Source organism: Salibacterium sp. K-3 (assembly GCF_054052005.1).
Window position 1 is genome coordinate 1 of record NZ_JBSVZE010000004.1, and the last position, 56,064, is coordinate 56,064.

General features: G+C 49.2%; 70 protein-coding genes and 2 other annotated features (1 of these 72 only partly in view). Of the genes, 2 read left to right on the forward strand and 68 right to left on the reverse strand.

Annotated features, from left to right (window positions below):
- Window positions 1-399: 399 nt before the first annotated feature.
- Window positions 400-1,167, forward strand: a complete 768-nt coding sequence (pdaB, locus tag ACW9JV_RS18610; RefSeq protein ID WP_457337269.1) for a polysaccharide deacetylase family sporulation protein PdaB — start codon at window positions 400-402, stop codon at window positions 1,165-1,167.
- A 39-nt stretch (window positions 1,168-1,206) separates the two neighbouring features.
- Here the strand turns inward: pdaB and ACW9JV_RS18615 are convergent, their stop codons facing one another.
- Window positions 1,207-1,818 carry a KinB-signaling pathway activation protein gene (locus ACW9JV_RS18615; protein WP_457337271.1) on the reverse strand — a complete coding sequence of 204 codons (612 nt, stop codon included), beginning with the start codon at window positions 1,816-1,818 and terminating at the stop codon, window positions 1,207-1,209.
- Between the two features lie 174 nt (window positions 1,819-1,992).
- Between ACW9JV_RS18615 and gerD the strand changes: the two genes are divergently transcribed.
- On the forward strand, window positions 1,993-2,589 hold the full coding sequence (gene gerD / locus ACW9JV_RS18620; RefSeq protein ID WP_457337273.1) for a spore germination lipoprotein GerD: 597 nt from the start codon (window positions 1,993-1,995) through the stop codon (window positions 2,587-2,589).
- 47 nt (window positions 2,590-2,636) lie between these two features.
- Here gerD and ACW9JV_RS18625 read toward each other — a convergent pair whose 3' ends face one another.
- The 67 genes from ACW9JV_RS18625 to ACW9JV_RS18955 form a co-directional block, all read right to left on the reverse strand.
- Window positions 2,637-3,695 carry a P-loop NTPase gene (locus ACW9JV_RS18625; protein ID WP_457337275.1) on the reverse strand — a complete coding sequence of 353 codons (1,059 nt, stop codon included), beginning with the start codon at window positions 3,693-3,695 and terminating at the stop codon, window positions 2,637-2,639.
- An 81-nt stretch (window positions 3,696-3,776) separates the two neighbouring features.
- Entirely contained in the window at window positions 3,777-4,490 is a 714-nt protein-coding gene (cwlD, locus tag ACW9JV_RS18630; protein WP_457337277.1) for an N-acetylmuramoyl-L-alanine amidase CwlD, read from the reverse strand.
- 78 nt (window positions 4,491-4,568) lie between these two features.
- Window positions 4,569-5,009 carry a DUF2521 family protein gene (locus ACW9JV_RS18635; RefSeq protein WP_457337279.1) on the reverse strand — a complete coding sequence of 147 codons (441 nt, stop codon included), beginning with the start codon at window positions 5,007-5,009 and terminating at the stop codon, window positions 4,569-4,571.
- A gap of 429 nt (window positions 5,010-5,438) precedes the next feature.
- A complete protein-coding gene (rpsI, locus tag ACW9JV_RS18640) occupies window positions 5,439-5,831 on the reverse strand; it encodes a 30S ribosomal protein S9 (protein WP_457337281.1) in 393 nt (130 codons plus the stop codon).
- 21 nt (window positions 5,832-5,852) lie between these two features.
- The gene (gene rplM / locus ACW9JV_RS18645; protein ID WP_457337283.1) at window positions 5,853-6,290 is read right to left on the reverse strand and encodes a 50S ribosomal protein L13; all 438 of its coding nucleotides are present in this window, start codon (window positions 6,288-6,290) and stop codon (window positions 5,853-5,855) included.
- A gap of 167 nt (window positions 6,291-6,457) precedes the next feature.
- Window positions 6,458-7,198 carry a tRNA pseudouridine(38-40) synthase TruA gene (gene truA / locus ACW9JV_RS18650; protein WP_457337285.1) on the reverse strand — a complete coding sequence of 247 codons (741 nt, stop codon included), beginning with the start codon at window positions 7,196-7,198 and terminating at the stop codon, window positions 6,458-6,460.
- Between the two features lie 12 nt (window positions 7,199-7,210).
- Window positions 7,211-8,008 (reverse strand): energy-coupling factor transporter transmembrane component T family protein, encoded by a 798-nt coding sequence (locus ACW9JV_RS18655; protein WP_457337287.1) that lies wholly within the window; start codon window positions 8,006-8,008, stop codon window positions 7,211-7,213.
- Window positions 8,001-8,873, reverse strand: coding sequence for an energy-coupling factor transporter ATPase (locus tag ACW9JV_RS18660; RefSeq protein ID WP_457337289.1), 873 nt, complete (start codon window positions 8,871-8,873; stop codon window positions 8,001-8,003). Before ACW9JV_RS18660 ends, ACW9JV_RS18655 begins: the two co-directional genes overlap by 8 nt.
- Window positions 8,870-9,679 (reverse strand): energy-coupling factor transporter ATPase, encoded by an 810-nt coding sequence (locus tag ACW9JV_RS18665; protein ID WP_457337291.1) that lies wholly within the window; start codon window positions 9,677-9,679, stop codon window positions 8,870-8,872. Before ACW9JV_RS18665 ends, ACW9JV_RS18660 begins: the two co-directional genes overlap by 4 nt.
- Window positions 9,680-9,861: 182 nt before the next feature.
- Entirely contained in the window at window positions 9,862-10,227 is a 366-nt protein-coding gene (gene rplQ, locus ACW9JV_RS18670) for a 50S ribosomal protein L17 (protein ID WP_457337293.1), read from the reverse strand.
- Window positions 10,228-10,270: 43 nt separating this feature from the next.
- Complete coding sequence (locus ACW9JV_RS18675) at window positions 10,271-11,215, reverse strand: DNA-directed RNA polymerase subunit alpha (protein ID WP_457337294.1); 945 nt, start codon at window positions 11,213-11,215, stop codon at window positions 10,271-10,273.
- Between the two features lie 181 nt (window positions 11,216-11,396).
- Window positions 11,397-11,789 (reverse strand): 30S ribosomal protein S11, encoded by a 393-nt coding sequence (gene rpsK / locus ACW9JV_RS18680; protein WP_457337296.1) that lies wholly within the window; start codon window positions 11,787-11,789, stop codon window positions 11,397-11,399.
- Between the two features lie 24 nt (window positions 11,790-11,813).
- On the reverse strand, window positions 11,814-12,182 hold the full coding sequence (rpsM, locus tag ACW9JV_RS18685; RefSeq protein ID WP_457337299.1) for a 30S ribosomal protein S13: 369 nt from the start codon (window positions 12,180-12,182) through the stop codon (window positions 11,814-11,816).
- 23 nt (window positions 12,183-12,205) lie between these two features.
- Window positions 12,206-12,319: a 50S ribosomal protein L36 gene (gene rpmJ / locus ACW9JV_RS18690; protein WP_026702374.1), complete on the reverse strand. Its 114-nt coding sequence runs from the start codon at window positions 12,317-12,319 to the stop codon at window positions 12,206-12,208.
- Between the two features lie 88 nt (window positions 12,320-12,407).
- A complete protein-coding gene (infA, locus tag ACW9JV_RS18695; RefSeq protein ID WP_026702375.1) occupies window positions 12,408-12,626 on the reverse strand; it encodes a translation initiation factor IF-1 in 219 nt (72 codons plus the stop codon).
- A gap of 3 nt (window positions 12,627-12,629) precedes the next feature.
- On the reverse strand, window positions 12,630-12,938 hold the full coding sequence (locus ACW9JV_RS18700) for a KOW domain-containing RNA-binding protein (protein ID WP_457337302.1): 309 nt from the start codon (window positions 12,936-12,938) through the stop codon (window positions 12,630-12,632).
- Between the two features lie 19 nt (window positions 12,939-12,957).
- A complete protein-coding gene (gene map / locus ACW9JV_RS18705; RefSeq protein WP_457337304.1) occupies window positions 12,958-13,704 on the reverse strand; it encodes a type I methionyl aminopeptidase in 747 nt (248 codons plus the stop codon).
- Window positions 13,701-14,354, reverse strand: a complete 654-nt coding sequence (locus ACW9JV_RS18710; RefSeq protein ID WP_457337306.1) for an adenylate kinase — start codon at window positions 14,352-14,354, stop codon at window positions 13,701-13,703. The genes map and ACW9JV_RS18710 overlap by 4 nt, the downstream gene beginning before the upstream one ends.
- Window positions 14,355-14,429: 75 nt before the next feature.
- Complete coding sequence (gene secY, locus ACW9JV_RS18715) at window positions 14,430-15,719, reverse strand: preprotein translocase subunit SecY (RefSeq protein ID WP_457337308.1); 1,290 nt, start codon at window positions 15,717-15,719, stop codon at window positions 14,430-14,432.
- Window positions 15,719-16,159: a 50S ribosomal protein L15 gene (gene rplO / locus ACW9JV_RS18720; protein ID WP_457337310.1), complete on the reverse strand. Its 441-nt coding sequence runs from the start codon at window positions 16,157-16,159 to the stop codon at window positions 15,719-15,721. The genes secY and rplO overlap by 1 nt, the downstream gene beginning before the upstream one ends.
- A gap of 31 nt (window positions 16,160-16,190) precedes the next feature.
- On the reverse strand, window positions 16,191-16,379 hold the full coding sequence (gene rpmD, locus ACW9JV_RS18725) for a 50S ribosomal protein L30 (RefSeq protein WP_457337312.1): 189 nt from the start codon (window positions 16,377-16,379) through the stop codon (window positions 16,191-16,193).
- Between the two features lie 13 nt (window positions 16,380-16,392).
- Entirely contained in the window at window positions 16,393-16,890 is a 498-nt protein-coding gene (gene rpsE / locus ACW9JV_RS18730; protein WP_457337314.1) for a 30S ribosomal protein S5, read from the reverse strand.
- Window positions 16,891-16,909: 19 nt separating this feature from the next.
- Window positions 16,910-17,272, reverse strand: a complete 363-nt coding sequence (rplR, locus tag ACW9JV_RS18735) for a 50S ribosomal protein L18 (RefSeq protein WP_457337316.1) — start codon at window positions 17,270-17,272, stop codon at window positions 16,910-16,912.
- A gap of 36 nt (window positions 17,273-17,308) precedes the next feature.
- Complete coding sequence (gene rplF / locus ACW9JV_RS18740) at window positions 17,309-17,845, reverse strand: 50S ribosomal protein L6 (RefSeq protein ID WP_457337318.1); 537 nt, start codon at window positions 17,843-17,845, stop codon at window positions 17,309-17,311.
- A gap of 31 nt (window positions 17,846-17,876) precedes the next feature.
- Entirely contained in the window at window positions 17,877-18,275 is a 399-nt protein-coding gene (rpsH, locus tag ACW9JV_RS18745; protein ID WP_457337320.1) for a 30S ribosomal protein S8, read from the reverse strand.
- Between the two features lie 29 nt (window positions 18,276-18,304).
- The gene (locus ACW9JV_RS18750; RefSeq protein ID WP_457337322.1) at window positions 18,305-18,490 is read right to left on the reverse strand and encodes a type Z 30S ribosomal protein S14; all 186 of its coding nucleotides are present in this window, start codon (window positions 18,488-18,490) and stop codon (window positions 18,305-18,307) included.
- A gap of 30 nt (window positions 18,491-18,520) precedes the next feature.
- Complete coding sequence (gene rplE, locus ACW9JV_RS18755; RefSeq protein WP_457337324.1) at window positions 18,521-19,060, reverse strand: 50S ribosomal protein L5; 540 nt, start codon at window positions 19,058-19,060, stop codon at window positions 18,521-18,523.
- A 26-nt stretch (window positions 19,061-19,086) separates the two neighbouring features.
- Window positions 19,087-19,413, reverse strand: coding sequence for a 50S ribosomal protein L24 (gene rplX, locus ACW9JV_RS18760; RefSeq protein WP_457337326.1), 327 nt, complete (start codon window positions 19,411-19,413; stop codon window positions 19,087-19,089).
- Window positions 19,414-19,449: 36 nt separating this feature from the next.
- Window positions 19,450-19,818 carry a 50S ribosomal protein L14 gene (gene rplN, locus ACW9JV_RS18765; RefSeq protein ID WP_457337328.1) on the reverse strand — a complete coding sequence of 123 codons (369 nt, stop codon included), beginning with the start codon at window positions 19,816-19,818 and terminating at the stop codon, window positions 19,450-19,452.
- A 35-nt stretch (window positions 19,819-19,853) separates the two neighbouring features.
- Window positions 19,854-20,117 (reverse strand): 30S ribosomal protein S17, encoded by a 264-nt coding sequence (gene rpsQ / locus ACW9JV_RS18770; protein ID WP_457337330.1) that lies wholly within the window; start codon window positions 20,115-20,117, stop codon window positions 19,854-19,856.
- A 25-nt stretch (window positions 20,118-20,142) separates the two neighbouring features.
- Window positions 20,143-20,346 carry a 50S ribosomal protein L29 gene (rpmC, locus tag ACW9JV_RS18775; protein WP_457337332.1) on the reverse strand — a complete coding sequence of 68 codons (204 nt, stop codon included), beginning with the start codon at window positions 20,344-20,346 and terminating at the stop codon, window positions 20,143-20,145.
- Window positions 20,336-20,770 (reverse strand): 50S ribosomal protein L16, encoded by a 435-nt coding sequence (gene rplP, locus ACW9JV_RS18780; RefSeq protein WP_457337334.1) that lies wholly within the window; start codon window positions 20,768-20,770, stop codon window positions 20,336-20,338. The genes rpmC and rplP overlap by 11 nt, the downstream gene beginning before the upstream one ends.
- Before the next feature lie 3 nt (window positions 20,771-20,773).
- A complete protein-coding gene (rpsC, locus tag ACW9JV_RS18785) occupies window positions 20,774-21,433 on the reverse strand; it encodes a 30S ribosomal protein S3 (RefSeq protein ID WP_457337336.1) in 660 nt (219 codons plus the stop codon).
- A gap of 3 nt (window positions 21,434-21,436) precedes the next feature.
- Window positions 21,437-21,778: a 50S ribosomal protein L22 gene (gene rplV, locus ACW9JV_RS18790; protein ID WP_457337338.1), complete on the reverse strand. Its 342-nt coding sequence runs from the start codon at window positions 21,776-21,778 to the stop codon at window positions 21,437-21,439.
- A gap of 20 nt (window positions 21,779-21,798) precedes the next feature.
- Window positions 21,799-22,077: a 30S ribosomal protein S19 gene (gene rpsS, locus ACW9JV_RS18795; RefSeq protein WP_457337340.1), complete on the reverse strand. Its 279-nt coding sequence runs from the start codon at window positions 22,075-22,077 to the stop codon at window positions 21,799-21,801.
- A gap of 54 nt (window positions 22,078-22,131) precedes the next feature.
- On the reverse strand, window positions 22,132-22,971 hold the full coding sequence (gene rplB, locus ACW9JV_RS18800) for a 50S ribosomal protein L2 (RefSeq protein WP_457337341.1): 840 nt from the start codon (window positions 22,969-22,971) through the stop codon (window positions 22,132-22,134).
- Window positions 22,972-22,997: 26 nt separating this feature from the next.
- Complete coding sequence (gene rplW, locus ACW9JV_RS18805; protein ID WP_457337342.1) at window positions 22,998-23,285, reverse strand: 50S ribosomal protein L23; 288 nt, start codon at window positions 23,283-23,285, stop codon at window positions 22,998-23,000.
- The gene (rplD, locus tag ACW9JV_RS18810) at window positions 23,285-23,908 is read right to left on the reverse strand and encodes a 50S ribosomal protein L4 (RefSeq protein WP_457337344.1); all 624 of its coding nucleotides are present in this window, start codon (window positions 23,906-23,908) and stop codon (window positions 23,285-23,287) included. The genes rplW and rplD overlap by 1 nt, the downstream gene beginning before the upstream one ends.
- Window positions 23,909-23,933: 25 nt before the next feature.
- Window positions 23,934-24,563 (reverse strand): 50S ribosomal protein L3, encoded by a 630-nt coding sequence (rplC, locus tag ACW9JV_RS18815; RefSeq protein WP_457337346.1) that lies wholly within the window; start codon window positions 24,561-24,563, stop codon window positions 23,934-23,936.
- Between the two features lie 33 nt (window positions 24,564-24,596).
- Window positions 24,597-24,905, reverse strand: coding sequence for a 30S ribosomal protein S10 (gene rpsJ / locus ACW9JV_RS18820; RefSeq protein WP_380714626.1), 309 nt, complete (start codon window positions 24,903-24,905; stop codon window positions 24,597-24,599).
- A gap of 362 nt (window positions 24,906-25,267) precedes the next feature.
- Window positions 25,268-26,458, reverse strand: a complete 1,191-nt coding sequence (gene tuf, locus ACW9JV_RS18825; protein ID WP_457337348.1) for an elongation factor Tu — start codon at window positions 26,456-26,458, stop codon at window positions 25,268-25,270.
- 122 nt (window positions 26,459-26,580) lie between these two features.
- Entirely contained in the window at window positions 26,581-28,659 is a 2,079-nt protein-coding gene (gene fusA, locus ACW9JV_RS18830) for an elongation factor G (protein ID WP_457337350.1), read from the reverse strand.
- Between the two features lie 63 nt (window positions 28,660-28,722).
- Window positions 28,723-29,193: a 30S ribosomal protein S7 gene (rpsG, locus tag ACW9JV_RS18835; protein ID WP_457337352.1), complete on the reverse strand. Its 471-nt coding sequence runs from the start codon at window positions 29,191-29,193 to the stop codon at window positions 28,723-28,725.
- A gap of 35 nt (window positions 29,194-29,228) precedes the next feature.
- On the reverse strand, window positions 29,229-29,642 hold the full coding sequence (gene rpsL / locus ACW9JV_RS18840; protein WP_457337354.1) for a 30S ribosomal protein S12: 414 nt from the start codon (window positions 29,640-29,642) through the stop codon (window positions 29,229-29,231).
- A gap of 110 nt (window positions 29,643-29,752) precedes the next feature.
- A complete protein-coding gene (locus ACW9JV_RS18845; RefSeq protein WP_457337356.1) occupies window positions 29,753-30,004 on the reverse strand; it encodes a 50S ribosomal protein L7ae-like protein in 252 nt (83 codons plus the stop codon).
- A gap of 77 nt (window positions 30,005-30,081) precedes the next feature.
- Window positions 30,082-33,699 carry a DNA-directed RNA polymerase subunit beta' gene (gene rpoC, locus ACW9JV_RS18850; RefSeq protein ID WP_457337358.1) on the reverse strand — a complete coding sequence of 1,206 codons (3,618 nt, stop codon included), beginning with the start codon at window positions 33,697-33,699 and terminating at the stop codon, window positions 30,082-30,084.
- A 102-nt stretch (window positions 33,700-33,801) separates the two neighbouring features.
- Window positions 33,802-37,338: a DNA-directed RNA polymerase subunit beta gene (gene rpoB, locus ACW9JV_RS18855; protein WP_457337360.1), complete on the reverse strand. Its 3,537-nt coding sequence runs from the start codon at window positions 37,336-37,338 to the stop codon at window positions 33,802-33,804.
- A gap of 354 nt (window positions 37,339-37,692) precedes the next feature.
- Window positions 37,693-38,292: a class I SAM-dependent methyltransferase gene (locus ACW9JV_RS18860; protein ID WP_457337362.1), complete on the reverse strand. Its 600-nt coding sequence runs from the start codon at window positions 38,290-38,292 to the stop codon at window positions 37,693-37,695.
- Between the two features lie 131 nt (window positions 38,293-38,423).
- Entirely contained in the window at window positions 38,424-38,789 is a 366-nt protein-coding gene (gene rplL, locus ACW9JV_RS18865) for a 50S ribosomal protein L7/L12 (RefSeq protein ID WP_457337364.1), read from the reverse strand.
- A gap of 61 nt (window positions 38,790-38,850) precedes the next feature.
- A complete protein-coding gene (gene rplJ / locus ACW9JV_RS18870; protein WP_457337366.1) occupies window positions 38,851-39,351 on the reverse strand; it encodes a 50S ribosomal protein L10 in 501 nt (166 codons plus the stop codon).
- Between the two features lie 40 nt (window positions 39,352-39,391).
- Window positions 39,392-39,545, reverse strand: a sequence feature (ribosomal protein L10 leader region).
- A 60-nt stretch (window positions 39,546-39,605) separates the two neighbouring features.
- On the reverse strand, window positions 39,606-40,304 hold the full coding sequence (gene rplA / locus ACW9JV_RS18875) for a 50S ribosomal protein L1 (protein WP_457337368.1): 699 nt from the start codon (window positions 40,302-40,304) through the stop codon (window positions 39,606-39,608).
- Between the two features lie 115 nt (window positions 40,305-40,419).
- Entirely contained in the window at window positions 40,420-40,842 is a 423-nt protein-coding gene (rplK, locus tag ACW9JV_RS18880; RefSeq protein WP_090927723.1) for a 50S ribosomal protein L11, read from the reverse strand.
- Between the two features lie 203 nt (window positions 40,843-41,045).
- Window positions 41,046-41,579 (reverse strand): transcription termination/antitermination protein NusG, encoded by a 534-nt coding sequence (nusG, locus tag ACW9JV_RS18885; RefSeq protein ID WP_457337371.1) that lies wholly within the window; start codon window positions 41,577-41,579, stop codon window positions 41,046-41,048.
- Between the two features lie 56 nt (window positions 41,580-41,635).
- Entirely contained in the window at window positions 41,636-41,830 is a 195-nt protein-coding gene (gene secE / locus ACW9JV_RS18890) for a preprotein translocase subunit SecE (RefSeq protein WP_457337373.1), read from the reverse strand.
- A 369-nt stretch (window positions 41,831-42,199) separates the two neighbouring features.
- Entirely contained in the window at window positions 42,200-42,850 is a 651-nt protein-coding gene (gene sigH / locus ACW9JV_RS18895) for an RNA polymerase sporulation sigma factor SigH (RefSeq protein WP_457337375.1), read from the reverse strand.
- Between the two features lie 78 nt (window positions 42,851-42,928).
- Window positions 42,929-43,441: an NYN domain-containing protein gene (locus ACW9JV_RS18900; protein WP_457337377.1), complete on the reverse strand. Its 513-nt coding sequence runs from the start codon at window positions 43,439-43,441 to the stop codon at window positions 42,929-42,931.
- 1 nt (window position 43,442) lies between these two features.
- Entirely contained in the window at window positions 43,443-44,192 is a 750-nt protein-coding gene (gene rlmB / locus ACW9JV_RS18905) for a 23S rRNA (guanosine(2251)-2'-O)-methyltransferase RlmB (RefSeq protein WP_457337379.1), read from the reverse strand.
- The gene (locus tag ACW9JV_RS18910; protein WP_457337381.1) at window positions 44,189-44,605 is read right to left on the reverse strand and encodes a Mini-ribonuclease 3; all 417 of its coding nucleotides are present in this window, start codon (window positions 44,603-44,605) and stop codon (window positions 44,189-44,191) included. Before ACW9JV_RS18910 ends, rlmB begins: the two co-directional genes overlap by 4 nt.
- Window positions 44,602-46,005: a cysteine--tRNA ligase gene (gene cysS / locus ACW9JV_RS18915; RefSeq protein ID WP_457337383.1), complete on the reverse strand. Its 1,404-nt coding sequence runs from the start codon at window positions 46,003-46,005 to the stop codon at window positions 44,602-44,604. Before cysS ends, ACW9JV_RS18910 begins: the two co-directional genes overlap by 4 nt.
- Before the next feature lie 4 nt (window positions 46,006-46,009).
- A complete protein-coding gene (cysE, locus tag ACW9JV_RS18920) occupies window positions 46,010-46,672 on the reverse strand; it encodes a serine O-acetyltransferase (RefSeq protein WP_457337385.1) in 663 nt (220 codons plus the stop codon).
- A gap of 58 nt (window positions 46,673-46,730) precedes the next feature.
- Window positions 46,731-46,964: a binding site (T-box leader), on the reverse strand.
- 4 nt (window positions 46,965-46,968) lie between these two features.
- Complete coding sequence (gene gltX / locus ACW9JV_RS18925) at window positions 46,969-48,429, reverse strand: glutamate--tRNA ligase (RefSeq protein ID WP_457337387.1); 1,461 nt, start codon at window positions 48,427-48,429, stop codon at window positions 46,969-46,971.
- Between the two features lie 58 nt (window positions 48,430-48,487).
- Entirely contained in the window at window positions 48,488-48,973 is a 486-nt protein-coding gene (ispF, locus tag ACW9JV_RS18930; protein ID WP_457337389.1) for a 2-C-methyl-D-erythritol 2,4-cyclodiphosphate synthase, read from the reverse strand.
- Window positions 48,970-49,668, reverse strand: coding sequence for a 2-C-methyl-D-erythritol 4-phosphate cytidylyltransferase (ispD, locus tag ACW9JV_RS18935; protein WP_457337391.1), 699 nt, complete (start codon window positions 49,666-49,668; stop codon window positions 48,970-48,972). The genes ispF and ispD overlap by 4 nt, the downstream gene beginning before the upstream one ends.
- Before the next feature lie 170 nt (window positions 49,669-49,838).
- Window positions 49,839-50,939 carry a PIN domain-containing protein gene (locus ACW9JV_RS18940; RefSeq protein ID WP_457337393.1) on the reverse strand — a complete coding sequence of 367 codons (1,101 nt, stop codon included), beginning with the start codon at window positions 50,937-50,939 and terminating at the stop codon, window positions 49,839-49,841.
- Between the two features lie 209 nt (window positions 50,940-51,148).
- Window positions 51,149-52,543 (reverse strand): DNA repair protein RadA, encoded by a 1,395-nt coding sequence (gene radA / locus ACW9JV_RS18945; protein WP_457337395.1) that lies wholly within the window; start codon window positions 52,541-52,543, stop codon window positions 51,149-51,151.
- A gap of 107 nt (window positions 52,544-52,650) precedes the next feature.
- Window positions 52,651-55,107: an ATP-dependent protease ATP-binding subunit ClpC gene (gene clpC / locus ACW9JV_RS18950; protein ID WP_457337397.1), complete on the reverse strand. Its 2,457-nt coding sequence runs from the start codon at window positions 55,105-55,107 to the stop codon at window positions 52,651-52,653.
- A gap of 27 nt (window positions 55,108-55,134) precedes the next feature.
- Window positions 55,135-56,064, reverse strand: partial view of a protein arginine kinase gene (locus tag ACW9JV_RS18955; RefSeq protein WP_457337399.1) — the 3' portion only. It continues 150 nt past the right edge of the window; 930 of the gene's 1,080 nt are visible here — the last part of the coding sequence; its start codon lies beyond the right edge, outside the window; the stop codon is at window positions 55,135-55,137.

Below are 56,064 nucleotides of genomic sequence, written 5' to 3' on the forward strand. Positions count from 1 at the left end.
ATCTGTATGGTTCGTTGAACCATTTGAATTGACAGACGCTTGACTTTCATTCAATTTTCAAAGAGCAATCAAACCGCCGCCTCAATCAGCGACTTATTAATAATACCATTTAGCCAAGAGAAAGTCAATAATCGAATGCGAAATTTCGTTGAAATGACCGCCTCTCTCAATGGCGCATTTAATAATTTACCACTCCGTCCGGACTGCGTCAATCCCTTTCCACAAAAAACTGTTTTCTTTATTTTTCCTGCCGGACACGTGTATCCTGCTTCCCCGGCACATCCTATGTTTCAGCTGACACTAATGTGCTCCGTATCTCTTTTTACAATAGCGATCATATCTTGTCCTGCCGGGAATATATTTATCCCAAGAACGATCCGTGGAAAGGAGAACGACATCTTGTCCAGAAAGGTTTGGATTTTCAGCAGCAGGGAAATGCATATCTATATCCCGGCAGTTCTCATTCTGTTAACTATCATAGGAGGATTCTGGGTGAACCGCTCCATCCTTCCCGTGCTTTCTACCGATGAAGGGCCGGCTGCGTTCTACCGGGCCGACATTGACGAGAAAAAAACGGCCCTGACGTTTAATATCAGCTGGGGGGACGAGCGGGCCCTGCCGATCCTGGATACATTAAAAGAAGAAGAAGTGACAGCTGCGTTCTTTGTTTCGGGAGCATGGGCGGAACGTCATCCCGACATTATGGAACGTATCATCGAGGACGGCCATACCATCGGAAACCACGGCTACCGGTATGAACACTATCCACGAATGGAAGATGAGGAAGTTGTACGCGATTTAAATTTAAGCCACAAAAAAATCAAAGATGTGACGGACATGGATGTCCAATATTTCCGACCGCCTCATGGTGATTTCAATCCATCCGTCCTCGAAGCCATTGATCAGTTCGGCTATACCACCGTTCATTGGAGCATAGGCGGAAACGACTGGGAAAATCCCGGAGTGGACCAGATTGTGTCCGGTATCACGGAAGGGATTCAACCGGGAGATGTCATCCTGCTTCATGCTTCTGATTCTGTCCGGCAGACCGGAGAAGCGCTCCCGGTTATCATTGAAACTCTCAAAGAAAAGGGGTATACATTCACAGAGCTTGATGAACTCATGTCCCAGGCGGACACGGAAGTGGAAGAACTGGCCGCTCCCTGACCGTTCTTCCTACCCAGCATTGATCAAACGTTTGTTTACTCAGGAGTTCCGGCTCTGTCCGTCTCCCGTTAAGCGGTGCAGCAGGAGTAGCTGCCAGGTGTTCGCCGCAAGAAGCGGCGCCAAATAAATCCATAACCATTTTGTATCATTTACAATATCCACCGTTAATGCCGGCATCCATTCAATGGTGGTTACTACAAACATAAAAAAGAGGGCGGGCACAAACGTCTTTTTATTGGTCTCCCGCTTTTTCTGAAACGCAACGGCTGCGCTGTAAGCAAGAAGCAGCAGAGGCATCAATGTATATCCGGCCAGGGTTTCCCCTTCCCCGGCAAACGAAATATATCGTAAATAAATCAAATCGAACAGGACAAACAGAATCAGCACAACCTGGATCCGGTTCCAGAGTTTCACGGATTTAAATATCCCCAGTGCAAATCGCTGCAGCGTAAGATAGGCAAAATACCCCATTTGCGCCACGAGACTGATGGCCGCACTCACGCCGAACATCCACAGCACGCCGAAAAGGAAATTGAGAAAGCCGCCGCCGAAGTATGTATCCATATCAAGCAGCACGCCAACCACCGTTCCGCAGGATGCTCCAATCAAAAGGGTGGAAAAAAACAGATTAACGAGCTTTCTTGTATTCAACGCTATCGCGCTCCTCTATATGAATGAATCATTTCCGTACTGATTTTACCAACGAATACAGCAAAAAGCTACACAGCCTCTTGTCTATGCATAATTTTTTCACATCTGAGGCATCGTAATCACAACGGACCTGTCCCCTTGTAACGGAATAACAGCCGAAAGGAGCGTGAATCGATGCCGACGCTGCTGAAAAAAACCACCTTGTTCTTATTTTTCTTTTTATTATTGGCCGGCTGCGCTGCTGCGGCGGAAGATCAAGGAAAAGGAAATTACGAAGAAACCAAAAAAATGCTCGTTGACTTATTAAAATCCGACGAGGGTAAACAGGCGATAAGCGATATCATGAGTGAAGAAAAGATGCGCGAAAAGATTGTCATGGACCAGGAAATTCTCAAAAAAACGGTGGAGGACACCTTAACTGCTGATAAAGGCAAAAAATTCTGGCAGGAGATGCTGAAAGACCCGAAGTTCACGAAAACATTTGCAGAAAGCATGCAGAAAAATAATGAAAAGATGCTGAAAAAATTAATGAAGGATCCGGAATATCAACAGATGATGATGGATGTCATGAAAGATCCGGAGATGGAAAAGGCAACGCTCGAACTGATGAAAGGTAAAGAATACCGGCAACAGGTCATGACGATCATGAGTGAAGCTATGGAAAGTCCGCGGTTCAAGCCGAAGATCACTAAGATTCTGGAAAAAGTATCCGAAAAGCAGATGAGCAAAGAAGGAGGCCAGGGCGGTTCCTCCGGCGGAGGCGGCGGATAAACGGAAAAAACAAAGGAGCTGTACCTTTTATACAGCTCCTTTTCTCATTACTTCCCGATTTTTTCCATAATGCGGTTTGAGATTTCGGTGTATATTTCTCCGATCGGATGCTCCGGTTCATATACGGAAGGAGCAAAGTCCTCTTTCTCCATATCCGGCTGACCGAGCGGGATACGGCCGAGCATTTCCGTTTTCAGCTCTTCGGTCAGGCGGTCGCCTCCGCCCTGTCCGAAAATATACTCCCGTTCCCCGGTCTTTTTGCTTTCGAAATAGGCCATGTTTTCAATCACACCGAGAATCTGATGGTTGGTCTTGATTGCCATCGCGCCGGCCCGTGCCGCTACAAAAGCGGCAGTTGCGTGCGGCGTTGTCACAACCAGCTCTTTACATTCCGGCAGCATGGTGTGCACATCCAGTGCCACGTCTCCGGTTCCCGGCGGAAGGTCAAGAATCAGGTAATCGAGATCTCCCCATTCCACCTCGTTGAAAAAGTTATTCAGCATCTTACCGAGCATCGGACCTCTCCAGACCACCGGAGCATTATCTTCCACGAAAAAGCCCATCGAAATGACTTTGACGCCGAAGCGTTCCACTGGATAAATCGTTTCGCCCTGTACCGTCGGACGCTGTTCAATGCCCATCATATCCGGCACACTGAAGCCGTAAATGTCCGCATCAATAATGCCGACCCTCTTCCCGGCTTTTGCCAGGGATGTTGCAATATTGACGGAAACGGTGGACTTCCCGACTCCGCCTTTTCCGCTTGTTACGGCAATAAACTCAACCGGATTGTTTTCGGAGAGGAGGGAAGGGTTCTCTTCGTCTTCTTCTTCCTGAGGGCCGCCCATTTCTCTGACTTCTTCATCTGTCAATGTATCGAAGCGAAGCCCGACCGACTCGGCGCCTGCTTCCTTCACAGCCTGTACAATATTCTGCTGTACCTGCATCTGTTCGGCCGTTCCGGTTTTGGCAAGCGCAATTTTCAGACTGACGTTGTCTTCCTTTATTTTAATTTCCCGGATTCCTCCGGTTTCCACGATGCTTTTATGAAGATCAGGATCTTCGATATTGGCAAGAGCCTCGCGGATCTGTTCTTCGGTTAACAAATCGGACACCATCCTTTACAACGCTGTATGCTTCCTCCTACAGCATACCTTTTTTCCGGTGTCCTTTTCAAACGTTTGCAACTACATGGCTTCCGGTTCTTCGTCTCCGCAATACCGAAGAATGCCGCGGTAAATCGCGGAAGCTGTTTTGTTCTGATATTCTTTTTCTCCCAGACGCCGCCCTTCCTCCCGGTTTGACAGAAAACCGGCTTCCACGAGTACACCTGGTATGTCCGCCTGGTTCAACAGAAAAATTTCCCGGATTCCTTTCGGTTCACGGATTGTCTGTCCCAGATTATTTCTCATTTCCTCCTGAATCAAACGGGCCATCTTTTCGTTTTCCGGAACACTCGGCTGATAAAATGTCTGTGCTCCGCTCCACCTGGTGGAAGGGACCGCATTTAAATGGAGGCTGATAAATAAATCGCCCCCGCTTTCATTTACGATATCCAGGCGTTTATGCAGATCCTCAGTTTTGCGCCTGCTGTACCCTTCCACGTCCCTGCCGGCCAAATCATAATCGCCCTCCCGGGTCATAAACACAAGTGCTCCGGCTTCCTGCAGATAATCACGCAGCATAAAACTGATGGAAAGTGCCACATCTTTTTCCAGTGTTCCGTCCCGCGTAGATGCCCCGCCGTCCACACCGCCGTGTCCCGGATCCAGGATAATCACTTTCCCCGATAACGGCGTATTCCAGGATGTCACCGCCTGTGGCAGCATCCAGGTGTGTATAAGCCATCCGGATGCTGCTAATACTATGAACAGAATGGCAGTACCAAGCCATTTTTTCATATAACGCCCGCTCCTTTATTGATACCAGCTTGTTTCATCTATATGACGGAGCGGGTGATTTATTACGGCCCGGCGCTGCTAATGAAAATGAAGCAGCTTCCGGCGCACACCGGCTTCCAGGCCGCGCTTCCACCAATACGTAATAAAGGATTCGACCGCTTCTTTCATAACCGGCTGTTCATCATCCGGATCCTCTTCCACCCAGCACACCATAAATTCATACAGTTCGCTGGCAATGAGCCCGATGGCTGCTGCAGCCTGCACCTGAAATTTAAAAGGAAGCGCCCTGTCTTCTACATACCGGCTGTACTTTCCGCCGGACAGGAATGCTTCGAGTGCCAGATCCATACAGGCTTCCTCCAGAAAGGAATACGAAAACTGAAAGTGGTCAAATACCGGAATAAATACTTTTTCCGCGGTCTCTTTTATTTCCTGCACCTGCAGATCCTGCAGCAGGCGCTTTTCTTCCCGCCATTCTTTTTTGATACGGTGTGGTTCGAGTGATATGACAACCCCCATCTCTGACCTCCCCCTTCATCCTGTAGTATATGAGTTCCGGGAGTTGTCATACTGACGGTATATGCCAGTTCTGTATGGGACGTGTCCGGCAGCGTGATGGTGACGTTTCCGTACTGCCGCCGGGCTTAAAACGTAAGCATGAACGACTCATAACGACGAAATGACAGAGACGGATCGCCCAAACGTAACGATGGCTCAGCCATGCTTACGTTTTGCTCTTGGACGAGGTGGAAAACGTAAGCATGAACGTTCTTAGGTGACGTTTTCCCTGTGCTTTCCGTCCAAAAGGGACATATGCGCCTGCTTCTGCTCTGCCACAAGCGCCGCGCTCCGCACCCACCACCAGCGCGTCTCCATTCACAAATACAAAAAACCCTCTCTGCTCCGGCTGGGAGCAAAGAGGGCTGAACCTTTTGTATAAAGGGATTTTTAACGCTTCGAGAACTGTGGAGAACGGCGTGCGGATTTGAGGCCGTACTTTTTCCGTTCTTTCATTCTGGAATCACGGGTCAGGTAGCCGGCATCTTTCAGCGGCTTACGGAAGTCCGGGTCGATTTCCAGCAGGGCGCGGGAAAGACCGTGACGGATAGCTCCGGCCTGACCGGTAAAGCCGCCGCCGTCCACGTTGACTTTCAGGTCATACTGTCCTTCTGTACCGGTTTCCGCGAGCGGCTGCTTTACTACAACCTTCAGCGTTTCCAGGTCAAAATAGTCGTCAATGTTTCTGTCGTTAATGGTGATGTTACCGTCGCCTGGTTCAACAAAGACACGGGCTACGGAATTTTTACGGCGTCCGGTGCCGTAATATTGCACTTGTGCCAAATGAATACCCTCCCTTTTGTATTATCCGCGAAGTTCGTACTTCTCCGGTTGCTGTGCTTCGTGCTTATGCTCCGATCCGGCGTAGACATGCAGCTTTTTCGCCTGCTGACGGCCGAGAGATCCTTTCGGAAGCATTCCTTTAACCGCCAGTTCCAGCATACGCTCCGGCTTGTTCCGGCGCATGTCTTCGGCGCGGGTCTTCTTCAGTCCGCCCGGATACTGGCTGTGGCTGTAATAATACTTGTCTTCCAGCTTGTTGCCGGTGAGTTTAATGTCCGCTGCGTTAATTAAAATAACGTTATCGCCTGTGTCGATGTGCGGCGTGTACTGCGGCTTATGCTTTCCGCGGAGAATGGATGCCACTTCACTGGCAAGACGGCCGAGTGTTTCGCCTTCCGCGTCAATCACGTACCACTTGCGCTCTACTTCACCAGGCTTCGCCATATAAGTTGTACGCATTGTGTTCCCTCCTGATCCTGTATCATGTACGATTCTTTTATTTGGTTGCATTCATCTTCGTCGTTTTCATTTCCGATCCCGGGGCTAGTGGGACTTGAAATGCCAAATAACATCATATAATATCGGCGTGCTTATGTCAATGCCTGCAACGCTCGGATTCGTTGTTTTTATTCGTAGCGGACGTTCCATAAATATAAAGCATGGCCGGGAGCGGTATTTCCGGATGCATGCCGTTTTTGTGCCCTGATGATGCCGGGAATGTCATCGGCCTGCCTGAGTCCTTTTCCGACTTCGAGCAGCGTTCCTGTCATGATCCGCACCATGTTATATAAAAAACCGCTCCCCCGGAACGTGAAGTGCAGCTCATCCCCGTGTTCCTCTACGTTCACTTCATGCACGGTGCGCACCATGTCTGTCACATCTGTACGTGACGAACAGAACGAGGAGAAATCATGGGTTCCGGTAAATAACGGTGCTGCCCGTTTGATCTCTTCTACATTCACGGGATACGGATAAAAATACACGTAATGGCGCCGGAAGATGTCTTTTTCCCCGGTAAGATGCACCCGGTACCGGTACGTTTTTTCCACTGCATCAAAACGGGCGTGAAACGAATCGTCCACATAAACCGCCTGTTTCACCTGAACGTCCGGGGCCAGCAGCTGATTGATGGCTTTCGGCCATTTCGCTTCAGGGACAGCCAGCGGTGTATCAAAGTGAACCACCTGGCCGAGTGCATGGACAGAGGAATCCGTTCTTCCTGAAGAAACAACCGGCACATGCTCCCCTTTATGAATTTTCTGGAGTACACGTTCCATCTCCTGCTGTACCGTACGCTTGCCGGGCTGCACCTGCCATCCTGAAAAATGGGTCCCATCATAGCTTACTACTGCTTTCACTCTCTGCATGACCATCACTCCTTACATTCCGAACACCATGAGGAAAACACTCAGTGATACGACCAGCAGGCAGGCCGTCGTATCGCGCCATCCCCAAACCAGCTGCCTGAACTTTGTCCGGCCGGCACCGCCGTTGTATCCTCTTGCTTCCATTGCCAGTGCCAGATCCTCAGCCCGCTTAAAGGCCCGCATAAACAACGGCACCAGAAGCGCTGTGAAAGCCTGTGCGCGCTTTTTCAACGACCCTTGATGAAAGGATGCCCCGCGGGACATCTGTGCCTTCACGATCTTCTCTGTTTCCTGCAGAAGGGTGGGTATAAATCGTATCGCAATCGACATCATCAAAGCAATATCACGAGCTGGGAGCCCGAAGCGCTCAAACGGGGAGAACAGCTGCTCCAGCGCATCGGTTAAGTCAATCGGGCTGGTGGTGAGTGTCAACAGCGATGTGATAAACACAAGCAGCAGGAGACGAAGAGCAATGAAAAGCCCTTGTTCGATACCGCCTGCATACAGGGTGAATCCCCATGCACTCATCAACGCTTCTCCTTCCCGGGTGAAAAAAGCGTGCAGAAGAAACGTAAAAAACACCAACAGTAACACCGGAAACATGCCTTTGCGCATATAGTGCAGTCCGACACCGGAGATAATAAAAGCCGCTGTGGCTGCTCCCCAGAGCACGCCATATGCCAGCCAGCTGTCCACGATAAAAATCGTACAGACGAAAATAAACGTTGTTACCAATTTGGCGCGTGCATCCATTTGATGTAAAAAAGAACGACCCGGAAGGTACTGACCGATAATGACATGTTCAAACACTTGTTTCCCTCCCCGGCTGATGCCCGCTCATTTCCTGTACCGCCTCTTTCGGCGAGAGGGAAAGAGAAGAAAAAACAATACCTGTCTCAGCCTCAATATGTTTTAACACCTTTGCCCGTTCCGGAAGGTCAAGATCCAGCTGCTCCAATTCGGCTTCTCTTGTGTAAATCTCCTCCGGGGTTCCCTGCATATAGATCATTCCGTTGTCCATCACAATGACGTTGTCTGCCAGCCTGGACACTTCCTCCATCTGATGGGTAATCATGATAATGGTTGTATGATGCCGCTGCTGCCAGTACTTAAATAAATCCATCATATCCTGCTGTCCCTGTGGATCCAATCCAGCGGTGGGCTCATCCAAAATGAGCAGAGACGGTTCCATCGCAAGCACTCCTGCAATAGCTGTCCTTCTCATCTGGCCTCCGCTTAAATCAAACGGTGAACGGGAAAGAAACGACTCATTCAGTCCGACCTGCTCGAGAAGTTCCGGAAGCATGTCCTGCATGTTGTCTCTCGAATACCCGAGATTCCCTGGACCGAACAGAATATCCTTTTCCACGGTCTCTTCAAAAAGCTGGTGCTCAGGGTACTGAAAAACGATGCCGACATGCCGCCGCAGTGCTGCAATGTCTTTCCTTTTTATTTTTGGATGAACCCGGTGGCCGTCGATGACCACCTCTCCGGAAGACGGTTTTAACAGCCCGTTCAAATGCTGGACGAGGGTCGACTTGCCGGATCCCGTCCTGCCTATAACAGCAGTAAAAGATCCTTCCGTCACGTCAAAGCTGACATCCCGCAGCGCATGGGTTTCAAATGAGGTCTTCGGCATATACACATAATTCAACTGCCGGGCCGATACATTCATTCCACCGCCTCCCGAATGATCTGGAGCCATTTCGGATCCAGATCCGGTGTCTGTTCGGCCTGCTTCAGCAGCTCCAGCGGATAAGGAAGCGGCATGTTCAACTCGTCCAGCCATTCCGGACGATCCCGAAGTTCCGAAGCAGGGCGGTCATGAACGAGACGGCCCTGTTCCATATACCATACCCTGTCGGCCTCCATCGCCTCATACAGGCTGTGCGTAATGGACAGAACGGTTAGGTTTTCTGTTTCATGCAGATGCCGCACGGTGTCCAGCACCGCTTCTTTTCCGGCTGGATCAAGCATGGAAGATGCTTCATCAAGTATCATAATATCCGGCTGCAGGGCGAGCACCCCGGCAATGGCCGCCCGCTGTTTCTGCCCGCCGGACAGCCGGTGCGGTTCTGTGTCCAGAAGAGAATCGACTCCTGTCTGTTCCGATGCCTGCTGCATCCGCCGCTTCATTTCGGAGAGCTCTACGCCGGCATTTTCCATCCCGAAGGCGATATCATCGCGTACGGTCGGCGCCACAAATTGATGATCGGGATTTTGAAACACCATCCCGACCTGCTGCCTTATACCGGCCAGAGCCGCGTCGTCCTCTGTAGATGTTCCATAAACCTCCACTCTTCCGCTGGAAGGAAAAAGGAGGCCGTTGCACAAACGAGCCAGGGTGGACTTGCCGGAACCGTTCGAGCCGATCACCGCTGTCCATTCCCCCTCACGGATGGACGCATTAAGACCTGCAACCGCGGGAGCATCTGCCTCTTTATATCGATAGGTTACCTGTTCAAATCGGATAGCTGTCATGTATAACCCCTCACTGCTGTCATTGACGTTTCCTAAAATGTTAACATACATGAGTGGTTTGGTTAACAATAATGAACGTTGACATAAAAAAAGGGCACAGACGTCTCCCTGAACCAGGTAGTCCTGCCCTTGCAAACCTATTTATACACGTTTCAACGAAAAGAAAGCATAAACGCGGACGTTTATACAAATTCAATAATCGCTACTTCAGCCGAATCTCCGCGGCGCGGACCTGCTTTCAGAATCCGCGTGTAGCCGCCCTGGCGCTCTTCATAGCGGGGGCCGAGCTCATCAAACAGTTTCTGAACCGCATCTTGATTATTTTCTTCATCTGCCAGTTCCTTACGAATAACCTGTGCAGCCTGACGGCGTGCGTGCAGATCTCCGCGTTTACCCAGGGTAACCATCTTCTCCACGATAGGGCGCAGTTCTTTCGCCTTCGCTTCCGTCGTTTCGATACGCTCATTGATAATGAGGTCTGTTGCCAGGTCACGGAAGAGTGCTTTACGGGCAGAACTGTCGCGGCCTAATTTTTGATATGCAGACATGTATATTTCCCTCCTTTGTCCGGGACACTATGGATACATCGGATTAATCTTCTTTACGAAGACCGAGTCCAAGCTCTCCCAGCTTTTCCTGTACTTCTTCGAGCGACTTGCGTCCGAGATTCCGAACCTTCATCATATCCTCTTCAGACTTCTGCGTCAGCTCCTGCACGGTATTAATACCGGCGCGTTTCAGGCAGTTATAGGAGCGGACCGACAGATCCAGTTCTTCAATCGTCATTTCCAGAACCTTCTCTTTTTGATCTTCTTCCTTCTCTACCATAATTTCCGCATTTTGAGCCTGATCGGTCAGTCCGATAAAGATATTCAAGTGTTCGTTCATAATTTTAGCGCCGAGCGAAATGGCTTCTTCCGGACGAATACTTCCATCGGTCCATACATCCAGGGTCAATTTGTCATAATTGGTGATCTGGCCGACACGAGTATTTTCTACTTGATAATTGACGCGGTCCACCGGAGTATAGATGGAATCCACCGGCAGCACACCAATCGGCAGGTCGTCACTGTTATTTCCCTCTGCCGGCACATAACCGCGGCCGCGCTGCGCCGTAATACGCATATGAAAGTTCGCACCCTTGGTCAGCGTCGCAATGTGCAGGTCTGTGTTCAGGACGTCAACATCACTGTCGTGGGTGATGTCTTTTGCGGTAACGACACCTTCGCCCTGCGCGTCAATCTCCAGTACTTTCTCTTCATCGGAGTATATCTTCAGGGCCAGTTTTTTTAAGTTCAGGACAATCGTTGTTACGTCTTCTACCACCCCTTCAATGGTGGAGAATTCATGAAGAACGCCGTCGATCTGAACCGTTGTGACAGCAGCCCCTGGAAGGGAGGATAAAAGGATTCGACGCAAGGAATTTCCCAATGTAGTACCATAGCCGCGTTCGAGCGGATCTACGACAAATTTGCCGTATTTGGCATCCTCGCTTAATTCAACCGTTTCGATATTAGGCTTTTCGATTTCGATCATTCTGGTATATACCCTCCTTCAAAACGTCCACACCCAAGAGCTGTATTTCAGCGTCCCGGGATGTTGCAACAGGCAGTTCCCGACTATATGACACACCTTATCAGCCAATAATACGAAAGGGTCCGTTTTCAGAGCCTTACCCATTATTGACATGTAAGGGAAAACTAATACCTCTCTCGGGTTACACTCTACGACGTTTCGGCGGACGGCACCCATTATGAGGAACCGGAGTCACATCACGGATAACGCTGACCTCAAGACCTGTTGCCTGAAGGGAACGAATCGCCGCTTCACGGCCGGCTCCTGGTCCTTTTACCGCAACTTCAACCGATTTGAGACCGTGCTCCATGCCGGTTTTCGCAGCTGTTTCTGCTGCCATTTGAGCCGCAAAGGGGGTGGATTTACGGGAACCTTTGAATCCAAGAGCTCCTGCGCTCGCCCAGGACAGTGCGTTACCCTGGGTATCCGTAATCGTAACGATCGTGTTGTTAAAAGTGGAACGGATATGGGCGACCCCGGACTCTATATTTTTACGCTGGCGGCGTTTACGGGTGTTTGTTTTGGCTTTAGCCATAATACATGTACCTCCTTTGCTCGTTTATTTCTTTTTGTTTGCTACCGTACGACGCGGGCCTTTACGGGTACGGGAATTGTTTTTCGTTTTCTGTCCTCTTGCCGGGAGTCCTCTACGGTGACGGATACCGCGGTAACTACCAATTTCAATCAGACGCTTGATGTTCAGTGAATGCTCCCGGCGGAGATCCCCTTCGACCATGTAGTTATTGTCTACAATCGTGCGGATCCGGGCCAGTTCTTCTTCCGTGAGGTCGCGTACACGGGTACTTTCATCGATACCGGCTTCCTGTACAATCTGCTGTCCGAGGGACTTTCCGATACCGTAAACGTAAGTCAGTGAAATGGGAATTCTTTTATCACGTGGAATATCAACACCTGCAATACGTGCCATTTACGCTTGCACCTCCTTTTTATTTAGCCTTGTTTTTGTTTGTGTTTCGGATTCGAGCAGATCACCATGACCGTTCCTTTACGGCGGATGACCTTGCACTTTTCACATATTGGTTTGACAGATGGTCTCACCTTCATGTCTCTTTACCTCCTTAACTGTGCGGAGTACATGCGAGAGTATACACAACAACGGTTCTGTTTACCAGGCTGCACAGTCTGTCAGCATTTATTTGTAACGGTACGTGATCCGTCCGCGGGACAAATCGTACGGTGAAATCTCAACAGTTACCTTATCTCCGGGAAGGATACGGATGAAGTGCATCCGAATTTTACCGGAAACGTGGGCAAGAATCTTGTGCCCATTCTCCAGTTCCACCCGGAACATTGCGTTTGGAAGCGGTTCGATGACCGTTCCTTCCATTTCGATAACGTCATCTTTGGCCATGCCTTACTCTCCTTCCTTCAGTAATTGCGGCTGCTCCTGCGTAAAACTGCTTAAAGCATACCGTAATTTTGCATTGGTAACACGTCCGGTTTCCTCAATACTTCGTTTGACTTCATTGGAAACATGCGGAAAGACCTCCACATGGCTGATATTTTTCTTTTTAGCCCGGTCAAATTTGCGTTTTTCTCCATCTGCCAGCAGAAGGAAACGCTCATCCACCACTCCAATGACAACCGCATGGTTGCCGGCCTCCCGTCCCTGCTTAATACGGACAATACGGCCGACCCAGGGCGGCGATTCAGCATCATTCATCCTCGCATCACCTTTTACCTCAGGTTTTTGTTAAAATCTCAAAACCTGTACTGGTTATTGCAATGGTATGCTCAAAATGAGCACAGCTTCTGCCATCGGTCGTGACAACCGTCCAATTATCCGAAAGAGTATGAACATAACGCTCTCCGGCATTCACCATTGGTTCCACGGCCAATACCATTCCCGGTTTTAGACGCGGGCCTTTTCCCGGCGGACCGAAATGCGGGATCTGCGGATCTTCATGCAGTTCCTGGCCGACGCCGTGTCCGACATATTCGCGGACAATCGAAAACCCATTCGGCTCCACATAGCTCTGTACCGCGTGGGAAATATTGGACAAACGTTCCTTCGGAGCCGCCTGTTCCAGACCCTCAAACAGGGATGCTTCGGTCACATCAAGCAGCCGCTGCTCTTCTGCCGAAATGGCACCAACCGGATACGTCCAGGCAGAATCCCCGTGATACCCATTGTAATAGGCTCCGATGTCGATGGAAATAATATCGCCGTCTTTCAGCTTACGGCTGCCCGGAATTCCATGTACCAATTCTTCGTTTACTGAAGCGCATATACTGCCGGAGAAACCGCCATAGCCTTTAAATGACGGAGTTGCTCCATGGTCGCGGATGTGTTTATCTGCAATATTATCCAATTCCTGAGTCGTAATGCCCGGTTGGATATGTTTTTGCAGTTCCTGGTGGGTGAGGGCAACAATTTTCCCCGCTTCCCGCATTATATCGAGTTCACGATCGGTTTTACAAATGATCATGCATGAAGTCCTTTCAAAAGTTCTTCAATGTCCTGAAACACTTTGTCTATATCCTGATCCCCATCGATATTGCGGAGATACCCTTTTTCATTATAGAAATCAATCAAAGGCTGCTGCTGTTCAATGTTCACATCAAGGCGTTTGCGGACGGTTTCCGGCTTATCGTCATCTCTCTGGATGAGCTCGCTGCCGTCTTCATCACAGATGCCTTCCTGCTGCGGCGGGTTGAATTCGATGTGATAGGTTTTTCCGGATGTCGGCGACACGCGGCGCCCTGTCAACCTTCTTTCCAGCCTGTCTTTGTCCACTTCAATGTTCAGGACGTAATCCAGGGATTTGTTCAGATCCGAAAGAATGCCTTCCAGAGCTTCCGCCTGCGGCACTGTCCGCGGAAAACCGTCCAGCAGAAATCCCTTATCGCAGTCGGGCTTTGCGAGTCTTTCGCGGACAATGCCAACTGTTACTTCATCCGGCACCAGTTCACCGGCGTCCATGTAAGACTTTGCTTTCTGACCGAGCTCCGATTCCTCTTTGATAGCAGCGCGAAACATATCTCCGGTGGAAATATGAGGGATGCCGTACTTTTCTACAATGTTTTCGGCTTGTGTGCCTTTACCGGCACCAGGCAGCCCCATTAATATCAAATTCATGATATCTCCTCCATAGCTCCGATTTCAGCCGGGGATCAGGCGCTGTGCTGCAGCTCCTTTTCCCTCATCTTATCTTTATTTGATAAACCCTTTGTAACTTCTTTGAATCAACTGGCTTTCGATCTGTTTCATGGTATCCAGAGCCACACCTACAACGATAAGCAGTCCGGTACCGCCAATCTGAATGGTACGCGGCAGATCCAGCTGCGTAATGAAAAATACAGGAATGATCGCAACGACTGCCAGAAACAAAGCTCCGACAAACGTCAACCGGTACAGAATTCTACGAATGTAGGTTTCTGTTGTTTTGCCCGGCCGGATACCTGGAATGTATCCTCCCTGCTTTTTCAGATTATCTGCCATCTGTTCCGGATTAACCTGAACAAACGTGTAAAAGTACGTGAAACCGATGATCAAAGCCGCGTAAACAACCATTCCCACCGGCTGTGTATAATCGAAGTTCTGGATAATCCAGCGTGCCACTGCATTATCTTCTCCGACAAACCCGGCCACGGTTGGAGGGAATATAAATAAAGATAGAGCAAAAATCACCGGAATAACGCCGGCTGAGTTAACTTTTAACGGAAGATGGGTTGACTGCCCGCCGGCCTGACTCCGTCCCACCAGCCGTTTCGCATACTGAATCGGGACTTTGCGGAGTGCCTGCTGGACGTAGATAACGCCGACGATAATGGCAAGAATCCCGACAGCCAGAAACAGCACCGTTACAATCCCGGTGAAGAGCTGTTCGGCATCCTGAATCTGTGTTGCGTAGACCTGGTTGATCCCACCGGGAATACCGGCGGCAATACCCGCAAAAATCAGGATGGATATCCCGTTACCGACGCCTTTGGCTGTAATCTGTTCACCCAGCCACATTAAAAAAGTGGTTCCAGCCGTCATCACGATAGCAATAAAAATATATTTTGGAATGCTCGGATTGGGTATCAACCCCTGAAAGATGTTGTTAAATCCTACCGACATTCCAAGACCCTGCAGAAAAGCAAGCACTACGGTGAAATACCGGGTGAACTGCGCCAGCTTTTTACGTCCGGCTTCTCCCTGTTTTCCCCATTCGGTGAATTTCGGCACCACGTCCATCCGCAAAAGCTGGACAACGATCGATGCTGTAATGTAGGGCATAACACCCATGGCGAAAATGGAGAATTGAGACAGCGCACCGCCTCCGAACGTATTCAGAAAACCAAACGCATTGGCTTGGTCTGCAAAGTTTAATACCTCATTGTTAGATCCCGGTACCGGAATAAAACTTCCGATCCGGAAAATGACTAACATGGTGAGCGTGAAAAAGATTTTATTTCTAAGATCACGCACGCGAAAAATATTAGAGATCGCGCGGAACATTAGATCACCTCTGTTTTTCCGCCGGCCGCTTCAATCGCTTTTGCTGCGGAAGCAGAGAACTTGTTCGCTTTAACAGTCAGTTCTTTATCAAGACTGCCGCTGCCAAGAATTTTGATGCCGCTCCGGGCGTTTTTCACAACGCCTTCTTCAAGAAGAAGTTCCGGAGTGACTTCCGTCCCTGCTTCAAAACGGTTCAGTAATTCTACATTCACGATCGCGAACTCTTTGCGGGTCGGATTTGTGAAACCTCGTTTCGGCAGACGCTTGTAAATCGGGTTTTGACCACCCTCAAAGCCTGGACGGACACCGCCGCCGCTGCGGGAATTCTGGCCGTGTTCACCGCGTCCGGATGTGTTGCCTTTGCCGGAAGCGCGGCCGCGTCCCACGCGGATACGGGATTTATTCGGACCATGTGACGGCTTCAACTCATGCAGTTTCATGATGACACCTCCCTATCACTGAAATGTTACGTTACGCGTTCAATTCTTTTACCGTTAATAAATGTGACACTTTATTAATCATTCCGCGGACAGCAGAATTATCTTCTTTCACGACGGAATGATTGACTTTACGCAAACCAAGCGCCTCGACGGTGTCGCGCTGATCCTGCGGTCTTCCGATTAAACTGCGGCTGAGGGTAATTTCCACTTTGTTGGCCATATTCTTTCCCTCCTTATCCTAACAATTCTTCAACGCTTTTACCACGTAGTCTGGCAACTTCTTCTGCTGATTTCAGTTCAGTCAGACCGGTAATTGTAGCGCGTATCATGTTAATTGGGTTATTGGAGCCGAGGGATTTAGAAAGAATATCCTGAACACCTGCAAGTTCAAGCACAGCCCGGACCGGTCCGCCTGCAATAATTCCGGTACCTTCGGATGCAGGCTTCAACAACACATTCCCTGCGCCGAAATGACCGACAATCTGGTGCGGAATCGTTGTTCCGCTTACCGGAACCTGCACAAGATTCTTTTTGCCGTTTTCAACTGCCTTACGGATAGCCTCCGGTACTTCAAGTGCTTTACCCATGCCGAATCCAACGTGTCCATTGCGGTCACCTACAACCACGATAGCTGCAAAACGGAAACGACGTCCGCCTTTTACAACTTTAGCTACACGATTAATCGCTACAACTCTTTCTTCCACATCAAGCTTACTGGCATCAATCTGCATGTATTTCCCTCCCATCATTTTAGAAATGTAGTCCGTTTTCGCGTGCTGCCTCAGCCAGAGCCTGCACACGTCCGTGATAAACAAAACCGCCGCGGTCAAACACTACTGTCTCATATCCTTTTTCCGATGCGCGTTTTGCTACAACTTCACCGATTTTGCGTGCTGCTTCTTTATTACCGCCGTTTTCAATATCCATGCCATTTTCCATCGTCGAAGCCGATGTCAGGGTCTCCCCTTTTACATCATCAATCACTTGCGCGTAGATATGCTTGGAAGAACGGAAAACGTTTAAACGCGGACGCTCGGAAGTTCCTTTAATTTTCTGCCGGATACTTGTATGGCGTTTTTTCCGATTAGCATACTTTTTGGATTTCGTTGTCATGCTGCGTTCCTCCTTTCGTAACGACTGCCGAAAACGTTACTTACCAGTCTTACCTACTTTTTGACGAACATATTCATTTTCGTAGCGGATGCCTTTTCCTTTATAAGGCTCCGGAAGTCTTACGGAACGGATGTTGGAAGCCGTAGCTCCGACACGTTCTTTATCGATTCCACGGACCACTACTTTTGTGTTGGACGGAACTTCAAGTTCAATTCCTTCTTCCGGTGCCACTTCAACCGGATGGGAATAACCTACGTTCAACACGAGTTTCTCGCCGGATTTGCTCGCACGGTAACCGACACCGACAAGCTCCAGGCTCTTTTCAAATCCGTTTTTGACACCTTCCACCATGTTGTTCACAATGCTGCGTGTTGTGCCATGAAGGGAACGGTGCTCTTTGTTGTTACTCGGACGTTCAAATGTGATTTCCTCTTCGCCGATGTTCACTTTAATAGAAGAATGAAGCTCACGGGAAAGCTCGCCTTTCGGTCCTTTCACCGTAATCGTGTTTTCATTCATGGATACTGTAACATCGCTTGGAAGCTCAATAGGTTTTACACCAATACGGGACATTCATTACACCTCCGTTCTGACTCCATTTTCTTTACCATACGTAAGCAAGTACTTCGCCGCCGACCTGCTTCTTTCTGGCTTCTTTATCAGTCATTACACCGTTGGATGTTGAAATGACGGCAATACCCAATCCGCCGAGTACGCGCGGAAGTTCTTCTGCTTTGGCATACACACGCAGTCCCGGTTTACTGATTCGTTTCAGACCGGTGATGACGCGTTCATTGTCCGCACCATATTTCAAAAAGATACGGATGATTCCCTGTTTGTTATCTTCCACAGATTCTACGTCACGCACAAAACCTTCCTGCTTCAGGATGTTGGCAACCTCATTTTTCAAATTCGATGCCGGCAGTTCCAATTTTTCGTGACGGACCGTGTTCGCATTCCGGATGCGGGTCAGCATATCTGCTATTGGATCAGTCATGACCATATCGTTTTACCTCCTTCCCTGTCTCGGGCTTACCAGCTGGCTTTTTTGACGCCTGGGATTTGTCCTTTATAGGCTAACTCACGGAAACAAATCCGGCAGAGTTTAAATTTACGCATAACGGAGTGAGGACGTCCGCAACGCTCGCAACGGGTGTACTCGCGCACTTTGAACTTTTTAGGACGTTGCTGTTTGGCGACCATTGATTTTTTTGCCAAGGTCCAATTCCCTCCTTTACATGTTTCGATTTATTTTTTGAACGGCATGCCCATCTGATCGAGCAGCTCGTAAGCTTCTTCGTCTGTTTCCGCCGACGTTACAATCACAATATCCATTCCGCGGATTTTGTCTACTTTATCGTATTCAATTTCCGGGAAGATCAGCTGTTCTTTAACACCGAGAGTGTAATTGCCGCGGCCGTCAAAGGCTTTGTTCGAAACACCGCGGAAGTCACGCACACGCGGAAGGGAAACGTTAATCAGCTTTTCAAGAAAATCGTACATCCGTTCACCGCGGAGGGTAACTTTCGCACCGATCGGCATACCTTCGCGGACTTTAAAACCGGCGATCGATTTTCTTGCTTTTGTAATAAGCGGCTTCTGACCAGTGAGCAGCGAGAGCTCTTCGACCGCTTTATCAAGGGCTTTCGGGTTCTGGATTGCGTCACCGACACCCATGTTAATTACGATTTTTTCAACTTTAGGTACTCCCATAACGGAAGAATACTCGTATTTGTTGTGCAGATGGGGCACAATATCGTTTTTAAATTTTTCTTTGAGCGCGTTCATTGAAGGGACCTCCTTTCCTCAACGACTTACTTATCAAGGGGTTCGCCGGATTTTTTGGCGATACGGATCTTTTTGCCGTCTTCTATTTTAAATCCGACTCTTGTCGGTTCGTTCGTGCTTGGATCCAGCGGCATGACATTGGAAACATGAATCGATGCTTCCTGATTGGAAATGCCGCCCTGAGGGTTTTCCTGAGAAGGCTTTTCATGCTTCTTCACTACATTCACGCCTTCCACCAGTACGCGGGACCGGCTTGGATACGCCTGTAGAATGACGCCTTCTTTCCCTTTATCTTTTCCTGTGATTACTTTGACTTTATCGCCTGTTTTCACATGGAGTTTCGGTTGACTCATGATCGCACCTCCTTCATTGGGCCATTCTGGTACTTATTAAAGAACTTCCGGAGCGAGAGAAACAATCTTCATATACTGTGAGCTGCGAAGCTCCCGTGCTACAGGACCGAAAATACGGGTTCCGCGCGGGCTTTTGTCATCCCTTACAACCACGGCTGCATTCTCGTCAAAGCGGATATAGGAACCGTCCGGACGGCGCGCACCACTTTTCGAACGTACAATAACAGCACGAACGACCTCGTTTTTCTTGACAACGCCTCCTGGTGTTGCCTGCTTCACAGAACACACAATCATATCGCCGATGTTGGCCGTTTTACGACCAGAGCCGCCGAGTACTTTGATGGTCTTTACTTCGCGGGCACCGGAGTTATCTGCTACTTTCAGCATGGTTTCTTCTTGAATCATAGACGTTTAACCTCCCTTCCTCTACAAAAGATCGTTTAGATAATAACCGCTTCTTCTACAACTTCTACAAGACGGAAGCGTTTATCTTTAGAAAGCGGGCGGGTTTCCATGATTTTAACAATATCGCCCTGTTTCGCTGTATTATTTTCATCATGTGCCTTGAATTTCTTTGAATCTTTGACACGCTTGCCGTAAAGGGAATCTTTTTTATACGTTTCAACATACACCGAGATCGTTTTATCCATTTTGTCGGATACAACACGGCCGGTGTAGACTTTCCGCTGGTTACGTTCAGCCATTTTATGCTAAACCTCCCCTCTTGTTTTATACTTTGTTCAGACCGAGTTCACGTTCGCGCAGCACCGTTTTGGCGCGGGCGATATCCTTGCGGACATTGCGAATGCGGGCAGGATTGTCAAGTTGACCGGTTGCCAGCTGAAATCGGAGGTTAAAGAGCTCCTCTTTAAGGCTTTTGGTCTGTTCTTCTATTTCAGTTGAGGTCAAGTCTCTGAGTTCATTAGCTTTCATTTGCCTCACCACCCACTTCTTCACGTTTTACAAACTTGGTTTTCACCGGAAGTTTGTGAGACGCAAGTCTAAGTGCTTCCCGGGCAACTTCTTCGGAAACACCTGCGATTTCAAACATAATTTTTCCTGGTTTCACAACGGCCACCCAGCCTTCAGGAGAACCTTTACCGGAACCCATCCGTACTTCAAGCGGCTTCTGAGTGTAAGGCTTATCCGGAAAGATCTTGATCCAGACTTTACCTCCACGCTTCATATAACGGGTCATCGCGATACGGGCTGCTTCAATCTGGCGGTTGGAAATCCATGTCGGTTCCAGGGCCTGAAGGCCGTACTCACCAAAAGAAACTTCTGTTCCGCCTTTTGCGCGGCCTTTTGTTTTCCCACGGTGTTCACGACGGAACTTCACGCGTTTTGGCATTAACATAAATTACTCTCCTCCTTCCTCGTTGTTCGAACCTTTCGATGGAAGGACTTCTCCACGATATATCCAGATCTTCACACCAAGCTTACCGTATGTGGTATCAGCTTCGGCTGTGCCGTAATCGATGTCGGCACGCAGTGTGTGGAGTGGAACAGTACCTTCATTATAACTTTCATTGCGGGCGATATCTGCACCGCCCAGACGACCGGATACTTCGGTTCTGATACCTTGTGCACCGGCACGCAGTGTCCGTTGGATCGACTGTTTCATGGCGCGGCGGAAAGATACACGGTTTTCAAGCTGGCGGGCAATGTTGTCAGCAACCAGTCTTGCATCAAGATCCGGGCTTTTTACTTCGGCGATATTGATATGAACTCTTTTTCCTGTGATATCGTTCAGTGATTTACGGAGTACTTCCACTTCGGAACCGCCTTTACCAATGACCATTCCCGGTTTTGCCGTATGGATGGTGATATTTACGCGGTTGGCTGCCCGTTCAATTTCCACGGTGGAAACAGCAGCATCCTGCAGACGGTTCTCAATATATTCACGGATTTTAATATCTTCGTGCAGTAATGACGCATAATTATTTTCAGCGAACCATTTGGAATCCCAGTCCCGGATAACTCCGATTCTAAGTCCTACTGGATTTACTTTTTGACCCACTCATTATCCCTCCTTCTTTTCTGATACCACAACAGTAATGTGGCTGGTGCGTTTATTGATTCGGGTTGCGCGTCCCATAGCGCGGGGACGGAAACGTTTCAGTGTCATACCTTCGTCTACGAATATTTCACTGACATACAAATCTTCCGGTTCCATCTCATAATTGTGTTCCGCGTTTGCCACAGCAGAATTCAGAACCTTTTCGACAATTGGTGAAGCAGCTTTTGGTGTGTTTTTTAAAATACCGACAGCTTCGCCGATGTCTTTGCCCCGGATGAGGTCAACGACTAACCGTGCTTTGCGGGGGGCAATGCGGATTTGTTTCGCGACTGCTTTAGCTTGCATTTTCAGAACCTCCCCTCTTCTTACCGTCTCGTTTTCTTATCATCGTTTTTGTGGCCTTTAAACGTTCTTGTCGGGGCAAATTCCCCAAGTTTATGGCCTACCATATCTTCGGAAACAAATACAGGTACGTGTTTTCTGCCGTCATAGACAGCAAAAGTGTGTCCTACGAATTGCGGAAATACCGTGGAACGGCGGGACCACGTTTTAATTACCTGCTTATCGTTTTTTTCATTCAAGTTTTCAACCTTTTTCATCAGATGATCATCGACAAAAGGTCCCTTTTTTAAACTGCGACCCATAAGGAAACCTCCTTTCGCGGTTGGTCAGCGGTTAGCCTGAACCGCTGAGGATTTTTATTTCTTCTTCTTCCTGCGTCTGCGGACAATATATTTGTTGGAGTCCTTGTTCCTCTTACGTGTCTTATATCCAACAGCAGGCGTACCCCAAGGCGATACCTGTGTCGTCCGTCCGATTGGTGCGCGGCCTTCCCCGCCGCCGTGCGGGTGATCCGCAGGGTTCATCGCAGAACCACGTACAACCGGGCGTTTGTTGAGCCAGCGGCTTCTTCCTGCTTTTCCGATAACAACGAGTTCATGCTCCAGGTTTCCTACCTGCCCAACTGTGGCACGGCAGGTTGCCAGGATAAGGCGTGTTTCGCCCGAACGAAGACGGACAAGCACATACTTTCCTTCTTTACCAAGAATCTGTGCTTCAGCACCGGCCGAACGTACGAGCTGCGCTCCGCGGCCTGGTTTCAACTCAATATTGTGGATGATAGTACCCACCGGGATATCGGAAAGCTGGAGCGCATTCCCTGTCTTGATGTCCGCTTCCGGTCCGGAGACAATTTCTTGTCCAACGCGGAGACCTTTCGGAGCAAGGATATAACGCTTTTCGCCGTCCTTATAATGAATCAGAGCGATGTTGGCCGAACGGTTTGGATCGTATTCGATCGTAGCTACACGGCCCGGTACACCGTCTTTATCTCGTTTGAAGTCAATAAGCCGGTACTGGCGCTTGTGACCGCCGCCCTGGTGACGGACCGTGATACGTCCATGGTTGTTCCGGCCGCCTTTACGGTGCTTTGGTTCAAGCAGTGTCCGTTCCGGCTGATCTGTCGTTACTTCTGATTTTTTATTGATAGACATAAAACGCTGCCCATTCGTGATGGGTTTCGTTCTTTTAATAGCCATGCTTCTTTCCCTCCTTCACTGTCGGTTTAAGCACCTTCGAAAAATTCGATTTCTTCGCTGTCCGGTGTCAGTGTTACGACTGCTTTTTTACGGCTTGGTTTGTAGCCGGTATAACGGCCGAAACGACGGAATTTACCTTTATAGTTCATCGTGTTGACTTTGGCTACTTTCACGTCAAAGATTTCTTCTACTGCTTTAAGAATCTGCGTTTTGTTGGCCTTTACGTCAACCTCAAACGTATATTTCTTTTCTTCCATTAAATCAGCAGACCGTTCGGTAATAACGGGGCGCTTGATCACATCGCGTGCTTCCATTATGCGAGCACCTCCTCTACCTTCTCTACTGCTCCCTGCGTGATAATCAGTTTGTCGTGCTTAAGCAGTTCAAGCACGTTCACGCTGTCAACAGCAGCAAAGGTGACTCCTTCAATATTACGCGCAGACAATGCTACCTGCTCATTGTAATCAGCGGTTACGACAAGTGCTGTCTCTTCTACAGAAAGACTTGAAAGAATCTTGATCATGTCTTTCGTTTTTGGAGCTTCCAGTTGAAGATCATCCACGACAACAACTTCGCCGTCCTTTACTTTGCTGGAATATGCGGATCTTATCGCAAGTCTGCGGACCTTCTTCGGCAGCTTGTATCCATATTGTCTCGGAGTCGGACCAAATACAATTCCGCCTTTTACCCACAGCGGGGAACGGATCGAACCATGACGTGCACGCCCTGTGCCTTTCTGCCGCCACGGCTTGCTTCCGCCTCCTTTTCTTTCAGAACGATTTTTTGCTTTATGAGTGCCCTGACGCTGGGAAGCCTGCTGCATCACGACAGCATCATGAAGCACATCTACATTCGGTTCAATACCAAAAACGGCATCGGAGAGTTCGATGTCCCCTACCTTCGAGCCGTTCTGGTTCATCAGATCTACTTTCGGCATGATGGAGCCTCCTTTCTATCAAACATTACTTCGCTGCTTTCACAGCGGACTGTACAGTTACAAAGCTTTTTCTCGGGCCTGGAACATTCCCTTTAATTAAAAGAAGATTGCGGTCGGTATCCACTTTGACGATTTCAAGGTTCTGTACCGTTACCGTGTTACCTCCCATACGTCCAGGGAGTTTTGTTCCTTTCAGCACATGATAATGTCCCATAGCTCCCATGGAACCTGGACGACGATGGAAACGGGAACCGTGTGTCATTGGTCCGCGTGCCTGGTTATGGCGTTTAATGGCACCCTGGAAGCCTTTCCCTTTCGATGTTCCTGTTACATCCACAATGTCGCCTGCCTCAAACGTATCTACTTTGACTTCCTGACCAACTTCGTAATCTCCTTCAGCATTGCGGAGCTCACGAGTGTAGCGCTTGGGAGCAGCACCGGCCTTTTCGGCATGGCCTTTTTCCGGCTTGTTTGCTCTGGAGTCTTTTTTGTCATAAGCACCCAGTTGAACAGCCTCGTAACCATCCGATTCCGTTGTTTTCGTCTGAAGAACAACGTTTGGTTCTGCTTCGATTACGGTAACCGGAAGCAGTTCGCCCTGCTCATTAAACAACTGGGTCATTCCAATTTTTTTACCCAAGATTCCTTTGGTCATTCGTCACACCTCCTAAATATTGATTGTTATTTTCTATAATTTTATTTCGATATCGACACCTGACGCCAGATCCAGACGCATCAGCGCGTCGACCGTCTGCGGTGTCGGATTGACAATATCAATCAAACGCTTGTGCGTACGCATTTCGAACTGTTCGCGTGCATCTTTAAACTTATGTGTTGCACGAAGGATCGTGTACACCGATTTTTCCGTCGGAAGCGGGATTGGTCCGGAGACACCCGCGCCGGAACGTTTAGCTGTGTCGACAATCTTTTCTGCAGATTGGTCCAGCACCCGGTGGTCATAAGCTTTCAATCGAATGCGAATCTTTTCATTTGCCATGTTAAGCCCTCCTTTTTCGCCCGATTTTTACAGACATACTCCGTGAAAATTTCCCACACTCCCACCCATGGCAAAGGGGCCGGGTGTGTCGGCAACCTTCCACATCATCGCCTGGATCACAGATGCGCCCTGCCGCCGGGAGGTTAACCCTCCTTGTTCAGCAGAAACCACATTCTGTGGTCACACTTTATCTATTATAATGATTGTTGATACTGAATGCAAGGAGTTTTTAAAAGAATTTCGATGTTCCTGTATATTTTCATTTAGGTACTGGATCTCAAAAAACATCGAAATGATATGTTTTCCTGAATATCAATAAAAAGGAGCCGTACCAAATCGTACGGCTCCTTTTCTTATCCGGTTTACTTTTCAATCGTGGAAACGACACCGGCACCAACGGTACGGCCGCCTTCGCGGATGGAGAACTTCGTACCTTCTTCGATGGCAATCGGCTGAATCAAGTCAACTGTCATTTCTACGTTGTCACCAGGCATAACCATTTCTACGCCTTCCGGCAGTTCAATAATACCGGTTACGTCCGTTGTACGGAAGTAGAACTGCGGGCGGTAGTTCTGGAAGAACGGTGTATGACGTCCGCCTTCTTCTTTGGAAAGTACATAAACTTCCGCCTGGAATTTAGTGTGCGGAGTAATGGAGTTCGGCTTCGCAAGCACCTGGCCGCGCTTGATGTCTTCACGGTTTACACCGCGGAGAAGCGCGCCGATGTTGTCACCTGCTTCTGCATAGTCAAGAAGCTTGCGGAACATTTCCACTCCGGTAACTGTAGTCTTGCGCTTATCTTCATCGATACCGATGATTTCTACTTCGTCGCCGACGTTGAGCATTCCGCGTTCTACACGGCCGGTCGCAACGGTACCGCGGCCGGTGATGGAGAATACGTCCTCTACCGGCATCATGAACGGCTTATCTTTGTCACGGTCCGGTGTCGGAATGTAGTCGTCGACAGCCTGCATGAGGTCAAGGATAGCCTGCTCATGCTCTTCCTGTCCTTCAATCGCCTGAAGAGCCGATCCTTTGATTACAGGTGTTTCATCACCGTCAAAGTCGTACTCAGAAAGAAGATCACGGACTTCCATTTCAACGAGTTCCAGAAGTTCTTCATCGTCTACCATGTCTGTCTTGTTCAGAAATACAACGATGGATGGAACCCCTACCTGACGGGAAAGCAGGATATGTTCACGAGTTTGCGGCATAGGGCCGTCAGCAGCGGACACAACAAGAATGGCTCCGTCCATCTGTGCTGCACCGGTAATCATGTTCTTCACGTAGTCTGCGTGTCCAGGGCAGTCCACGTGTGCATAGTGGCGTGTGTCTGTTTCATACTCCACGTGTGCAGTAGAGATTGTGATTCCACGTTCACGCTCTTCCGGAGCGCCGTCGATGGAGTCATATGCCATCGCTTCACCTGTGCCGGACTGCTTGTGGAGTACGGTGGTGATAGCTGCTGTAAGTGTTGTTTTACCATGGTCTACGTGTCCGATAGTACCAATGTTCGCGTGCGTTTTGGAACGATCAAACTTTTCTTTAGCCATTGTGAGTTTCCTCCCTTTAATACAGGTTAATTATATAGAAGCCGGAAAGGTGTATCACCTCTCGGGAATCACCTTCCTCAGCTTACAATAAAACAAATGTAGAGACAATCATTTACACGAAATTATTCACCGCTGTTCTTCTTGATGATTTCTTCAGCAATGGACTTCGGCACTTCTTCATAGTGGTCGAAGAACATCGTGTAGTTACCCCGGCCCTGCGTGATGGAACGCAGGTTTGTGGCATAGCCGAACATTTCAGATAATGGAACAAATGCCTTGATTGCCTGGGATTTACCGCGTGCTTCCATGCCTTCGACACGTCCGCGCCGGGCAGTGATATCTCCCATAACATCTCCCATGTAATCTTCCGGCATAATCACTTCCACTTTCATCAGTGGTTCAAGAAGAACCGGCTTACAATGGTTTTTCGCTTCTTTCAGGGCCATAGAGCCGGCCACTTTAAAGGCCATTTCGTTGGAGTCTACATCATGGTAGGACCCGTCAAAAAGCGTGGCTTTAACATCGACCATCGGATATCCGGCAAGAAGACCATTATCCAGCGCTTCTTCAATGCCCTGCTGAACAGAGGATACATATTCTTTCGGAACCACACCGCCGACAATCTTGTTCACAAATTCAAACCCGGCGCCTTCTTCGTTCGGTTCGAATGTGACCCAGACGTGGCCGTACTGTCCGCGTCCACCGGACTGGCGTACGAATTTGCCTTCCGCGTTGGCGGATTCACGAATCGTTTCACGGTAGGAAACCTGCGGTGCACCAACGGTGGCATCCACTTTAAATTCACGCTTCAGACGGTCTATGATGATGTCGAGGTGCAGTTCTCCCATTCCTTTAATAATGGTTTGGCCTGTCTCTTCATCTGTCTCTGTCTGGAACGTCGGATCCTCTTCAGCAAGTTTCGCAAGGGCAATACCCATTTTGTCGTGGTCGGCCTTTGATTTAGGTTCCACAGACAAGTTGATAACCGGTGCCGGAAAGTCCATGGATTCCAGAATAACCCTGTCTTTCTCATCACATAGAGTATCCCCGGTACCTGTATCTTTTAATCCGATACCGCCGGCGATATCACCGGAATACACGGTTGAAATTTCTTCACGGGAATTGGCGTGCATCTGAAGGATACGACCGACACGTTCCCGTTTATCTTTCGTTGAGTTCCGGACATAGGAACCTGCATTCAGCTTCCCGGAATACACACGGAAGAATGTAAGCTTCCCGACATAAGGGTCTGTTGCGACTTTAAATGCAAGCGCGGAAAACGGCCCTTCGTCGTCTGCTTCTCTTTCGACTTCTTCTTCGCTGTCCGGAAGGATACCTTTGATCGGCGGTACATCGAGCGGGGACGGAAGATAATCAATGACAGCATCGATCATCAGCTGAACACCTTTGTTTTTAAAAGCGGAACCGCATAGAACAGGATAGAACTCAACATTCAGTGTTCCTTTGCGGACAGCTGATTTAATTTCCTCTGTGCTGATTTCTTCGCCTTCGAGATATTTCATCATCATGTCTTCATCAAATTCAGCAACAGCTTCTACAAGAGATTCGCGGTATTTTTCCGCCTGCTCCCGGTATTCCTGCGGAATCTCACGAGCTTCCGCGCGTGTACCAAGATCATCCATGTAGTAGTATGCTTCCATGTTGATCAAGTCGATGATGCCTTCAAAATTGTCTTCCGCACCAATCGGCAGCTGAATCGGGTGGGCATTCGCGTCAAGACGGTCATTCAGTGTAGAGCAGGAATATAGAAAGTCCGCCCCCACCTTATCCATCTTATTTACGAAGACAATCCGCGGAACATGGTAGGTAGTAGCCTGACGCCATACCGTTTCCGTCTGCGGCTCCACTCCGGACTGTGCGTCCAGAACTGCAACAGAACCGTCCAGCACACGAAGGGAACGTTCCACCTCTACAGTAAAATCGACGTGGCCCGGCGTATCAATAATGTTAATTCTATGACCCTTCCACTGTGCTGTCGTTGCAGCAGAAGTGATCGTGATTCCGCGTTCCTGTTCCTGGGACATCCAGTCCATTTGGGAAGCACCTTCGTGTGTCTCCCCGATTTTATGGATACGTCCCGTATAATACAGAACACGTTCTGTAGCAGTGGTTTTACCGGCATCAATGTGAGCCATGATCCCGATATTACGAGTTTTTTCTAAGGAGAATTCTCGTGCCATGAACTTTCAATTTCTCCTTTCTTCCATAACTAATTAATTAGTAGGGTGTTTGGTACGATACGATTACCAGCGGTAATGAGCGAATGCCTTATTCGCTTCTGCCATACGGTGCGTATCCTCACGCTTTTTCACAGCGGAGCCCGTATTATTGGAAGCGTCCAGAATTTCATTGGCCAGACGCTCTTCCATCGATTTCTCCCCGCGGAGACGGGCATAGCTGACAATCCAGCGGAGTCCGAGTGTCGTGCGGCGGTCCGGTTTTACTTCGATCGGTACCTGGTAGTTCGCTCCGCCGACACGGCGTGCTTTAACTTCCAGAACCGGCATAACATTCTTCAATGCCTGGTCGAATACTTCCATCGGATCATTACCCGATCTTTCCTCAACAAGATTAAAAGCTTTGTAAAGAATGTTCTGGGCCTTCCCTTTCTTGCCGTCCAGCATAATACGGTTGATCAGTCTGGTTACCAGCTTGGAATTGTAAAGCGGATCCGGCAGGACATCTCTGCGTGGTACTGGTCCTTTACGCGGCATGAGTCAACTCCTCCTTTCGTTCTTTTTTAATTTCCTTATTTTTTGGCACGCTTCGTACCATACTTTGAACGGCTCTGCTTACGGTTTTGTACCCCGGCGGTATCAAGTGCGCCGCGGACAATGTGGTAACGCACACCCGGCAGGTCCTTAACACGGCCGCCGCGGATCAGCACAACACTGTGTTCCTGAAGGTTGTGGCCGATTCCAGGGATATAGGCCGTGACTTCAATCTGGTTGGTAAGACGCACACGAGCATATTTACGCAGTGCCGAGTTCGGCTTCTTCGGCGTCATCGTTCCGACACGGGTGCAGACTCCACGCTTCTGCGGGGAATTCTGATCGGTCGGGATTTTTCTGTAACTGTTATACCCTTTATTCAGTGCGGGGGAGTCAGATCCTTTGGTCTTCACCTGACGTCCTTTCCGTACCAATTGGTTAATTGTCGGCATCGTTCTGCCTCCCTTCTATACTGATGTTTTTAAGACCACCGTTCCAGGTGGTTCATTGTAAAGCAAAAGTAAAGTTTTTGCCGGCAGGATAGTGCCTGCCAGCAAAAACATCATTGCTTTTTCAGTGCAACCGCAGCCGCTCCGACATCAATGCCGCAGACTTTGCCCAGCCTGCGCATGGAATCCACCGTGTGCACAGGAACTCCTTTTGATTCGGCTGTCAGGAGGACCTTACTGATAACCCTGTTTTCAGCATCCCCTGCTACGATTACTTCTTTGACGAAGTTTGCTTCCAGCGCTTTGAGCGTTTGCTTCGTTCCAATTAAAACCTCATCCGCCTGTGAAACTTTTTCATAAGACATTCTGCATCCTCCAAAGCACAGGGTGTTAGGCGCACTTTGACAGCATATCACCGCTCCAGGAAGATGTCAACACTATTTTAATTCTGCGGAACCGTCTCTTCATCCGTTTCCACAATTTCGGCTTCCTGTTCCGATGGTTTATCCATTTCCAGTGAGCGGTAACGCTGCATACCGGTGCCCGCCGGAACAAGCTTGCCGATGATGACATTTTCTTTTAGGCCGAGCAGTTCGTCGCGTTTTCCTTTGATGGCAGCATCTGTGAGCACCCGGGTTGTTTCCTGGAAGGAAGCAGCCGAAAGGAATGAATCCGTCTCGAGCGATGCTTTCGTGATTCCGAGAATAATCGGGTGGCCGACTGCCGGACGTCCGCTGTTTTCGAGTACTTTCTCGTTGGCATTGTCAAAGTGGTGGATTTCCACCATGGATCCCGGAAGCACTTCTGTATCACCGGGATCAGCGACTCTGATCTTCTGAAGCATCTGACTGACCATAACTTCAATGTGCTTGTCGCTGATTTCAACCCCCTGCATGGCGTAAACTTTCTGTACCTCTTTCAGGAGATAGCGCTGCACTTCCTGCACGCCGGTGTAACGGAGCAGTTCTTTAGGATCAATAGAACCTTCCGTCAACGCTTCACCAGGTTTTACCGTATCTCCGGTGTCCACTCTCATACGGGCTCCGTAGGCAGTAGTGTAGCTTCTTGTTTCCAGGCTGCCCTGTACGGTTATTTCTTTTTTGCCCTGTTGCTCTTTAATATCCACTACTTCCCCTTCAAGCTCGGAAATAACCGCCTGCCCTTTCGGATTCCGGGCTTCCACGAGCTCCTGGATACGCGGCAGACCCTGCGTGATGTCATCTCCTGCTACGCCGCCGGTATGGAATGTACGCATTGTAAGCTGGGTACCCGGTTCGCCGATGGACTGTGCGGCAATAATGCCGACAGCTTCTCCGACTTCGACGTCGGAACCGGTGGCAAGGTTTTTGCCGTAGCATTTCTTGCAGACGCCGTGGCGGGTGTCGCAGGTGAAGACAGAACGGATCGTTGCTTTTTGCACACCCGCTTCTTCAATTTCTCTTGCTTTCTCTTCATTCATTAACTGACCTTTTTTAACCAGCACCTCATTGGTTTCAGGATGGCGGATGGTCTTGAACGCCATGCGCCCTGTCAGACGGTCCTGAAGCTTTTCAATGACTTCTGTACCTTCGGTCAAGGCCGTTACTTCGAGGCCGCGGTCCGTACCGCAGTCATCTTCACGAACAATGACATCCTGTGCCACATCCACCAGGCGGCGGGTAAGGTAACCGGAGTCCGCTGTCTTAAGCGCCGTATCTGCCAGTCCTTTCCGGGCCCCGTGGGTGGAAATAAAGTATTCAAGCACCGTCAAGCCTTCACGGAAACTTGATTTGATTGGAAGTTCAATGATTCTTCCGGACGGGTTCGCCATCAGACCGCGCATGCCGGCCAGCTGTGTGAAATTGGACGCGTTACCGCGGGCTCCGGAATCACTCATCATAAAGATCGGGTTCAGTGTGTACAGGGAATTCAGCAGTTTTTCCTGGATGGTATCCTTGGCGTCACTCCATACCGAAATGACTTTGTTATAACGTTCTTCGTCGGTAATCAGACCGCGCCGGAACTGCTTCATGACCTGCTCAACCTTACCCTCGGCATCGTCAAGAATGTCCTGTTTGTCTTCCAGTACCACGATGTCTGAAATACCTACAGTAATACCGGCTTTCGTTGAGTAGTAAAAACCGAGGTCTTTCATGCGGTCCAGCATCTTGGATGTTTCGATGATCTGGAACTTTTTGAACACTTCCGCAATGACATCTCCAAGGAAGCCTTTTTTAAACGGCGATACAAGCTCCCGCTGTTTATATTCTTCAGCGACATTCGTTGTTTTATCAACAATATACTGTTCCGGCACTGCCACTTCCAGGTTGGTTCCTGTCGGCTCGTTAACATACGGGAAGGAAGTCGGCAGAATTTCATTAAAGATAATTTTACCAACCGTCGTCAGAAGCAGTTTGTCGTTCTGCTCTTCGGTAAAGTTGGGCTTGCCAAGACTCGATACCGGCAGCGCTATTCTCGTGTGAAGATGGATATAGCCGCTGTGGTAAGCCTGCAGCGCTTCATTCGGATCTTTGAATACAGATCCTTCCCCGGTAGCCGCTTCGCGTTCCAGAGTGAGGTAATAGTTACCCAGTACCATGTCCTGGGACGGCGTAACAACCGGCTTTCCGTCCTTCGGATTCAAGATGTTCTGGGCGGCCAGCATCAGGATCCGTGCCTCTGCCTGTGCTTCAGCGGAAAGCGGAACGTGAACCGCCATCTGGTCCCCGTCAAAGTCCGCGTTATATGCTGTACACACAAGCGGGTGAAGTTTGACCGCGCGGCCTTCCACCAGGGTCGGCTCAAAGGCCTGAATGCCGAGACGGTGGAGGGTTGGTGCCCGGTTCAAGAGTACCGGATGCTCTTTAATTACTTCTTCCAGCACATCCCACACTTCATCGTGGACTCTCTCCACTTTCCGTTTTGCACTCTTGATGTTATGAGCAAGACCCCGGCTTACAAGTTCTTTCATAACAAATGGTTTAAACAGCTCGAGCGCCATTTCTTTCGGCAGTCCGCACTGATACATTTTCAGGCTCGGACCTACGACAATAACGGAACGGCCGGAATAATCAACACGTTTGCCGAGCAGGTTCTGGCGGAAACGCCCCTGTTTTCCTTTCAGCATGTGGGAAAGGGACTTCAACGGACGGTTCCCCGGACCTGTTACCGGACGTCCGCGGCGGCCGTTGTCTATCAGCGCATCAACGGCTTCCTGCAACATCCGTTTTTCGTTCTGCACAATAATATTCGGAGCTCCAAGGTCAAGCAGCCGCTTCAACCGGTTATTACGGTTGATCACGCGGCGGTACAGATCGTTCAGGTCGGAAGTAGCGAATCTGCCTCCGTCCAGCTGCACCATCGGACGGATTTCCGGCGGGATAATCGGCAGTACATCGAGGATCATCCAAGCCGGGTCGTTCCCGGAATGACGGAAGGATTCCAGTACTTCAAGCCTTTTGATAGCCCGCGTGCGGCGCTGGCCCTGAGCAGTCTCCAACTCATCTTTCAACATTTTAACTTCTTTATCAAGGTCGATGTCCTGCAGGATTTTACGGATGGCTTCGGCACCCATTTTAGCAGTGAAGCTCCGACCGTATTTATCGTAATAGGAACGGTATTCCCGTTCAGACAGCAGCTGCTTATATTCCAGCGGTGTGTCGCCGGAATCGGTCACAACATAAGAAGCAAAATAGATAACTTCTTCCAGTGAACGCGGAGACATATCGAGTACAAGACCCATACGGCTCGGGATGCCTTTGAAATACCAGATATGGGAAACCGGCGCCGCCAGTTCAATATGACCCATCCGTTCCCTTCTTACTTTGGAGCGGGTAACTTCTACGCCGCAGCGGTCACATACAACACCCTTATAACGGACACGCTTATATTTTCCGCAGTGGCATTCCCAGTCTTTGGTCGGCCCGAAAATTCTTTCGCAGAACAGGCCGTCTTTTTCCGGTTTCAGCGTACGGTAGTTAATCGTTTCCGGCTTTTTCACTTCTCCGCGGGACCAGGAACGCATCTTATCCGAGGATGCGAGACCGACTTTCATATATTCAAAATTATTCACATCTATCAAGGGGTCAACCTCCCTTTCAAAACTTTGGGATAGCGGTAGGCAGCAGGGGCGGGAGAAGCGGTCCGTTCAGAGCGCTTCTCCAGTGTTTCTCCGGAATCTGCCTCAGGCGTTTTCGCTGGATTCCAGTTTTAGATTCAGCGTGCCGCTGGACTCTTCCTCATCATCCAGTTCTTTCATTTCAATTTCTTCTTCCGTACTGGACAGCATTTTCACGTCCATCCCGAGACTCTGCAGTTCTTTAATCAAGACTTTGAACGATTCGGGTACGCCGGGTTCCGGTACGTTTTCCCCTTTGACGATGGCCTCGTACGTTTTTACACGGCCGACAACATCATCCGATTTGACCGTGAGAATTTCCTGCAGCGTGTAGGCAGCTCCGTACGCTTCCAGGGCCCAGACTTCCATTTCACCAAAACGCTGTCCGCCGAACTGTGCTTTCCCGCCGAGCGGCTGCTGGGTGACGAGGGAATAAGGACCGGTGGAACGGGCGTGAAGTTTATCATCAACCATGTGTGCCAGCTTGATCATGTACATCACGCCGACAGAAACACGGTTGTCAAAAGGTTCCCCGGTGCGTCCGTCATAAAGCACTGTCTTACCGTCCCGGGCAATGCCGGCTTCCTGGATTGTCTCCCACACATCTTCTTCCCTTGCTCCGTCAAAAACAGGAGTTGCCATGTGCAGGTTCAATTCGCGGGCTGCCATTCCAAGGTGAAGTTCCAGCACCTGGCCGATGTTCATACGGGACGGTACCCCGAGCGGGTTCAACATAATTTCAATTGGTGTTCCGTCTGGAAGGAACGGCATATCCTCTTCCGGCAGGATTCTTGAAATAACACCCTTGTTTCCGTGGCGCCCCGCCATTTTGTCGCCTTCATGAATTTTACGCTTCTGCACAAGGTAGACCCGGACGAGCTGATTTACACCCGGAGGCAGTTCATCCCCGTCGTCGCGGTTGAATATCTTCACATCAAGAACGATACCATCCGCGCCGTGAGGCACTCTCAAGGATGTGTCACGGACTTCACGTGCTTTTTCTCCAAAGATGGCGTGCAGCAGGCGTTCTTCGGCGCTTAATTCCGTCATTCCTTTCGGAGTGACCTTTCCGACCAGAATGTCGCCGTCTTTCACTTCTGCGCCAACTCGGATAATGCCGCGGTCATCGAGATCCCTCAAAGCATCTTCACTGACATTTGGAATGTCTCTTGTGATTTCTTCCGGACCGAGCTTTGTATCGCGCGCTTCGGATTCGTACTCTTCAATGTGGACGGACGTATAAACGTCGTCTTTCACAAGACGCTCACTCAGAATAACCGCATCCTCATAGTTATAGCCTTCCCATGTCATAAAACCGACGAGAATATTACGCCCAAGCGCCATTTCCCCGTTTTCCATAGAAGGTCCGTCACCAAGAACTTCACCTTTTTCCACCCGGTCGCCTTCTTTGGCAATCGGGCGCTGGTTGTAGCTGGTTCCCTGGTTGGAACGGATGTGTTTGGACATTTTATATTTATCGAGGTCGGTTTCCACTTCTTTGCCGTCCACCTCTTCAATGCGGCGCACCCAGATCTCGCGGGCTGTCACGCGTTCCACAATTCCTTTGGTCCGTGCAACAACCGCAGCTCCGGAGTCTCTAGCTGAAACGTATTCCATGCCGGTTCCGACAAGCGGTGCTTCCGGCTCAAGCAGCGGTACAGCCTGACGCTGCATGTTCGCGCCCATCAGTGCACGGTTGGAGTCGTCATTTTCAAGGAACGGAATGCAGGCTGTTGCTGCAGAAACGACCTGTTTCGGGGAAACGTCCATATAATCGATTTTTTCTTTCGGAACGTGTGTGTTCTCCCCGCGGAAACGGGCAATAATATTGTCGTCGGCAAATTTCCCGTCTTCGGTAAGGGTCGCGTTTGCCTGTGCAACAACGTAGTTATCTTCTTCATCTGCCGTCAGATAGTCACATTCTTCCGTTACAACACCCGTCTCGTGATCCACTCTCCTGTATGCCGTCTCAATAAATCCAAATTCATTGACTTTGGCGTAGCTGGACAGAGAGTTGATAAGACCAATGTTCGGCCCCTCCGGTGTTTCGATCGGACACATACGGCCGTAGTGGGAGTAATGGACGTCACGGACTTCAAATCCTGCCCTCTCCCTGGTTAAACCACCCGGGCCGAGTGCAGAAAGACGCCGTTTATGGGTCAACTCCGCAAGCGGGTTCGTCTGGTCCATAAACTGCGAAAGCTGGGAGCTTCCGAAGAATTCCTTGATCGAAGCAATAACCGGACGAATATTGATCAGCGCCTGTGGTGTGATGGAACTCGGATCCTGAATGGACATCCGTTCCCGCACCACTCTTTCCATACGGGAAAGGCCGATTCTGAACTGATTCTGCAGCAGTTCCCCGACGGAACGGAGACGGCGGTTTCCGAGGTGGTCAATATCGTCGGTCAACCCGACTCCATGAAGCAGGTTGAAAAAGTAGTTGATGGTGGCAACCATATCTTCCGGCGTAATATTCTTTACATCACGGTCGATATTGCCGTTGCTGATGACCTGGATCGCTTTATCTTCCTCCTGTTCTTCCGGAGGGTAAATTTTGATGGACTGCACATCCAGATCTGCTTCTTCAATAACGCCGCCGGCCACCGAATACCGTTTAAATCCGAGATTGTTCTCCAGATACGGCATCAGGCGGTCAAGCGTACGCCGGTCCAGCAAATCACCGTCAGAAGCCAGAATTTCACCGGTTTCCGGATCAGCCAGCGTCTCTGCAAGACGTTGATTAAAAAGCCGGTTTTTGATGTGAAGCTTCTTGTTCGCTTTATAACGGCCGACATTCGCGAAGTCATAGCGCTTAGGATCGAAGAATCTTGTGTTCAGCAGGCTTTTTGCGCTGTCAACAGTCGGGGGCTCACCGGGGCGCAGACGCTCGTAAATCTCGAGCAGTGCCTTTTCACTGCCTTCCGTATTGTCTTTTTCGAGGGTGTTGCGAAGATACTCATCTTCCCCAAGCAGGTCAATGATCTCTTGATCAGATCCGAATCCAAGTGCGCGGAGCAGCACAGTTACAGGAATTTTTCTGGTGCGGTCGATTCTGACGTGCACAACATCCTTGGCGTCGGTTTCCAGCTCCAGCCACGCTCCACGGTTCGGAATAACGGTGGCAGTATGTCCTTTTTTCCCGTTCTTGTCCACTTTCTCATTAAAATACACACTCGGGGAACGAACCAGCTGGGATACGATGACACGTTCGGCACCATTGATGATAAACGTACCTATATCCGTCATCAGCGGGAAATCACCCATAAATACTTCCTGTTCCTTCACTTCGCCGGTCTCTTTGTTCATTAAACGAACTTTGACGCGCAAAGGCGCAGAAAAGGTTACGTCACGTTCCTTCGATTCGTCCATGGAATACTTTGGTTCACCAAGGTTGTAGTCGATAAACTCCAGAACCAGATTCCCTGTAAAATCTTCGATTGGGGAAATATCCTGAAACATCTCCCGGATACCCTCATCAAGAAACCATTGATACGACGCGGTCTGGATTTCAATAAGATTCGGAAGATCCAGCACCTCGTTAATACGGGCATACGTTCTTCTCTGGCGGTGGCGTCCAAACTGAATAAGTTGACCTGTCAACTAAGTCACCCCTTAAATATCACATAATGTCAACCTGTTTTTACAGGCTAAAAATAACCCCGTGGCGGCGCTATACTTATAGAAACACAAAAGTCCTGAAATACCGAGGGGCACAGGATTTTCATGTTATCATTTCTTTCAGTGGCTGACCTTTTCCCACAAAGAAAAAAATGGTTTCTTCTTCACGAAAGAACCACTATTTCCCATCTGTCAGACTGATTATACTATTTTTCCCTACCCTTGTTTTATTTATACATGGTACAATAAGTAAACATAAATACAAAGATGTCTGCGCACAAATAAACAAGGACACTTATATGCATTAAATAATGTTAACACAACACCGATACATGGTCAATTCTTTTTTGCACAGAAAATATAATACCCTTTTTGTTTTGTTACAACATCGACGCGCGGAAACATCGACATCAATTTTTCTTTTGCTGACGGAGCTCCCTGCTTTTTCTGAACGACCGTCCAGAATGAACCGCCGGAAGCCAGATGGTCATATGCTTTTTCAAACAGTTTGTGCACAGTCTGCTTTCCTGCTCGTATCGGCGGATTCGTTACAATCGACGAAAAGTTTGTTTTTTCAACCGATGAAAAAAGATCGCTCTTCAACACAATGATGTTGTGCAGTCTTTCTGCTTCCGCGTTTCGTTCCGCAAGCCCCAGCGCCCTCTCATTCACATCCGCCATCCATACAGTGCGCGTTGTTTCACGCGCAAGACAGATACCAACCGCGCCGTATCCACACCCCATATCGAGAATATCTCCATCCTGTTCCGGCCAGGTAAATGCGTCAACGAGCAGCCGAGTGCCAAAATCCACCTCATTTCTGGCAAACACACCGTGGTCACTGATAAACGACATGTTGCGTCCCCGCATCACCGCATTTATCGTTTTTTCTTCACTATGCAACCCGGGATTATTCTTAAAATAGTGGTTTGTCATTCCCTGCTCACGTCCTTTTTATGTCCTGCTATCTTCATAAACAGCCGTTCCGCCCCTCAAAACAAAACAGTGTAATAAAAAGAGCTTCCTCTATGAAAAAGAGAAAGCTCTCTGCAGACATATTCTGCCGCTTACTTCAGTTCTACTGTTGCACCTGCTTCTTCAAGCTGACCTTTAAGGTCTTCTGCTTCTTCTTTGTCTACATTTTCTTTCAGTGTTTCCGGAGTGCCGTCAGCAAGTGCCTTTGCTTCTTTCAGGCCGAGACCAGTGATCTCACGGATAATCTTGATCACATTGATCTTCGAGGAACCTGCATCTTCGAGTACGACGGTGAATTCAGTCTGTTCTTCCTCTGCTTCACCAGCGTCGCCTCCGCCGCCGACAGCAACCGGAGCAGCTGCGGTTACACCGAATTCTTCTTCAATAGCTTTTACAAGATCGTTCAGTTCAAGAACGGACATTTCTTTGATTTCTTCAATGATTTGTTCTTTACTCATTGTAGATCCTCCTTTAATAAATATCTTTTATCCGGCACGTGAAACCGTGCCTGTTTTTCGTTTATGCGCCTTCTTCTTCTTTTTGATCGGCAACGGCCTTGGAAGCAAGCGCAAAGTTGCGGATCGGAGCCTGCAGCACGTTAAGCAGCATAGAAACAAGTCCTTCGTGGGAAGGGAGGCTTGCAAGTTCTTTGATCTCTTCGAGGGAAGCCACACGGCCTTGAATAACCCCGGTTTTAATCTCAAGTGCTTCGTGCTCTTTAGCAAAATTATTGATGATTTTGGCAGGAGCTACGACATCTTCTGTGCTGGTTGCAACAGCGGTCGGACCCAGCAGAAACTCATCGAGTTCCGTCAGATTCGTTTTTTCGGTAGCACGGCGGACCATGGTGTTTTTATAAACCTTAAAGTCCACTCCCGCTTCACGCAGCTGTTTACGCAGTTCCGTAGCTTCTTCAACATTCAGGCCGCGGTAATCAACAATAACAGTGGAAACACTGTTCTCCAGTTTATCAGCGATCTCCTGAACAACCTGCTGTTTCTGTTCAATGACTGCACTCATCCTTTACACCTCCTGCTCTCATTGTGCACCGACCACAGACAAAACCATATAAAAAGCCTCCATGTCCACAGACATGAAGGCGGTCCGTCTTTACCCATCCTTCCCTTTCCGGAAAAAGGATGTCCAAAAACGACCTCGGCAGGAAATTAAGCACGGGGTGCACCTGCTGTCTGCGGTACGTTCACGATATCTTCTTGTCAGTACGTTGTATACCGCTCATAAGTCTAACGGTTTTTTTCCTGACAGTCAATCCTTTATTTCAAGTTGAGTGTGGAAGTACTGACTGATACTCCCGGTCCCATGGTGGAGGCAACAGCTGTGTTTTTCACGTACGTACCTTTTGCTGCCGCCGGCTTTGCTTTCACCAGTGCATCCACCAATGCTTTAAAGTTTTCAGCCAGCTTCTCGGTTTCAAAGGAAATTTTTCCGATTGGGGCATGGATGTTTCCGGATTTATCAACCCGGTATTCCACCTTACCGGCTTTTACTTCTTCCACCGCTTTGGTTACATCCATCGTTACCGTGCCGGTCTTAGGGTTCGGCATAAGTCCTTTCGGTCCGAGAATCTTACCAAGCTTACCGACCTGGGCCATCATATCGGGGGTGGCAATCACCACGTCAAAATCAAACCAGCCCTGCTGCACCTGATTGACGAGGTCTTCCTCCCCTACATAGTCAGCCCCGGCCTGCTCGGCTTCCTGTGCTTTATCGCCTTTGGCAAACACAAGGACACGCTGTGTTTTCCCTGTTCCGTGCGGAAGGACCACAGCCCCGCGGAGCTGCTGATCGTTTTTACGCGGATCCAGGCCGAGACGGACAGCAGCTTCCACTGTCTCATCAAAGTTTGCGATAGATGTTTTTTTCACCAGTTCGATGGCTTCTTCGGTATTATATTCCTGTTCTTTATCAATCAGCTTGACAGCGTCTTGATATTTTTTACCTCTATTAGCCAATGTTATTCCTCCTCGATTGTGGTTATAACGGTCAGACCTCCCACTTTTAAAGGTTGCGAACGGGTATCCTTTCCGGACGGGAAAGGAAGTCGCAACCTCAGGCAAGGCAATGTTCTTATTCTACGTTAAGCCCCATGCTGCGGGCTGTTCCTTCAACCATGCGGATCGCCGCATCCAGATCAGCCGCGTTCAGATCAGGCTGTTTTGTTTCCGCGATTTCGCGCACTTGATCACTTGTAACCGATCCTACTTTATTCACATGCGGTTCGCCGGAACCACTTTCAATGCCGGCTGCTTTCTTTAGAAGAACGGCAGCGGGCGGAGTTTTTGTGATGAAAGTAAAAGAACGGTCTTCGTATACAGAAATTTCAACAGGAATGATCATTCCTGCTTCATCTGCCGTGCGAGCATTGAATTCTTTACAGAATCCCATGATATTCACGCCTGCCTGACCGAGCGCCGGACCAACGGGCGGTGCCGGGTTTGCTTTGCCGGCAGGAATCTGAAGCTTTACTACTTTCTCGACTTTTTTAGCCACGCACATACACCTCCTTAGTCCGTGATGTGGTTGAGCGGACGGTGAAACGTCCTCCCACTCATTGAAAGAACGCTGCAGGGCTGTCCCTGCCGTTCTTTATCATTATGAATACCAAACATTAAAATCTTATCACTTCACATCATGTACCGCAAGGGTTTTTTATAAAGGTAAGAAGTTGATACGTTTTGGCATTTTCGCTTTTCTTATATTTTTTCCACCTGGGTGAATTCAAGTTCAACCGGGGTTTCCCGCCCGAACATGTTAACATGTACTTTTATCTTCTGTTTCTCTGCATTGATGTCCTCGATCGTGCCGGTAAAGTCGGCAAACGGACCTTCTGTCACCTTTACCGCTTCTTTCAGTTCAAATTCTGTTTCAGCTTTCGGCTCCTGCTCCCCGGCCTGGCGGAGAATATGTTCCACTTCTTCCGGAAGCAGCGGGGTCGGCTTCGAACCAGCTCCTGTCGATCCGACAAAGCCTGTCACACCCGGTGTGTTGCGTACAACATACCAGGAGTCATCCGTCATGACCATCTCCACAATGACATATCCCGGAAAGACTTTTCGCATGACCTGTTTTGACTTCCCGTTTTTCACTTCTGTTTCTTCTTCCACCGGCACAAGCACCCGGAATATTTTATCCGTCATTTCCATGGATTCGACACGCTTTTCCAGGTTTGTTTTCACTTTATTTTCATAACCGGAATAGGTGTGAACCACATACCAATTCATTTCCATTATTTACTGGACGGTCCGTCCTTCCCTCCTTTTGTTCGGAGCCTTCTACTCATTCCTTATTCCAGGATAATTCGAACCAGCTCTGATAATCCCAGATCCACAACCGCAAAGAAGATAACAAAGAACACCAGCGTCACTAAAACGACAATCGTGTATTTTGTCAGCTCTCTTTTTGTCGGCCAGGTGACGCGCTTCATCTCTTTTCCTACTTCACGCAGGAATTTCACCGGGCTTTTTGTTCCGTCAGCCATACAGCCACCTCCAAACCAGTCACACCGCCGCTTCAGGCGGCCGCCTTTCTCCTCTGTTCACGCTGTCTGTCTATTTTTGTGCACAAATAAAAAAACAACCGCTCTCATTTTGCGTCGTCCGTTCAATGCGGTTTGTTTCTTCCGGTTATTCCATTGTTTCCAAAACCCTGGATACTTCTACTTTCTCTTCCGCATTGAGTCTCTGTCGTTATACGACCACTCTGCATACGCTAAATCACTTTATCATAAAGAGAAAAACGTGTCAATTGAATATGACACGTTCTTCCAGAAGACAGACCGGCTGCCATCATATATGCATTTTTGAAAGCGCTTACTGTTCTTTTTTAAAAATGAAGGTCTCTCTCTGCATTAAGAACCGACACCTTTTACTTCGACACACTTCTCTAATTTACGTTTCACACGCTGCAGCGCATTATCAATAGATTTCACATGGCGTTTCAGTTCTCCCGAAATTTCCTGGTAGGACCTCCCATCCAGATATAACATTAACACTTTCTGTTCCAGTTCACTGAGAACCTCGCTGATCCGGCCTTCAATCGCATGATACTCCTCCTGGTTCACAAGAAGCTCTTCCGGATCACTCCCGCTGGATTCACAGAGCACATCGAGAAGCGTCCGCTCCGACTCTTCTTCATACAAAGGCTTGTCCAGCGATACATAGGAATTCAGCGGCATATGTTTCTGGCGTGTCGCTGTTTTTATAGCAGTAATGATCTGCCGGGTGATACAAAGTTCGGCAAAAGCCCGGAATGATGAAAGCTTGTCCCCCTTATAGTCACGGACCGCCTTGTACAGGCCGATCATTCCCTCCTGCACAATATCCTCCTGATCGCCGCCGATCAAAAAGTAGGATCTGGCTTTTGCCCGGACAAAGTTCTTGTACTTATTAATGAGAAATTCCAGCGCATGGCTGTCTCCGGAATGCACATGCCGGACGAGTAGTTCGTCTTCTGTTCTGCCGGTATATGGATGTCCGGTTTCTTTGAGGTCAAGACCCAATACAATCCCTCCGCCCTCGACTGATTGTATGAAGATATAGCAACATTATATAGCAATGGTTATGAAGGCGTCAACAGCTCAACGGCCGCCTCGACGCCATTTTTCAAAAATTTCAGCTATTTCGCGGGAAAGGGGAAAATTCGACATATTTTCCTGCCTTGCCTGCTTTGTTACTTCCCTGGATATGTTTTGTTCCACCATTTCCATTTCGACCCGCAGCTCACGGGCGGACTTGCGGAGAGCACCACTTCCAAAGGTGAAGGACTGTTCCGCATAATCCGAGGTGGCAACGTGCACTCTTGTTTCTATATTTTTTAACTCTCCGACGAGTTTCTCAATGCGCTCATCTGCCGTTTCGTTCTCTTTTGTATATATGACCTCCACGAGGTGTTCCTGATACACACGCCCTGCTCCCTCGACCATATGAGCGTCAAATATCACTTTTATTTCCCAGCCCTTATATGCCCGGTATTCCGCCATTTTCTGCACAAGGAGGCTTCTCGCTTCTTCCAGGTTTTTGTCGCGTAAATGCTTTAACTCCGGCCAGTCACCGATCATGTTGTATCCATCCACGAGCAGTATGTCTTTCATTCTAGACGCTTCCTAACGGGCGGCGGCGCCTGTACACTTCATACATGAGAAGCGAAGCCGCCACCGAGGCGTTCAGCGAAGAAACCCGGCCGGCCATGGGAATCGACAAAAGAAAATCACACTTATCCTGTACATTGCGCGTCATCCCTTTGTCCTCCCTGCCAATCACCAGACCAACAGGCATTGATGCATCCAGTGTCCTGTAATCATCTGATCCTGCTCCGGCAGCCCCGGCGATCCACAGCCCTTCCTGTTTCAGCTGTTCTATCGTCCGTGCCATATTAGTCACCCTGGCGACGGGGACATGGGCTGCAGCACCGGCGGAGGATTTTGCTACCACATCCGTCAGACCGGCGGACCGGCGTTTTGGTATAATAACCCCGTGTGCACCGGAGGCATCTGCACTGCGAATGATCGAACCCAGATTGTGAGGATCCGAGATCTCATCCAGCAGGATGAAAAACGGGTTTTCCTGTTTCTTTTCGGCAGCAAGAAACAGATCGTCCACTTCTGCGTAAGAGAAAGCCGGCACCGAAGCCAGCACACCTTGATGATTCGTCCCGCCCGAAAGGTCGTTCAGCTTTTGGCGCGGCACCGTCTGTACCACAACGCCTTGATCCTTGGCGAGTTTCTGTACTTCTTTGGTCTGGCCTTTCAGGGAACCTTCGGCGAGCCACAGTTTATGAATCGGCTGGTGCGCCCGGAGCGCTTCCAGAACAGCATTTTTTCCGTATATCCATTCTTCCTTCACCTGTTTTCACTCCCTTCTCGTATCTTCACGGCCTGCGCAATCAGCTCCTCCAGTCTTTCCCGGCGGTCCCGGAAATATAAATAGCCGATCAGGGCCTCAAACGCAGTGCTGTGACGGTACGTATTCTGATCTGTATTTTTCGGAACAGAGCCGGATTTTGCGTTTCGTCCCCTTCTGGCTGCTGCTTTTTCGTCATCGGAAAGCATTTCCTGCTGCAGGAATGCATGCATCACAGCAGCCTGAGCTTCGGCAGACACGTACGTGACAGCGCTCCGGTGAAGCTGGTTCGGCCGGACATTCCCTGATGCAATCAGATAATGCCGGATATGAAGGTCATACACCGCATCCCCCATATAGGCAAGGGCAAGGGCATTTAACTGGACAGCGTCAACGTTCTTTCTATCCAAAGTCATGATTCTCCCCTTTTCCAGCGTGTCCCCTGCGGCGTGTCTTCCAGAATAATCCCCTGCTCTTTAAGATTATCCCTAATCTCATCGGCCCTCGCAAAATTTCTGTTTTTGCGTGCCTCCACCCGTTCTTCAATCAGCGCCTCTATGTCATCGTCCAGGATCTCTTCTTTTGTTTCCACCTTGATATCAAGAGCTGTGCCGATTTCTCTGATAGTCGTTAAAAAAGATTGCAGAACGTCTTTAGACGTTTGGTTTTCCTGCATATAGCGGTTCGCTGTTTTCACCAGATCAAACAGAACACTGATGCCGTCCGCGCTGTTAAAGTCATCATCCATCTCGCTGATAAAGGTTTGCAGATACTCTTCAATTGTCTGCGGCCACGTTCCCGGCTCTCCAAAGTCCGCACTTTCCTCCAGGCGGTGCTTCAGATTATTGACGGTTGTCTGAATCCGTTCCAGACTGTTTTTCGCACTCTGTAACAACTCTTCGTTGAAATTCAGGGGACTGCGGTAGTGCGCCTGCAGCATAAAGAAACGAATAACTTCCGGCGGGTGTTTCTGGATAATGTCATGAACAAGCACGAAGTTGCCGAGCGATTTGGACATTTTTTCATTGTCTATCTGGATATAGCCGTTATGCATCCAGTAGCTGGCCATCTGCTTTTCATTCAGCGCTTCCGACTGCGCTATTTCATTTTCATGGTGGGGAAACGCCAGATCCTGTCCGCCGGCGTGAATGTCAATCGTATCACCAAGGTATTTTTTCACCATCGCGGAACATTCAATATGCCATCCCGGGCGCCCGTGCCCCCAAGGACTTTCCCAGGCAATTTCGCCTTCTTTGGCTGCCTTCCAGAGGGCAAAATCAAGCGCGTTGTGCTTTTTCTCCCCGACTTCAATTCGAGCGCCGAGCTGCAGATCGTGAATGGACTGGGACGACAGTTTTCCGTAATCATCAAAGGAACGCGTGGAAAAATACACATCGCCGTCTGCTTCATAAGCATAGCCCTTTTCAATTAATGCCTCAATGAACGAAATAATTTCAGGCATCGTTTCTGTCACCCGGGGATGCAGATCCGCTTTATCCACCTGAAGGGCTCCCGTGTCTTCAAAATATGCCTTAATAAACCGTTCCGCCACTTCGGGCACTTCTTCGCCCATCTCGTTGGCAGCCTTTATGATTTTATCATCGACATCGGTGAAGTTTGACACATAATAAACGTCATATCCGCGGTATTCGAGGTATTTTCGAACCATATCAAACACAATCGCCGGGCGCGCATTGCCAATGTGTATATAGTTATAAACCGTCGGGCCACACACATACATCTTCACTTTTCCGGGTGACAGCGGCTGAAAATCTTCTTTTCTGCGGGTTATCGTATTATACAGCGTAATCCCCATGTCATCACCGGCCCCTTTCTTCTTCGTTTTTTCCTTTATATGCCGCAAGCTCTTTCTTTAATTCCGCGATCTCCTGATCCAGTTCCCTGAACTTGTCGGAAACCGGATCAGGCAGCTTATGATGGTCCAGTTCATTGCGTTCGACTTTGACCCCGTCCTGGACGACTACTTTACCGGGTATACCGACAACCGTCGAGTTCGGCGGGACTTCTTTAAGAACCACCGATCCGGCACCAATCCTGGAATGCCGGCCGACCGTCATGGAGCCCAGAATCTTGGCCCCGGTGGCGATCAGTACATTATCTTCAATCGTCGGATGACGCTTTCCTTTCTCTTTTCCAGTTCCTCCAAGTGTAACCCCCTGGTAAATGGTCACATTGTCTTTAATTTCGCAGGTTTCTCCAATGACAACTCCCATACCGTGGTCAATAAACAGGCGCTGGCCGATGACGGCCCCCGGATGAATTTCAATACCGGTGAAGAAGCGGCTGATCTGGGAGAGCAGCCGCCCCAGAAAGTACATTTTTTTCTTCCAGAGCCAGTGGGCAATCCGGTGGGACCAGATGGCATGGACACCGGCATACGTAAATACAACTTCCAGCCTGCTTCTGGCAGCCGGGTCCTGGTCAAACACAACATCTATATCATTTTTAAACGTTTTCCACATACGTATTCTCCTCCCCTCCCAAGTTCTAGTAAAAAAAGCGTCTCCGTGCACTTTTCTGCACAGAGACGCTTATCCTTAAACGCGGTTCCACTCTGTTTAAAAGAAACATCTACGCTGGATCTTTCTTTTCTCTTCCTGGATAACGGCGGCTACGCCGCTCCTGCCTACTATGATTTCAGCAGGAGGCTCAGGGATGCATGTTCAGCAGGCTTCTTCCAAAATCACTCTCAGCCTCCGTGATTTTCTCTGTGTAGAAGTGGGGCCGCTTACTTTTTCCCGTCCACGCTTTTACTGTTTTATTGTCTCGCGGCGTCATTCAGACGGGCCTGCACTGTTTCTTCGCCCAGCAGGGCAATAGCCTGTGGAAGCTCCGGTCCGTGGGTCTGGCCGGTCACAGCAGCCCGGATCGGCATAAACAGTTTTTTGCCCTTCTGGCCGGTGGTTTTCTGCACCGCCTTGATGGCCGCTTTTATTTCGTCCGGTTCAAAAGCATCAAGGGCCTTCAGTTCTTCTGAGAACTGTTCCAGTACTTCCGGAACCTGTTCCCCGGATAATACGTCTTTGGCATCTTCATTATAATCGATCTCCCTTTGAAAGAACAACTCTGTAAGGCTCGTGATTTCAGCAGCATAATGCATTTGCTCCTGGTAAATCGATACAAGCCGTTTCGTCCATTCATACTGTTCGCTGTTCAATGAATCAGGCAGCTTATTTTCCTTCTGGAGATGAGGGAGGGCCAGTTTCGTCAACCGGTCCAGATCCGCTTCTTTTACATACTGGTTATTCATCCAGGCTAATTTATCAGTATCAAAGACAGCCGGTGCTTTGGAGACACGTTCCAGCGTGAACTGTTCCTGCAGTTCTTCAAGGGAGAACAATTCTTCCTCCCCGACCGGAGACCAGCCCAGAAGTGCCAGGAAATTAACAAGTGCTTCCGGTAGATAGCCGAGTTCCTGATACTGCTCGACAAACTGCATGATGGACTCATCCCGTTTGCTCATTTTCTGGCGGTCGGGATTAAGAATAAGAGAAGCATGGGCAAACATCGGTTTCTCCCAGCCGAATGCTTCAAAAACAAGCGCCTGTCTCGGTGCGTTGGATAAGTGTTCTTCCCCGCGGATAACATGGGAAATATCCATCAGATGGTCGTCCACTACGACAGCAAAGTTATAGGTCGGAATCCCGTCTTTACGCGCAATGACGAAGTCCCCGATATCTTCGGTTTCAAATGTGACGTCTCCTCTGACTGCGTCCGGTACAAGAACGCTTTTGTTTTCCGGAACACGAAAACGGACAACCGGCTGAATGCCCTGATCCTCATACACTTTCCGCTGTTCCGGTGTCAGATCGCGGTCACGGCCGCTGTACTTCGGAGCTTCCCCGCGGGCCAGCTGCTCCTCCCGTTCTTTCTGCAGCTCTTCTTCCGTCATATAATCATAATATGCTTTTCCTTCTTCGATCAGCTGCTTCAGGTATTTTTCATAAATATCAAGCCGTTCCATACAGCGGTAAGGAGCATGAGGTCCTCCGACATCCATGCTTTCATCCCAGTCGATGCCGAGCCATTTCAGGCTGTCCATCAGTTTATCCGTTGCATCTTCCACATTTCTCGCCTGATCCGTATCCTCAATGCGGATAATAAATTTTCCGCCCTGGCTCCGGGCAAACAGATAGTTAAATAACGCAGACCTCGCTCCGCCTATATGCAGATGTCCTGTCGGGCTTGGCGCAAACCGGACTCGTACTTCCCTCTCCATGATTCTCCACCTTCCATGTTAGTTAGTTCCAATTACTATTATATTGATTTTCCGGCGTTCACTGTCCGTTCCTTCTGCTTTCCAGCAGAACGACGGCATGAGAAGCAATTCCCTCTTCTCTTCCGGTAAATCCGAGTTTCTCGGTTGTCGTCGCTTTCACATTCACATTGGATTTCGGACTCTCCAGTATACGGGCTATATTATCCCGCATGTCATCAATATATGGTGCCATTTTAGGCTTTTCCGCAAGAATTGTACCATCTATGTTGGCCAGTTGGTACCCTTTCTCCTGCACCAGCTGATATACCTGCTGCAATAACAATCCGGAATCCATGTCTTTAAAGGCCGGATCTGTATCCGGAAAATGGGCGCCGATATCACCGCCGCCGACCGCACCAAGCAGTGCATCCGCCGCTGCATGCAGCAGGACATCGGCATCAGAATGGCCGTCAAGCCCTTTTCGGTGCGGGATGGCTACCCCCCCTAAAATAAGAGGCCGGTCTTCTGTCAGCCGGTGCACATCAAATCCATGCCCTATTCTCACAGTCCTCTCCCCCTTCTTTTTTTCAGGATTGCACGGGCTACAACCATATCCTCCGGCGTTGTCAGCTTAATATTATCATAGCCGCCTTCCACAATATGTACCGGTACATCCATCCGTTCCACCAGGCTTGTATCATCTGTACCCCGGAACTGATCCTCGGCTGCTTTTTGGTAGGCATCATAGACAATGGGAAACCGAAAGGCCTGCGGCGTCTGGACGGACCATACACTGGACCGCTCTATCGTTTCGGTCACTACTCCATCCGCCACTTTTTTCACTGTATCTTTCATGCGGAGACCGATTACTGCTGCTCCTGCCTCCGACGCTTTGATGACCAGTTCATGGATATGGTCTTCCGTTACAAACGGCCGTGCTCCGTCATGGACCAGGACAATCGCTTCATTTGAGCCGTCCGCCTGCTTCAGTCCTTCAAACACACTGTCCTGTCTTTCCTGTCCGCCAGTAACAATGCGTTCCACCTTCTGAAAATTCCATTCTGTAAATAATGTGTTCATCGGACCGGTTTCATAATCATTGGCGACGACAATAATCCGTTCACACCACGCGTCTTGCTCAAACACAGAAACGGTATGAACGATTAAAGGACGGTCTTCAAGCATCAAAAACTGCTTGTTGTGCCCGGCTTTCATTCGTTTGCCCTGCCCCGCCGCCGGTATCACGACTGTATATTTCATATTACCTCTCCAATAACTGAGCTCGCTCTAATATCAGGCTCTTTTATCATAACTTGAAAGGCGTCAGGTCGCAATAAGAAAAGCGCAGGCACCCTGCCCTGTATCCGAAACAGCCGGAATCCGCGTAAATCATGAACCCCCCTGCCTTGATCAGACAGAGGGGTTCTGGTTTATAGTGCTTTTTCCATCAACTTCGGTTTAGCAAATATCATCCGGCCTGCACTGGTCTGCAGGACACTTGTTACCACAACTTCGATGGTTTTGCTGATATATTCGCGTCCACCTTCCACTACGATCATGGTGCCGTCATCCAGATAAGCAACGCCCTGGTTCTGTTCCTTTCCGTCTTTGATAACCTGCACGCTCATTTCTTCGCCTGGAAGCACAACCGGCTTTACCGCATTGGCCAGGTCATTGATGTTAAGCACTTCCACGCCCTGAAGATCGCATACTTTATTGAGGTTAAAGTCATTGGTTACAACCATTCCTTCACGGACCTTGGCCAGCTTCACCAGTTTACTGTCGACTTCATGGATATCCTCGAAGTCTCCTTCATAAATCTCCACCTTTACAGGAAGATCTTTTTGAATCCGATTCAGAATATCCAGACCCCGGCGTCCGCGGTTGCGTTTCAGCACATCGGATGAATCTGCAATATGCTGCAGTTCCTCAAGCACAAATTCCGGAATGACCAGCGTTCCTTCTATGAAACCGCTCTGGCAGACATCTGCGATACGTCCGTCTATAATCACGCTCGTATCCAGAATTTTGACTTTCGCACGGTGTTCAGCGGGAACCGTCTCCTCTTTTTTCCTGGCAGCAGCAGCCGCCGCCCGACCAGCGGGAAACAGGCTTTTCAGTTCATCCCGCTTTTTAAACCCGACCTGAAACCCGAAATAGCCGAGGAAAAAAGTGATGAAAATGGGAAGAACGGAATTAACAACCGGCAGATAGAGGGAATTCAGCGGAAGACTGATAAGAAACGCGACAACCAGACCGAATACGAGCCCGAATGTTCCAAACAGAACATCCGTCACCGGCGCCTTCACTATCATTTCTTCGAGCACCCGCATCCCGTGGACAATGTGATCCGCCACCCAGAATGTTGCTGCAAAAACAATTACTGCGCCGAGAAGTGCACTTACATAAGGATTGCCGATCCAGTCGGGCACCGCGCTATAATTAAATAATGATATCAGTTCCGGTATAAAAATAACACCCAACGTTCCCCCGGCAAGGATAAAAAATAGTTGTACTATACTTTTAAGCACACCCTCTCACCTCCTTTTTATCATTATGGACAATATTTCTATTTTCAAACCCGGCCATTGTATTTATTTTCAACAATGCCCACCTAATAAACAGGTTTTAACTTTAATGTAGCAAATTTCTAAGCTGTTGTCACAGTTTTTTAGAATTTTTCATTATATCGTGAGTAAATTGTAACGTCAATGTTATATTCTACACAATGAGACAATTTTCACCATCCTACAGATGGATTGCCAAGGGCAATTTCCAAGGCCTCTTCAAGCGTTGAGACCCCGATGACTTCAATAGTCTCCGGATATGTCCAGCCTTCCAGATTTTTTTTAGGGATAACCGCCCGTTCAAAACCAAGCTTTGCTGCTTCATAAATCCGGTCCTCAATGCGGGATACCCTCCGTATTTCGCCGGTCAGACCGACTTCTCCCACTACCACATCGGCAGGACCGGTTGCATGATTCCGGAAGCTCGAAGCAATGCAGACGGCAAGGCCGAGATCAATAGCCGGTTCATCCAGCTTTACACCGCCGGCCACGTTCATATAGGCATCCTGATTCTGAAGCAGCATTCCGAGTCTTTTCTCCAGCACCGCCATTAACAGGGCAATTCTATTATGATCAACTCCGGTCGCGGTCCTTTTCGGGTTGGCAAAACTGGAAGGGGCGATCAGTGCCTGAATTTCCACGAGTACCGGCCGTGTACCTTCGAGGGAAGCCACGACAATCGAACCTGCACTTCCCTGGGTTCTGTCTTCGAGAAAGATCTCCGATGGATTTTTCACTTCTTCCAGTCCCAGTTCCTTCATCTCGAAAATGCCGATTTCATTTGTAGATCCGAACCGGTTTTTCACCGCGCGGAGTATGCGGTACGTATGGTGTTGTTCTCCTTCAAAATAAAGGACGGAGTCCACCATATGCTCCAGCATTTTCGGTCCGGCAATCGACCCCTGCTTTGTCACATGGCCGACGATGAACACAGCAATCCCTCTGGACTTTGCCAGTTTCATAAAGGTCGACGTGGTTTCGCGTACCTGCGCTACACTGCCGGGCGCAGAAGAAATACTGGATTGATGCACCGTCTGGATGGAGTCAATCACCACCATCGTCGGCTGAATCTGCTGAATGGCATGTTCAATCAGATCCATATCCGTCTCAGCAAAAACAAACAGGGAATCGGCATAAACACCGAGCCGGTCCGCGCGGAGTTTCGTCTGCTGTACTGATTCTTCTCCGGACACATAAAGCACCTTATGGCCCTGAACGGCCAGCACTGATGTCAGCTGCAGCAGCAGCGTCGACTTGCCGATACCCGGATCTCCTCCGACCAGGACGAGTGAACCCGGAACAATGCCCCCGCCAAGCACCCGGTTCAGTTCCGGAAGAGAGGTATCGACTCTGGGCTCTTTTTCCCCGACCACCTTTGTTATCGGTTCCGGCTTCTGTGAAGCCTCGCCGCTTTCCTGAAAAGAGCGCCTGGCACCGGCACCTTTTGCCGGTGCTTCCATCTCTTCAACCATTGTATTCCATTCGCTGCATCCAGGGCAGCGCCCCATCCATTTACTGGTCTCATATCCACATTCCTGACAGACAAATTTTGATTTTTGTTTTGCCACATGCGTCCCCCGCTTTATTTTACCGTTAAGGATTCGATACAAAAGAGCTGTTTGTAAAAGGCATATGCCTTCTACAAACAGCTGGTGCTATTGGTGTATAAATGAATTTACGTTTTGGCTCCGGATTTGGTTTCAACAAAATATTCGCCGTCTTTCACATCAATATAGGCGGTATCTCCCTCCTGGATTGAACCGCGCAGCAGTTCTTCGGAAAGACGGTCTTCCACCTGGCGCTGCAGAGCCCGGCGCAGCGGACGTGCTCCGTATTCGGGATCAAATCCTTCATCAGCGATTTTGTCTTTGGCCGCGTCACTAAGCTCAAAGTTGATGCCCTGCTCGGCGAGCCGTTTTTTCAGCTGATCGGCCATCAGCACTACAATTTCTTTTATATGCTGTTTCTCCAGGCTGTGGAAGACGATAATCTCATCGATTCGGTTTAAAAACTCAGGGCGGAATGTGTTCTTCAGTTCACCCATAACTTTGTCACGCATATCCTTGAAATTTTCCGCTTCATCGGTATTGGTCGTAAAGCCGGCATAGTTATTTTTGCGGAGAAGGTTTGCGCCGACGTTTGACGTCATGATGATGGCGGTATTCCGGAAATCGACACGACGCCCTTTGGAATCGGTCAAAAATCCGTCTTCGAGTACCTGCAGAAGAATGTTAAAGACTTCCGGATGGGCTTTTTCCACTTCATCCAGCAGGATGACGGAATACGGATTGCGGCGTACCTTTTCTGTCAGCTGGCCGCCTTCTTCGAACCCTACATATCCGGGTGGAGAACCTACGAGACGGCTGGTCGCGTGTCGTTCCATGAATTCGGACATGTCGATGCGGATGACGGATTCCTCATCTCCGAACAACGTTTCCGCCACAGCGCGGGCCAGTTCTGTTTTTCCGACACCGGTCGGACCGAGGAATATAAACGATCCGATCGGACGTTTAGGATCCTTCAACCCGGCGCGTGCACGGCGGACAGCCTGAGATACGGATTTAACCGCTTCGTCCTGGCCGATAACCCGGTTATGGAGAATTTCTTCCATACGCAGCAGCCGTTCGGTTTCTTCTTCCGCGATTTTTGAAACCGGGATGCCAGTCCAGCTTGCAACCACCTGGGCAATATCTTCGGCTGTCACTTCTGTATTTTCCTGGCCCTGTTTTTCTTTCCATTCATTCTTCATATCTTCGACTTCTTCACGGAGGCGCTGCTCACTGTCGCGCAGCGAAGCCGCCTTTTCAAATTCCTGACTCTGCACGGAAGCGTCTTTTTCCTTGCGTGTTTCCTCTAATTTCTGTTCCAGCTCCTTCAGATTCGGCGGAGCTGTATACGAACGAAGTCTTACTTTCGAGCCGGCCTCATCAATCAGGTCAATAGCCTTATCCGGCAGAAACCGGTCGGAAATATAACGGTCGGACAGTTTCACCGCTTCTTCGATGGAGGCATCCGGGATGGTAACACGGTGATGGGCTTCGTAGCGGTCACGAAGACCGGCAAGAATCTGGATGGACTCCTCAGTTGTTGGTTCATCCACCTGAATCGGCTGGAAACGGCGCTCCAGTGCTGCGTCTTTTTCAATATATTTCCTGTATTCATCCAGCGTGGTGGCACCAATGCACTGCAGTTCACCTCTGGCGAGCGAAGGCTTCAGAATATTGGAAGCATCTATCGCTCCCTCTGCACCTCCAGCTCCGATCAGCGTATGAAGTTCATCAATAAACAGAATGACGTTGCCGGCCTGGCGGATTTCTTCCATTACTTTTTTCAATCGGTCTTCAAATTCCCCGCGGTATTTCGTGCCTGCGACGACAGTTCCCATATCCAGAGTCATCACCCGTTTACTGCGGAGAATTTCCGGAACTTCATTGGAAATGATGGACTGGGCCAGCCCTTCAGCTACTGCCGTTTTCCCTACACCAGGTTCCCCGATGAGTACCGGATTGTTTTTCGTCCGGCGGCTCAATACCTGAATAACACGTTCAATCTCATTGCTTCGGCCGATGACCGGATCAAGGCCTTCTTCTTTCGCTACAGCGGTTAAATCACGCGCCAAACTGTCCAGTGTCGGCGTGTTGGCGTTGGAAGCTCCGCCTGCCGGGGCTGCCTGCTGCTGGTTTCCGCCGGAAGATTCATTGTTACCGAGCAGCTGAAGCACCTGCTGACGGGCTTTATTCAGGCTCACACCAAGGTTATTCAAAACTCTGGCAGCCACCCCTTCTCCTTCCCGGATCAAACCGAGAAGAATGTGTTCTGTACCGACATAGGAATGACCGAGTTTCCTTGCTTCATCCATGGACAATTCAATGACCTTTTTGGCTCTCGGGGTGTAATGGATCGTTTTTGATCCTTCCTGACCCGTGCCGATCAGCGCCTCCACTTCTTTCTGAATCTGATCTGATCCGAGATTGAGCGCCTGCAGCGCTTTAGCCGCAATGCCCTCTCCTTCCCGAATCAAACCGAGAAGAATGTGTTCCGTGCCTATATTGTTATGGCCCAGTCGGATAGCTTCTTCCTGGGCAAGTGCCAGTACTTTCTGGGCTCTTTCCGTAAAACGTCCAAACATCATCTATGCGCACCTCCACTAGTTAATAGCTTACTCTCCGTTTTCTTCCTCCAGCTCCATTCTCTCACGAATCAGCGCAGCGCGTCTCACATCACGCTCATCCGCGGCCAATTCACGGCCTGCATACTGCTGGAGGAAAGCCGGCTGGGTCAAAATCATCAGTTCATTCAGGATATTACCCGAAATTCCTTCAATTAAATCCAGGTCAATGCCAAGCCTGACATCCGAAAGGCGTTCGGTTGCCTCATTTGATCCTATGATACGGCTGTTTTTCAACAGACCGTAAGAGCGGAACACTTTGTCTTCGATGTAGGTTCTGGATGAACGCATCAGCGCATCTCTTGCCATGCGTTCCTGTCGGATAACCTGGGTGACTACTCCTTTCAGATCCTCTACAATATCTTCTTCCGATTTTCCAAGAGTTATCTGGTTGGATATCTGAAAAAGATTCCCACGGGCTTCGCTTCCTTCCCCGTATATTCCACGGACAACAAGACCGAGCTGATTAATGGCCGGGAGAATCCGGTTCAGCTGCTGAGTCATGACAAGAGCCGGCAGATGCATCATCACCGAGGCTCTCATCCCGGTACCGACGTTGGTGGGACAGCTTGTTAAGTACCCGCGTTTTTCATCAAAGGCATATGTTATTTTCTCTTCGGTCCAGTCGTCGAGCTTATTGGAAAAATCCAGCCCCTCACTCAGTTGAAAGCCCCGGAACAGTGACTGCATGCGGATGTGATCTTCTTCGTTCAGCATGATGCTTACCGATTCATCCGGACTGAGCATCACTGCTCCGAATTGGGACTGCTCCGCCAACTGAGGACTGATCAAATGTTTTTCGACCAGCACTCTTTTTTCGTTGGGAGAACAGTCATCCATGTTCAAGCGCTCCAGAGATCCGCCGGCTTGCAGACGGATGGCCGAAAACTCCCGGGCTGTATGGTTCAGAACAGCTTCTGC

Coding starts and splice junctions, on each gene's coding strand:
- gerD (WP_457337273.1), top strand. CDS start 1,993: ATGCCGACGCTGCTGAAAAAAACCACCTTGTTCTTATTTTTCTTTTTA.
- cwlD (WP_457337277.1), bottom strand. CDS start 4,490: ATGAAAAAATGGCTTGGTACTGCCATTCTGTTCATAGTATTAGCAGCA.
- ACW9JV_RS18635 (WP_457337279.1), bottom strand. CDS start 5,009: ATGGGGGTTGTCATATCACTCGAACCACACCGTATCAAAAAAGAATGG.
- rplM (WP_457337283.1), bottom strand. CDS start 6,290: ATGCGTACAACTTATATGGCGAAGCCTGGTGAAGTAGAGCGCAAGTGG.
- truA (WP_457337285.1), bottom strand. CDS start 7,198: ATGCAGAGAGTGAAAGCAGTAGTAAGCTATGATGGGACCCATTTTTCA.
- ACW9JV_RS18660 (WP_457337289.1), bottom strand. CDS start 8,873: ATGAATGTATCGGCCCGGCAGTTGAATTATGTGTATATGCCGAAGACC.
- ACW9JV_RS18665 (WP_457337291.1), bottom strand. CDS start 9,679: ATGACAGCTATCCGATTTGAACAGGTAACCTATCGATATAAAGAGGCA.
- rplQ (WP_457337293.1), bottom strand. CDS start 10,227: ATGTCTGCATATCAAAAATTAGGCCGCGACAGTTCTGCCCGTAAAGCA.
- ACW9JV_RS18675 (WP_457337294.1), bottom strand. CDS start 11,215: ATGATCGAAATCGAAAAGCCTAATATCGAAACGGTTGAATTAAGCGAG.
- rpsK (WP_457337296.1), bottom strand. CDS start 11,789: ATGGCTAAAGCCAAAACAAACACCCGTAAACGCCGCCAGCGTAAAAAT.
- rpsM (WP_457337299.1), bottom strand. CDS start 12,182: ATGGCACGTATTGCAGGTGTTGATATTCCACGTGATAAAAGAATTCCC.
- rpmJ (WP_026702374.1), bottom strand. CDS start 12,319: ATGAAGGTGAGACCATCTGTCAAACCAATATGTGAAAAGTGCAAGGTC.
- infA (WP_026702375.1), bottom strand. CDS start 12,626: ATGGCCAAAGATGACGTTATCGAAATGGAAGGAACGGTCATCGAACCG.
- ACW9JV_RS18700 (WP_457337302.1), bottom strand. CDS start 12,938: ATGAATGATGCTGAATCGCCGCCCTGGGTCGGCCGTATTGTCCGTATT.
- map (WP_457337304.1), bottom strand. CDS start 13,704: ATGATCATTTGTAAAACCGATCGTGAACTCGATATAATGCGGGAAGCG.
- ACW9JV_RS18710 (WP_457337306.1), bottom strand. CDS start 14,354: ATGAATTTGATATTAATGGGGCTGCCTGGTGCCGGTAAAGGCACACAA.
- secY (WP_457337308.1), bottom strand. CDS start 15,719: ATGTTCCGCGCGATCTCTAATATTTTTCGCGTGCGTGATCTTAGAAAT.
- rplO (WP_457337310.1), bottom strand. CDS start 16,159: ATGAAACTGCATGAGTTGAAGCCGTCACATGGTCCGAATAAATCCCGT.
- rpmD (WP_457337312.1), bottom strand. CDS start 16,379: ATGGCCAACAAAGTGGAAATTACCCTCAGCCGCAGTTTAATCGGAAGA.
- rpsE (WP_457337314.1), bottom strand. CDS start 16,890: ATGCAGATTGATGCCAGTAAGCTTGATGTGGAAGAAAGAGTTGTAGCG.
- rplR (WP_457337316.1), bottom strand. CDS start 17,272: ATGACAACGAAATCCAAAAAGTATGCTAATCGGAAAAAACGCCATACA.
- rplF (WP_457337318.1), bottom strand. CDS start 17,845: ATGTCCCGTATTGGTGTAAAACCTATTGAGCTTCCAAGCGATGTTACA.
- rpsH (WP_457337320.1), bottom strand. CDS start 18,275: ATGGTCATGACTGATCCAATAGCAGATATGCTGACCCGCATCCGGAAT.
- rplE (WP_457337324.1), bottom strand. CDS start 19,060: ATGAACGCGCTCAAAGAAAAATTTAAAAACGATATTGTGCCCCATCTG.
- rplX (WP_457337326.1), bottom strand. CDS start 19,413: ATGAGTCAACCGAAACTCCATGTGAAAACAGGCGATAAAGTCAAAGTA.
- rplN (WP_457337328.1), bottom strand. CDS start 19,818: ATGATTCAAGAAGAAACCATGCTGAAAGTAGCAGATAACTCCGGTGCC.
- rpsQ (WP_457337330.1), bottom strand. CDS start 20,117: ATGGCTGAACGTAACCAGCGGAAAGTCTACACCGGCCGTGTTGTATCC.
- rpmC (WP_457337332.1), bottom strand. CDS start 20,346: ATGAAAGCTAATGAACTCAGAGACTTGACCTCAACTGAAATAGAAGAA.
- rplP (WP_457337334.1), bottom strand. CDS start 20,770: ATGTTAATGCCAAAACGCGTGAAGTTCCGTCGTGAACACCGTGGGAAA.
- rplV (WP_457337338.1), bottom strand. CDS start 21,778: ATGCAAGCTAAAGCAGTCGCGAAACAAATCCGCATTGCCCCCCGCAAA.
- rpsS (WP_457337340.1), bottom strand. CDS start 22,077: ATGGGTCGCAGTTTAAAAAAGGGACCTTTTGTCGATGATCATCTGATG.
- rplB (WP_457337341.1), bottom strand. CDS start 22,971: ATGGCTATTAAAAGAACGAAACCCATCACGAATGGGCAGCGTTTTATG.
- rplW (WP_457337342.1), bottom strand. CDS start 23,285: ATGGAAGCACGCGATGTGATCAAGCGCCCCGTTATTACCGAACGGTCT.
- rplD (WP_457337344.1), bottom strand. CDS start 23,908: ATGCCGAAAGTAGATCTGATGAACCAGAACGGCTCGAAGGTAGGGGAC.
- rplC (WP_457337346.1), bottom strand. CDS start 24,563: ATGACCAAAGGAATCTTGGGTAAAAAAATTGGAATGACCCAGTTGTTT.
- rpsJ (WP_380714626.1), bottom strand. CDS start 24,905: ATGGCAAATGAAAAGATTCGCATTCGATTGAAAGCTTATGACCACCGG.
- tuf (WP_457337348.1), bottom strand. CDS start 26,458: ATGGCTAAAGAAAAGTTTGATCGTTCCAAAACGCACGCGAACATTGGT.
- fusA (WP_457337350.1), bottom strand. CDS start 28,659: ATGGCACGAGAATTCTCCTTAGAAAAAACTCGTAATATCGGGATCATG.
- rpsG (WP_457337352.1), bottom strand. CDS start 29,193: ATGCCGCGTAAAGGACCAGTACCACGCAGAGATGTCCTGCCGGATCCG.
- rpsL (WP_457337354.1), bottom strand. CDS start 29,642: ATGCCGACAATTAACCAATTGGTACGGAAAGGACGTCAGGTGAAGACC.
- ACW9JV_RS18845 (WP_457337356.1), bottom strand. CDS start 30,004: ATGTCTTATGAAAAAGTTTCACAGGCGGATGAGGTTTTAATTGGAACG.
- ACW9JV_RS18860 (WP_457337362.1), bottom strand. CDS start 38,292: ATGACAAACCACTATTTTAAGAATAATCCCGGGTTGCATAGTGAAGAA.
- rplL (WP_457337364.1), bottom strand. CDS start 38,789: ATGAGTAAAGAACAAATCATTGAAGAAATCAAAGAAATGTCCGTTCTT.
- rplJ (WP_457337366.1), bottom strand. CDS start 39,351: ATGAGTGCAGTCATTGAACAGAAACAGCAGGTTGTTCAGGAGATCGCT.
- nusG (WP_457337371.1), bottom strand. CDS start 41,579: ATGGAAATGAATTGGTATGTGGTTCACACCTATTCCGGTTATGAAAAT.
- secE (WP_457337373.1), bottom strand. CDS start 41,830: ATGGCTGACGGAACAAAAAGCCCGGTGAAATTCCTGCGTGAAGTAGGA.
- ACW9JV_RS18900 (WP_457337377.1), bottom strand. CDS start 43,441: ATGAAAGACATACTGCTCGTGGATGGATACAACATGATCGGTGACTGG.
- ACW9JV_RS18910 (WP_457337381.1), bottom strand. CDS start 44,605: ATGACTTTGGATAGAAAGAACGTTGACGCTGTCCAGTTAAATGCCCTT.
- cysS (WP_457337383.1), bottom strand. CDS start 46,005: ATGGGGATTACGCTGTATAATACGATAACCCGCAGAAAAGAAGATTTT.
- cysE (WP_457337385.1), bottom strand. CDS start 46,672: ATGTGGAAAACGTTTAAAAATGATATAGATGTTGTGTTTGACCAGGAC.
- gltX (WP_457337387.1), bottom strand. CDS start 48,429: ATGGAGAGGGAAGTACGAGTCCGGTTTGCGCCAAGCCCGACAGGACAT.
- ispD (WP_457337391.1), bottom strand. CDS start 49,668: ATGAAATATACAGTCGTGATACCGGCGGCGGGGCAGGGCAAACGAATG.
- clpC (WP_457337397.1), bottom strand. CDS start 55,107: ATGATGTTTGGACGTTTTACGGAAAGAGCCCAGAAAGTACTGGCACTT.